The sequence below is a fragment of the Duganella sp. GW822-FHT06D06 genome (assembly GCF_058799615.1).
The window spans coordinates 1-57,671 of the sequence record NZ_JBXALQ010000015.1; the positions used below are offsets into that span (position 1 = coordinate 1).

Consider the following 57,671-nt stretch of genomic DNA (forward strand, 5'->3'; position numbering starts at 1 on the left):
ACCGCCGAGCGCTTCCTGCGCGACCCGTTCAGCAAGCAAGCCAACGCCCGCATGTACAAGACGGGCGACCTGGGCCGTTGGCTGGCCGACGGTAATATCGAGTACCTGGGCCGCAACGACTTCCAGGTCAAGATCCGTGGCTTCCGCATCGAGCTGGGCGAGATCGAATCGCGTCTGGCCGCCTGCGAAGGTGTGCGCGAGGCGCTGGTCGTCGCGCGCGAAGATCAGCCAGGCGAACCACGTCTGGTGGCTTACCTGGTAGCCCAGGATGGCGCCGCGCCGTCCGCTGCCGACCTGCGCGCCGCCCTGACGTCCAGCCTGCCGGACTACATGGTGCCGGCCGCCTTCATCGCGCTGGACGCCTTCCCGCTGACCCCGAACGGCAAGCTCGACCGCAAGGCCCTGCCCGCGCCGGACCGCGCCGCGCTGGTCGCCCACGCCTACGAGGCACCGCAGGGTGAGGCCGAGACGGCGATCGCCGCCATCTGGCAGGAACTGCTGGGTATCGATCAAGTCGGCCGCCACGACCACTTCTTCGAATTGGGCGGCCACTCGCTGCTGGCGGTGCGCTTCGCCTCCCGCCTGCGCGAAACGCTCGGCGTCGACGTCGCCTTGCGCGATCTGTTTACCACGCCGACCCTCAGCGCGCTGGCCGTCGGGTTGGGCGTCGCCACCGGCGCCGCCCTGCCGGCCCTGCTGCCGGCCGACCGTACCGGCACGCTGCCGCTGTCGCTGGCCCAGCAACGCCTGTGGTTCCTCGACCAGCTCGACCATGCCGCCGGCGCCGCCTACCACATGCCGGCCGCCCTGCGCCTGCACGGCCGGCTCGACGCCGCCGCGCTGCGCACCGCGCTCGACCGCGTGGTGGCGCGCCATGAAATCCTGCGCACCAGCTTTGTCAGTATCGACGGCGCCGCGCGCCAGGTCATCGCGAGCGAGGGGCGCTTCGCCCTTCGCGAACTGGACCTCGGCCACTTGCATGGCCACGAACAGGAAGCCGCCGTGGCCCGCTACACCGCCGACGAGGCCGGCACTCCGTTCGACCTGGCCGCCGGCCCGCTGATTCGCGGCGAGTTGCTGCGCCTGGCCGACGACGACCATGTACTGCTCGTCACTCAGCACCACATCATCTCCGACGGCTGGTCGATCGGCCTGCTGGTGCAGGAATTCTCTACGCTGTACGCGGCCTTCAGCCAGGGTGGAGACGATCCGCTGCCGCCGCTGGGCATCCAGTACGCCGACTATGCCGCCTGGCAGCGTCAGTGGCTGCAGGGCGAGTTGCTGCAAACCCAGGTCGGTTTCTGGCGCAGCCACCTGCAGGGTGCGCCGGCGCTGCTCGAACTGCCGGCCGACCATCCTCGTCCGCCGGTGCAAAGCTACACCGGCGGCAGCGTGCCGCTGCGCCTGTCGGCCGAGCTCAGCGCCGGCCTGCAAGCGCTGGCGCACCGCCAGGACGCCACCCTGTTCATGACCCTGATGGCCGGCTGGGCTACCTTGCTGGCCCGCCTGAGCGGGCAGGACGACATCGTCGTCGGCACCCCGGTGGCCAACCGACAGCATGCGCAGCTCGAACCGCTGATCGGCTTCTTCGTCAACACCCTGGCGCTGCGCGTGCGCCTGGCTGAGCAAGCCAGCGCCGCCACGCTGATCGAACAAGTCCGCAACAGCACCTTGCAGGCGCTGGCCCACCAGGACCTGCCGTTCGCGCAAGTGGTCGAGGCCCTCAATCCGCCGCGCAGCCTGAGCCACAGCCCGTTGTTCCAGTCGATGTTCGCGCTCAACAACACACCGCAAAGCGAACTGCAATTGCCGGGCCTGCATCTGGCTTCCGTGCCGATGGCCCGGACCACCGTGCAGTTCGACCTGTCGCTGAACCTGGCCGAAACCGGTGGCGTACTGTCCGGCGCCATCGACTACGCCCGCGACCTGTTCGAGCGCGACACCGTCGAGCACTACGCCGCCTACTTCGAGAACTTGTTGACGGCGATGGTGGCCGAGCCAACGCAAGCGCTGGCCACGCTGCCCCTGCTCGGCCAGGCCGAGCGTGAACAACTGCTGGTGGACTTCAACGACACCGCCGCCGACTACCCGCGCGATTTGCTGGTGCACCAGCTGTTCGAGGCCCAGGCCGCGCGCCAGCCAGACGCGCCGGCACTGGTGTTCGACGACCAACAGCTGAGCTACGGCGAGTTGAACCGCCGCGCCAACCAGCTGGCCCACCACCTGATCGCCCAGGGCGTGGCGCCGGATACGCGCGTGGCCATTTGCGTCGAGCGCAGCTTCGAGATGGTGGTCGGCCTGCTGGCCATCCTCAAGGCCGGCGGCGCCTATGTACCGCTCGACCCGGCCTATCCGCAGGAGCGCCTGGCCTACATGCTGGAGGACAGCGCCCCCGTCGTGGTGCTGACCCAGCGGCACCTGGGCCTGCCGCCCACCCCGGCGCCGGTCATGCTGCTCGATCATGCGGCCTTCGCCGACGTTCTCGCCGGCCAGCCCACCGTCAATCCGCCGCAATCGCAGGCGGCGCGTAACGCGGCCACCGCCACGGCATACGTGATGTACACCTCGGGTTCGACCGGCCTGCCCAAGGGCGTGGTGGTGCCGCATCGCGGCGTGCTGCGCCTGGTATGCAACAATCATTTCCTGCCATTCTCCAGCGCGACAGTGTTGTTGCAATGCGGTTCGATTGCCTTCGACGCCGCCACCCAGGAGATCTGGGGCGCCTTGCTCAACGGCGGCGTCCTTGCACTCTATCCCGGCGCCAAGATCGATTTGCGCGCCCTGATCGCGCAGATCGGCAAACATGCGGTCTCGACTCTGATTGCGACGCCGGTACTGTTCGAACAATTTGCGACCCATATCGACACCGGCAGCCTCGCATCGCTGACCCACATCCTGGTTGGCGGCGACGTTGCGCCTGCGGCGGCCATCAAACATCTGTATGCGCGCCTGCCCCACGTGACGGTCGTCAACGGCTACGGTCCGACCGAAAACACGACGGCTAGCACCGCCTATGCCGTCCCGCGCCAGAGTGACGGCTTGTCTATCCCCATCGGCAAGCCCATTGCCAATTCCACGGCCTATGTACTGGATGCCGCGTTGCAGCCGGTGCCGGTCAATGCGCGCGGGGAAATCTGGGTTGGCGGCGATGGTGTGGCGACCGGCTACCTGAACCGTCCTGAGCTCACCGCCGAGCGCTTCCTGCGCGACCCGTTCAGTAAGCAAGCCAACGCCCGCATGTACAAGACGGGCGACCAGGGGCGCTGGCTGGCCGACGGCAATCTCGAGTACCTGGGCCGCGACGACTTCCAGGTCAAGATCCGCGGCTTCCGCATCGAACTGGGCGAGATCGAATCGCGTCTGGCCGCCTGCGACGGCGTGCGCCAAGCGCTGGTCGTCGCGCGCGAAGACCAGCCAGGCGACAAGCGCCTGGTGGCCTACCTGGTCGCACGAGACGGCGCCGCGCCGTCCGCCGCCGACCTGCGCGCCGCCCTGGCCGCCAGCCTGCCGGACTACATGGTGCCGGCCGCCTTCATCACGCTGCACGCCTTCCCCCTGACCCCGAACGGTAAGCTCGACCGCAAGGCGCTGCCCGCGCCGGACCGCGCCGCGCTGGTGGTCCGAGGTTACGAGGCGCCGCAAGGTCACACCGAGACGGTGATCGCCGCCATCTGGCAACAACTGCTGGGTATCGAACAGGTCGGCCGTCACGACGACTTCTTCGAACTGGGCGGTCACTCGCTGCTGGCGGTGCGCCTGGCCTTCCGCCTGAACGAGACGCTGGGCGTCGAGGTCGCCTTGCGCGATCTGCTCGCCACGCCGATCCTCAGCGCGCTGGCCGCCGAACTGGACGCCGCCACCGGCGTCGCCCTGCCGGCCCTGTTGCCGGCCGACCGTAACGGCGCGCTGCCGCTGTCGCTGGCCCAGCAACGCCTGTGGTTGCTCGACCAGCTAGGTCATGCCACCGGCGCCGCCTACCACCTGCCGGCCGCCCTGCGACTGCGAGGCCGGCTCGACATCGTCGCGCTGCGCGCCGCGCTCGACCGCATGGTGGCGCGCCATGAAATCCTGCGCACCAGCTTTGCCAGTATCGACGGCGCCGCCAGCCAGATCATCGCACCCGAGGCGCGCTTCACCCTGCGCGAATTGGACCTGGGCCACTGGCACGGCCATGAGCAAGAAGCCGCCCTGGCCCGCCATGCTGCCGACGAGGCCGGCGCTCCCTTCGATCTGGCCGCCGGCCCGTTGATCCGCGGCGAGTTGCTGCGCCTGGCAGCAGACGAGCATCTGCTGCTCATCACCCAGCACCACATCATTACCGACGCCTGGTCGATCGACCTGCTGGTGCAGGAATTCTCCGTGCTGTACGCCGCCTTCAGCCAGGGCGGCGCTGATCCGCTGCCGCCGCTGGCCGTCCAGTACGCCGACTACGCCGCCTGGCAGCGCCAGTGGCTGCAAGGCGGGCCGCTGCAAGACCAGACCAGTTTCTGGCGTGCCCATCTGGAGGGCGCCCCGGCGCTGCTTGAACTGCCGACCGACCATCCCCGTCCAGCGGTGCAAAGCTACGCCGCCGGCAGCGTGCCGTTGCGCCTGTCGGCCGAGCTCAGCGCCGGCTTGCAAGCATTGGCGCAGCGCCAGGACGCCCCACTGTTCATGACCCTGATGGCCGGCTGGGCTGCGCTGCTGGCTCGCCTGAGCGGGCAGGATGATATCGTCATCGGCACCCAGGTGGACAACCGCCAGCAAGCGCAGCTCGAACCGTTGTTCGGCTTCTTCGCCAACACCCTGGCGCTGCGCGTGCGCCTGGATGAGCAAGCCAGTGCCGCCTCGCTCATTGAACAGGTCCACGCCAGCACCCTGCTAGCGCTGGCGCACCAGGATCTGCCGTTCGAGCAGGTGCTCGAGGCCCTCAATCCGCCGCGCAGCCGCAGCCACAGCCCGCTGTTCCAGTCGACGTTCGCGCTCGACAACACGCCGCACAGCGAACTGGAATTGCCGGGCCTGCAGCTGGCATCGCTGCCGTTGGTCCCGGCCACCACCCACTTCGACCTGTCGCTGAACCTGGTTGAAACCGGTGGCCTGCTGTCCGGCGCCATCGACTACGCCAGCGATCTGTTCGAGCACGACACCGTCGAACGCTACGCCGTCTACTTCCAGAACCTGCTGACGGCAATGGTGGCCGAGCCCGGGCAAGCACTCGCCACGCTGCCCCTGCTCGACTATGCCGAGCGCGAGTAACTGCCGATGGACGAACGTGAGCGGCCGCGTTCCCGGCGGAGTCTTATCCAGAGAGGAAGTCCATGAGCGCCAGGTTGAACGCAGCTTCGGCCTCGATGTTCGACATGTGCGAGGCGTCCAGCGTTACCTCGGCGGCGTGAGGGATCTGCTCCTTCATTGCGGCGGCGTCGGCCGCCGTGGTCACGGGATCGAGAGCGCCTGCGATCAACAGCGTCGGCGCCGTGATTGCGGCCAGCTGTCCGCGCAAGTCGGCAACCGCCAGCGCGTCGCAGCAGGCCGCGTAGCCTTCAACGCTGGCGCCGCGCAATGCGTCAACCAGCGCCGCCACCCGTAGCGGCTGATGCCGGACAAAGCCCGGCGTGAACCAGCGCCCGGCCGCGCCATCGGCGACGGCGCCCAAGCCCGCCGCCCGGACCTGCGCCGCGCGATCCCGCCAGCCCGACGGGGTGCCGATGCGCGCCGCGGAATTGGCGATCACCAGCTTGTGCAGGCGCTCCGGCGCATGGATGCCCAGCCACTGCGCGATCACGCCGCCCATCGACAGTCCGCAAAAATGGGTGCGTTCGATCGCGAGCGCGTCGAGCAATGCCAGCACGTCCCGGCCCAGCAGCGCCAGGCTGGCAGGCCCCGACGCCGTGGAAGAGCCGCCATGGCCGCGCGTGTCGTAGCGGACGATATGGTAATCCCGCCGCAGCAATTCCACCTGCGCGTCCCACATGCGCAGGTCGGTGCCCAGCGAATTGGAGAACATCAGCCAGGGTTTGCCCGGCGCCCCCTCCACCCGATAAAAAATGTCGTTTCCGTTAAGCCGCATCACAGACACCATGTTCTATCCTTGGTCGCCGCCGCCCACCGGCAACACGGTGCCGGTGATGTACGACGATTCGTGGGAGGCCAGGAACAGGATGGCGTTGACCTGCTCGTCAATGGTGCCGTAGCGCTGCATCAGGCTACTGGCGACGGTCTGGTCGACGATCCCCTGATACCACTGCTGCTCTTGCGCGTTGAGCGGCTGCGCGTTGCGTGGTATCCGGCGCGGCGGCGCCTCGGTGCCGCCGGTGGCGACCGCGTTGACCCGGATCCCGTCCTGCGCATGTTCCATCGCCAGGCTGGCGGTCATCGCGTTGACGCCGCCCTTGGCCGCCGAATACGGAATACGGTAGATCCCGCGCGTGGCGACCGACGACACGTTGACGATCACCCCCTGCTTGCGCGCCACCATCTGCGGCAGCACCGCGCGGCAGCACCACAGGGTCGGGAACAGCGAGCGGCGGATTTCCGCCTCCACCTGCTCCGGCGTGTACTCCTGGTAGGGCTGGACCCAGATCGTGCCGCCGACGTTATTGACCAGCACATCGACCCTTCCATACGCCGCCAGCGCGATCTCGTTCAGCCGCGCGGCGCCGGCCCAGGTCTCCAGGTCGCTGCGCGCAATCACCGCCGTGGCGCCCAGGGCCTGCACTTCCGCCGCGACCTCCTCCACCTGTACCGCGCGGTCGGCCAGCACCAGCTGCGCGCCTTCGCGCGCCAGCGCCAGCGCCGCGCCGCGTCCTATGCCCTGCGCGGCGCCGGTGACGATCACCGCCTGGCCTTCGAAACGGCGCGCGCTCATGCCGCCGCCTGCGTGGTTGCGTCGGTGCTGGCCGAGAATTTCTCGAAGTAGAAATTGGCCGGCGCGATCGCGCAGTCGGCCAGCCAGCGCCGCACCGCGTCGACCATCGGCACCGGTCCGCACAGGTAGAGGTCGACCTCGCCGCCGTTGAGCCATTGCGGGTCCACATGCTGCGTCACATAGCCTTTGCGCGGATGCGCGCTGTCGGCCGAAACCACGCAAGTGCGGAAGCTGAACTGCGGGTGCGCAGCGGCGATGCGCTGCAACTGGTCGATGGCGACCAGGTCGACGTCATTGGTCACGCCGAACACCATGCGCACCGGCTGGCGGAACCCGGCCGCCGCCATCACCTGCAGCATCGACAGGAACGGCGCGATGCCGGTGCCGCCGGCCAGCAGCAGCAAAGGCCGCTGCACATCGCGCAGATAGAAGCTGCCGTAAGGGCCGGAGAAGGAAATCGGCTGCCCCGCCTTGGCGTCGCACGCCAGGAAGGTGCTCATGCGACCCTGCGGCACGTTGCGCACCACGAAGTCGTAGCGCGATGCGCCGGGCGCCGAGCTGAAGGAATAGGAACGCGTCAGGCCGGTTCCGGGAACTTCCACGTTGACGTACTGCCCGGCCAGGAAACCGACCCCGGTCCCCGCCGCCAGTTCGATCGAGAAGCCCAGCGTGGTGTCGGACAGCCGCCGCACCTGCGCCAGGCTGCCGTGGTAGCGCGCCACGCCGGTCTTGCAGGCTGCCGCCGTGGCCGGAATGCGCACCACGCAATCGGAGGTAGGCTTCATCTGGCAGGCCAGCACCTGGCGCTGGGCCGCTTCCTGCGGCGTCAGCGCGTCGTCGATATAGCTCGATGCCGGCATGTCGTAGCTGCCCGATTCGCACAGGCCGCGGCAAGTGCCGCAGGCGCCGTCGCGGCAATCGAGCGGGATGTTGACCTTCTGCCGGTAGGCGGCATCGGCCAGTTTTTCGTCCTGGTTGCATGAAATGAAGCGGGTCACTCCGTCCTCGAACTGCAATGCGATGTGGTAGCTCATCGTCGGTCTCCTCGTTGCGGTGCTACAGGTGGTAGATGTCGATCACCTGGTGGATGTAGTCGTTCTTCAGTACGATGTACTTGTTGGTGATCAGCGGCTGCGCGCCGGAGAAGTCGATCTCGTAGCGCATCATCCCGAAGTGGCTGAAATCGGTCTTGTAGCGGTGGCTCAGCGTGTGCCAGTTGAAGCGCACCGTCACCCGCGCACCGTCCCGCCGCTCGATCTCCAGGTTGGAGATGTTGTGGCTGGTGCGCGTGTCCGGCATGGTGGCGCTGGAGCGCTCGGTCTTGATGCGGAACACGCGGTCTTCCAGGCCCTGGCGGGTCGGGTAGAAAATCAGCGAAATTTCGCGCTGCGGATCGCCGACCAGGCGGTCGTCGTCGTCCCACGACGGCATCCAGTACCGGGCGTCCGGGTGATAGCATTCCAGCCATTCGTCCCATTGCTGGTCGTCCAGTAGGCGGCTTTCGCGGTACAGGAAGACGCGGATCTCGTCCAGTGCCGGGGCGTTCATGCGGCGCCGCCTTCCTGCTTGACCGCGCGCCGCATCACTTCCAGCCAATAGCGGTGCTGGATCGTGTACAGGCCCTCGTCTTCGGTCTTCACGCCGCTCATCACCGGCTGCAGGCCGATCTCGCGCGCGGCCGCGTCGGGGCCGCTGATCCAGTGGCGGGCGCCGCGGCACATGTCGTTCCATTCCAGCGCGCTGCCCATATAGCCCTGCTGGCAGGCGCGGAACTCTTCCAGGTCGTCCGGCGTGGCCATGCCGCTGACGTTGAAGAAGTCTTCGTACTGGCGGATGCGGCGCGCGCGCGCCTCGTCCGGCTCGCCCTTGGGCGCGATGCAGTAGATCGTCACCTCGGTCTTGTCGACCGAGATCGGGCGCAGCAAGCGGATCTGCGATCCGAATTGGTCCATCAGGTAGACGTTCGGATACAGGCACAGATTGCGCGAGCGGCCTATCATCCAGTCCGCCGTAGCGCCGCCGAACCGCTGCGCATATTCCTCGCGGCGCGGGAAGTTGGGCCGGTCCTGCGGATTGGCCCATTGGGTCCACAGCAGCAGGTGGCCATGTTCAAAGGCATAGAAGCCGCCGCCCTGCTTGCCCCACTTGCCGGCGTCCATCGCGCGGATCTTGTCTTCGCGGACCTCGCCCTGCTCCTTGCGGCGGTTGGTGGTGGCGGCGTAGTTCCAGTGCACCGCCGAGACGTGATAGCCGTCGGCGCCATTCTCGGCCTGCAGCTTCCAGTTGCCGTCGAAGGTGTAGGTCGACGATCCGCGCAGCACCTCCAGGCCATCCGGCGACTGGTTGACGATCATGTCGATGATCTTGCCCGCCTCGCCGAGGAATCCGGCCAGCGGCGCCACGTCCGGATTCAGGCTGCCGAACAGGAAGCCCTTGTAGCTTTCAAAGCGGGCCACCTTTTTCAGGTCGTGCGAGCCTTCCTGGTTGAAGCAGTCGGGATAGCCCGCGCCCTCGGGATCCTTCACCTTCAGCAGCTTGCCGCTGTTGTTGAAGGTCCAGCCGTGGAACGGACAGGTGTAGGTCGCCTTGTTGCCACGCTTGTGGCGGCACAGCTGCGCGCCGCGGTGGGTGCAAGCGTTGATGAAGGCGTTCAGTTCCCCCTGCCGGTTGCGGGCGATGAACACCGGCTGGCGGCCGATGTGGGTGCTGTAGTAGTCGTTGTTGTCGGCGACCTGGCTTTCATGCGCCAGGTAGATCCAGTTGCCCTCGAAGATGTGCTTCATCTCCAGTTCAAACAGGGCCGGGTCGGTGAAGGCGCTGCGGTGCAGGCGGTAGTCGCCGCGCTCGTGGTCCTCCACCAGGAAGCCGTCCAGGCTGGCCGGCCTGGATGCGGGGATGGGAATAATCGGGATCATGATGCGGTCCTTCCTCAGGCCGCGGCGCGTACGCGCGCCACCACGGCGGCCGGCGCCGCCGGAGTCTCGGCATGCAGCTGGAAGTCGAAGTCGATTTCGGCGTACGGCGCCAGCAGGCCCTTGGCGGCGATCTGCTGCGGCGACGTCACGTGGCGCACCGGCGGCACCAGGCCCTCGCGGCTGGCGAAGGCGAAATCGTCCCACAGGTATTCGTCGCCGTCGATATTGATCTGCGTGGTCAGCTTGCGCTGGCCGGCGGCACTGACGAAGAAATGGATGTGGGCGGGACGGTGGCCGTGGCGGCCCAGTTGGTCCAGCAGGCGCTGGGTGCTGCCGTCCGGCGGGCAGGAATAGCCAACCGGCAGGATGCTGCGCAGCTGGTAGCGGCCCTCGCCGTCGGCGATGATGGTGCGGCGCAGGTTGAAGTGCGACTGCGATTGATCGAAGAACGAGTAGTTCCCCAGCAGATTGCAATGCCAGACCTCGACCTTGGCGCCGGCCAGCGGCTTGCCGTCCTGGTCGCGCACGCTGCCCTGCATGAACAGCACTTCGGCGTTGTCGCTTTCGCTACCGTCGTCCAGCCGCGCATAGCCCTGGCTTTCCGGCGCGCCGGCCACGTACAGCGGGCCTTCGATGGTGCGCGGCGTGCCGCCGCTCAGTCCGGCCCGCGCTTCCGCCTCGTCGGCGCGGATGTCGAGGAAGCGTTCCAGGCCCAGGCCCGGCGCCAGCAGTCCCAGCTCATTGCGGGCGCCCGCCTCGCTCATGTATTCCAGGCCTTTCCAGAATTCGCCCGGCTGGATGTCGAGGTCCTCGATCGCCTTGCACAAGTCGCCGACCAGGCGTACCACCACTTGCTGCACCCGTGCGTTGACCGGGCCTTCGGCCTTGTCGACGATCCAGCCCTTTACCAGGGTGTCGATTTCGTTGTGTGTCATGTCAGTCTCCTTCGTTTTTGGTTTGGTGGAATGAAGCGGGTAAGGGATCAGGCGTCGCCGTCGCGCGCCGACGATGGGTGGCGGCACAGCGGCATCAGCTGGATTTGCATATACGGGAACAGCGGCAGGGACGTCAGCAGCGCGTGCAGTTCCTCGACGTCTGCGACGTCGAACACGCTGACGTTGGCGTACTGGCCGGCGATGCGCCACAGGTGGCGCCATTTGCCGCTGCGTTGCAGGCTGTGCGCCAGTTCGCGCTCGGTTTTTTTCAGTTCATCGGCTTGCGCGGCCGGCATTTGCGGCGGCAGCTGCACATCCATACGTACGTGGAACAGCATCAGGATCTCCTTTAAGTTAACGGCGGCGCAGTTCGCGCAGCTTGTCCATGTCGGGTTCGACGCCCAGGCCGGGACCAGCCGGAACCTCCAGCATGAAGTCGCGGTAGACCAGCGGCTCGCGCAGCACTTCCTGCGTCAGCAGCAAGGGGCCGAACAACTCGGTGCCGAATTCCAGCTCGCCGAAGGTCGAGAACAACTGGGCCGACGCCGCGGTGCCGACGCCGCCTTCGAGCATGGTGCCGCCATACAGGGCAATGCCCGACAGCTGCGCCACCGCCGCCACCTGCGCCGCCGGCAGCAGGCCGCCGGACTGCGCGATCTTCACCGCGAACACGTCGGCGCCCTCCGCCTGGGCGACGGCCAGCGCGTCCTGCGGTCCTTGCAGCGCTTCGTCGGCCATCAACGCCACGGCGAAGCGTTGCGCCAGCCGCGCCATGCCGCCGTGCCGCGCGGCCCTGGTGGGCTGCTCGATCAAATCGATGCCGCCCGCCTCCAGCGCCGCGATGCCGCGCATCGCTTCCAGCTCGCTCCATGCCTGGTTGACGTCGACCCGCACGCTGACCGCGTCGCCCAGCGCCTTCTTGATCGCCAGCACGTGCGCCACGTCGTCGGCCAGCGGGCGGGCGCCGATCTTCAGCTTGAAGATGCGGTGGCGGCGCAGTTCCAGCATCTGCTGCGCCTCGGCGATATCGCGCGCGGTGTCGCCGCTGGCCAGGGTCCAGGCCACCGGCAACGCGTCGCGCACCCGGCCGCCCAGCAGTTCGCTCAGCGGCACGTGCAGCCGGCGCGCCTGCGCATCCAGCAAGGCTGTTTCGATGGCGCACTTGGCGAAGCGGTTGCCCTGGATGACCTTGCGCACCTTGGCCATCGCCTTGGCCACCTGACGCGCTTCCATGCCGACCAGCAGCGGCGCGATATGGGTGTCGATGTTCACCTTGATGCTTTCCGGGCTCTCTTCGCCGTAGTTCAGGCCACCGATGGTGGTGGCCTCGCCCCAGCCGACCACGCCGTCGGCGCAAACGACCCGCACCAGCACCAGCGTCTGCGACTGCATGGTGGCCACCGACAGCTTGTGCGGCCGGATGGTCGGCACGTCGGCAAGGATGACTTCTATGTTCTGGATCATATTTAATTTGCATAATGGCTTCGATGGATACACAATATTCCACCCGGATCGTCAGGTCCAACACCGAGTTAGTATGTTTTTCATACCCGAAAGGTATGCAATGGAATTGCGCCACTTGCGTTATTTCGTCGCCGTCGCCGACGAAAAAAATTACACCCGGGCCGCCGAGCGGCTGCACATCGCACAGCCGCCACTGAGCCGCCAGATCCAGCAACTGGAGGAGGAATTGGGCGTGGAGTTGATCGAGAAAGGCACGCGGCCGGTCAAGCTGACCGAGGCCGGCGCCTTCTTCCACGCGCACGCGCAGGAATTGCTGGCCAAGGCGGCCGAGCTGAAAACCATGACCCAGCGCGTGGGCAAGATGGAGCGGACGCTGTCGATCGGCTTCGTGGCATCGACCTTGTATGGCCTGCTGCCGCGCATCGTGCGCAGCTATCGCGCGCAGTATCCCAAGGTGGACGTGAGCTTCCATGAGCTGACCACGATGCAGCAGATCCAGGCGTTGAAGGACGGCGTGATCGACGTCGGCTTCGGCCGCGTCAAGAGCGAGGACCCGAACATCCGCCGCATCGTGTTGCGCGAAGAACGGCTGATCGTCGCCCTGCCCGCCGGCCATCCGCGCGCGGCGTCGACCGACCCGATACAACTGGTCGACCTGCAGGCGGAGTGCCTGCTGGTCTATCCCAAGGCGCCGCGCCCCAGCTTTGCCGACCAGGTGCTGTCGGTGCTGTCGGAGCGCGCCATCACGCCGCAGAAAATCGTCGAGGTCAGGGAGCTGCAGATCGCCATCGGCCTGGTGGCGGCCGGCCAGGGCGTGGCCATCGTGCCGGACAGCGTGCAAGGCATGCGGCGCGACGACGTGGCGTTCCGCGCCATCGCCGACCGCCATGCGGTGTCGCCGGTGATGTTCAGCGTGCGCAAGCTGGATCGCTCGGAAGAACTGCAGCAGATGCTGGCCGTGATCTACGACGTCTACGACGCGGCCGGCATCACTTACGTGCGCGAGACGCTATAGCCTCAGGCGGCTGCCTGCACCCGCCCGGCGACCGCCGCCGATGCCGAGCGGCCGTGACGGATCAGCGACACCGCGATCATCGCGACCACCGCCGGAATGGCGATCGCCATGAAGTTCTGCTGCAGCGGCAGCGCCATGCCGACCAGCGTGCCGATCACGATCGGCGCGAGAATGGCGCCGCTGCGGCCCACGCCCGAGGCCCAGCCGATGCCGGTTGCGCGCACGGCGGTCGGATAGAACTGGCCGGCGTAGGCATAGGTGACGATCTGGGTGCCGATGGTGGAGGCGCCCGCCAGGCCGACCAGCAGGTACAGCAGGCCGGTCGGCACCTTGTAGCCGAGCAGCGTGATCGACACGGCCGCCAGCGCATACATCCCGATCAGCACATGCTTGATGTGGAAGCGGTCCGCCAGCCAGCCGCCGCCGACGGCGCCGATCACCGCGCCGAAGTTCAGCACCAGCACGAAGGTCAGCGCGGAACCGAGGCTGTGGCCGGCGCCGGCCATCAGCTTGGTCAGCCAGGAGCTGAGCGCGTACACCATGAACAGGCACATGAAGAAAGCGATCCAGAACATGACGGTGCTGAAGCCGCGGCCGTCCAGGAACAGTTTGCGGATCGGCGCGCCCTCTGCGCGGTCGGCGGCCGGCACGGTGTAGCGGTCGTCGGCGCCGGCGCGGTAGTCCGGCTGCATGCGCACCAGGATGGATTTCAGCTCGGCCAGGCGGCCCTGCCGTATCAGGAACGGCATCGATTCCGGCAGCGACCTCAGGATGAACGGAATCAGCACCACCGGCGCCCCTGCGGCCAGGAACACCGACTGCCAGCCATAGGCCTCGAGCATGCCCTTGCCCAGCAAGGCGGCCAGCATGCCGCCCACCGCATAGCCGCTGAACATCAGCGTCACCATGGTCGAGCGGATCTTGCGGGGCGAGTACTCGGTCATCTGCGCCACCACGTTCGGCATCACGCCGCCGATGCCTAGGCCGGCCAGGAAGCGCATCGCGCTGAACGCGTAAGGGTCCTGCGTCAACCCGGCGGCGGCGGTGAATACGCTGAACAAGGCCAGGCAGATGGCGATCGCGCGGCGGCGGCCGATACGGTCCGCCACGGTGCCGAGGAAGATCGCGCCGAACATCATACCGAACAGCGCGGAGCTGACCATGAAGCCGGCGTCCTGCGCGGTCACGCCCATGCCCTTCATGATGGACGGCAGCGCGATGCCCGCCACGGCCAGGTCATAGCCGTCGCAGATGATGATGACCGCGCACCAGGCCAGCACGCCGGCGTGGAAGCGGTTGAAACGGGCGTGGTCCGCCATTTGATGGATGTCGATGTGCTGCATGGTGCTGGTCTCCCTGTTGTAGTTGTGTGGGTGCTGCGGGGTGGTGATAACGGGTGGTGAAATTCAGGCGGCGGCAGGGCGCAGCACGCGGTGCGCCAACATGCCGATCAAAATGCCCCAGAACGCCGAACCGGGACCGAGGAAGGTCATGCCGGAGGCGGTGGCGAGAAAGGTCAGTACGGCGATGGCGACGCCCTTGGGCACATAGGACATCAGCCGGTCAAAGCCGCCGGACAGTCCGATCGCCAGCAACAGCAGCGCGGCCGTCAGGTGGGCGCCCACCGCCTCGTGGATGGACAGCGCGGGAAACAGGGGAATCAGCAGCGCCGTGCCCGGGGCCGACCATGCGGTGATGACGGGCGCTTTCAGCGACCAGTTGAGGAAGATGCCGGCCGCCGCCGCGCCCAGCGAAATGCCCCATACCCAGGACGCGAACATCTCGTTCGACTTCTGCCCCGCTAGCGCCGCCTGGTAGAAGATCGCCAGCGGCCCGGCCAGCGACACCAGCACCGCCAGCAAGCCGGCTGCGATCGCCGACAGCGAACTGTCGCGCCAGCGCGACGCCGCGACGCCCTGATCGGACGAAGATGGTTGCATGGGTGTCTCCCGTTGTCATTGTCTTTGTTGTATGCCCTGATGCTGCCTGGGCAGAGTAGACAAGTTCGGACAACGGGTCCAACACCGATTGGGTATGCTTGCGATACCCGGCGAGTATGCCCGCCCTGCGGGCCACCGCTATTCCCCGTTAAAACGGTTCAAACTGAACGCCCGCTTTGCGCAGCTGGGAAACCAGCAAGCTCTTCCACGCCCCTTCCGGCGACCACACCCGCGCGACCGACTCGTAGGCGAGCTCGGGCTTCTCGTGAAGGACGATGACGCGATACAGGAAGGTCATGCTGGAGGCGCGCATATTGACCTGGCAATGGACCAGGACTTTGCGATCGCGCAGCCGCTCCATGGCCGCTACGAACGACTGGAAGTCGGCTTCGGTGGGATTGCCGAAGCGGATGGGAATATTGACGAACTCAAGGCCCTGCCGGCGCACGATCTCGGCTTCGCCGGCTACGGCGTCCGGCACCGTCGGCGGCGCCAGGTAGATGACTGCGCCGAACCCCTGCGCGGCCAGGCCGGCAAGTGCCTCGGCGCCGGGCTGGCCCGATGTGACCAGCCGGGGCGAGATCGGCACCACGTTCGGCGCCTCGATCGCTAAATCCTTCGCCAATGCCGCGCCACCTGCCAGCAACCCGGTGAGCAATGTGAGCACCGCCACTACGCGCCGCGTTTTAACCACGATATGGTCCCTTGACTTCGCCCCAGCCCCACTTGGGCATGGGCGCATCGTGATCGGCCTGCGCCCCCGGCTGCGAGTTGATGACGGCCAGGCGCGAACCCCACTCAAGATAGCCGACCAGCGCCGAGCGGAATTCCGGGTCGTCGGGCATGCCCAACTCATCGGCTGTTTCAAGCAGCAGCGCAACCCAGCGGCGCCGCTGCTCCTGGCCGAGATGGCGGTTCAGATGTTGCTGAATCATATGCGGGTGGCCGCCATGCTGCTCGGAGTAGGCGCTGGGCCCGCCCAGCACCTCCGCAAGAAAGGCGGCGACGTGCGCCGGATGGTCGCCGCCCATATGGGCAAACACGGGAGCGAGCAAGGTATCGTGCTGGACATGCTGGTAGAAGCGCGAGGTCAGACGACGCAGGGCATCGATGCCGCCCAGCCATTCGTACAGCGTAGGAATGTTTTCGGACATGCGTAACCTTTCAAATACGGTTTAAAGTATTAAAAATACCATCAAAAGGCCATCGCTGTCCGCACGCGGATGGGCGCGGGATCAATCAACGCGCGCGGCGCATGCGGCACATTTCACCAGTCCCGTGCGGCCGATGGTCCAACCGCATTCCCTCGCCGCGACCGTCGCCCGCTTGGCCCACTCATCCATGGGATCGTTGGCGACTTCTTCGAATTCAAAGAACGCGCGGCAGTCATGGGATTCGCACACGAGCATAAATTCACAGAACAGCATTTCTTCGAGCAGGTCATTCAACATTGCGATGGCTTTCTAAATTTGTAATGGCTTTCGCGCGGCAACGTCGCCAGGGATTGCGGCAAATCATACACCGGGTCGGTGATTTTCATAATTGCGGTCCCCGGGTGGCTCTGCAATCATGGGGCGCCGCAAAATGCGGGCACAAAAAAATATAAAAGGAGAACAAGCCCATGCGTTCATGGATACTGGCCCTGCTATTCCTGGCCTCGACCGGCGCCCTCGCCCAAGGCAATGTCGTCACGCTGTGGCCCGACGGCGCCCCCGATACACGGCCGCAACCGAGGCCGCAGGCCGGACCGGAACGGCTGGCCGGCGAACGGATCCACAACGTCAGCCAGCCCACGCCGACCAGCCGGCCGGCCGCGGCGGCGACGCGCTCGACGCCGTCAGCGCGCGGCCGGACTTCGCCATGCTGATGTATCCCGTCATTGCGATGGAGCCGCCGGTCGCCCACCTCGGCTCGCGCAACGCCCTGCTCGGCCGAGATGATGCTGTTCGAGCACGGCGGGCATGGCACGACGATGCGCACCGGCCAGGGCACAGCATCGAACTGGCCGCAGCGCGCCGAAGAATGGCTGCGCGAGCGCAAGCTGGTTCCCTAGCAATCCCCCCGCGAACACAGGAGAAACTATGAATAAGCATCACCCCGCGTCCATGCGACGCAAAACACTGGCCGTCTCGATTTCCATGCTCGCGCTCGGCGCTGCGGCAAACGCCCAAGGCGCGCCCATCGCCACGCTGGACCGCAACGGCGCCTGGGTCTCGGTCGAGGCCTATGGCCCGAACGTGGTCCGCGTCACGATCGCCGCCGACAAGGCCGAGGCGCTGAAGGGCGCCGGCTACGGCATCCTGCCGGCCGGCATCGACAACACCGCTTTTCGCCACAGCGGCGGCAAGGACGGCGACAGCTTCACCTCGCCGGCGCTGAGCCTGCACGTCGCACCGGCGCCGGCGCCGCGCGTGCCGACCATGGGCGAGAAGTATTTCGCGCCGCAACTGGCGCCGGTGGCGCTGCAGGTGAAGAATGCCAAAGGCGAGCTGCTGCTCGACATGACCGGCTGGGAGATGGCGCCGCAAACCGTCAATACCGAGAAGACCTACCAGGCCGGCGCCTCGTTCAGCGCGCCGGCCGACGAGCATTACTACGGCATGGGCCAGAACCAGGAATCGACCGGCCCGCTCGACCTGCGCGGCCGCGTCGTCGATTGCAAGCACTGGTACGACGCGCCGGCCGGCGAAACGGTGTGCGTGCCGTTCATGGTGTCCTCCAGGGGCTACGGCATCGTCTGGGACAACCCGTCGGCGACCCGCTTCATCGCCGGCGTCAACGGCCGCACCGGCTTCCAGTCCACCGTGGGCGAGCGCGTCAGCTTCTTCGTCATCACCGGCAATACGCCGGAAGAGCTGTATTCAGGCTATGCGCGCGTGACCGGCAGGACGCCGATCCCGCCCAAGGCCGCGTTCGGCCTGATACAGTCCAAGGCGCGCTACGACAGCCAGCAGGAAGTGCTGCGCGTCGCCAACACCTATCGCCAGAAGAAGTACCCGCTCGACATCATGGTGGTCGACTGGTTCTACTGGACCCGCATGGGCCAGCTGGACATCGATCCGGCCCAGTTCCCCGATCCGGACGCCATGAACCGCGAACTGCACGGCCTCGGCATGCAGTCCATCATTTCGATCTGGCCGCGCTTCGAGACGGCGGGCCGCTATTACAACGAGCTCGACGCGAAAGGCTACTTCCTCAAGGACAAAGACGGCAAGTCCGTGGATGGCCTGCCGTCCCGCTCCGACCGCACCGGCGCGCTGATCGACGCCACCAACCCGGCGGCCCGCAAATGGTACTGGGAGCACGCGCGCGACAACATCCTGGCGCACGGTTTCGACTATCCGTGGCTCGACGAGACCGAACCGGACCTGGTACCGGACGGCTATTTCTATTCGATCGGTTCCGGCGACCGCTATCACAACGTGTTCCCGTTGCTGCACGTCGAAGGCGTGGCCGACGGCATGCGCGCGTGGAAGCCCAACAAGCGCGCGCTGATCCTGTCGCGCGCCGCCTACCTGGGCGCGCAGCGCACCGGCGCGCTGTTCTGGTCGTCCGACATCCACCCCTCGTGGGAAGCGCTGGCGCGGCAGATTCCAAGCGGCCTGAACATGACGGCGTCCGGCATCGCCTACTGGGGCAACGACATCGGCGGCTGGCAGTGGCTGCCGCAGACCACCAAGGCCAGCAAGGCGCCCTTGCTCGACCCGGCCGGCGCCACCGAGACCGTCGGCCAGAACCACGACTATCCGGAGCTGTTCACGCGCTGGTTCCAGTACGGCACCTTCCTGCCGACACTGCGCGTGCACGGCGACCGCAAGCACACGGAACTCTGGGAGTTCGGTCCCCAGGCCGAAGCCATCCTGGCCCGCTACGACCGGCTGCGCTACCAGCTCATGCCTTACATCTACAGCCAGGCCAAAGCCACCTATGACAGCGGCGCGCCCTTCATGCGTCCGCTGTGGATGGATTTCCCGAACGATCCGCAGGTCGCCAACATCGGCACCCAGTACATGTTCGGGCCGGCGTTCCTGGTCGCGCCCGTGACCGAGCAGGGGCAGACGCAGAAGGACGTCTACCTGCCGGCCGGCAGCGACTGGTACAACTTCTGGACCAATGAAAAACTGGCGGGCGGACGCTGGGTCAAGGTGGCCGCACCGATCGAGCAGATGCCGGTGTTCGTCCGGGCCGGCTCCATCGTGCCGCTGGGCGTGGACATCCAGTCGACCGCGACCCGCCAGGCGATCGCCGAGATCAAGGTCTATCCGGGCAAGGACGGCGTTTTTGCGCTGTATGACGACGACGGCGTGTCCTACGACTACGAAAAGGGCAAGGGCACGCTGGCCCGCCTGCACTGGAACGACGGCACGGGCCGCCTGACCGTGAGCGGCAACGCCGAACTGTCGCGCCAGGCGCCAGGCCTGGTCAAGGTGGTGGGGAAATAAGTAAGCCGCTACCGGCTAGCGCTGCAGCGATAGCCGGTAGACGGTAGACGGTGGTCTGGCGATAGATCTGTCCCGGACGCAGCATGAGCTGCGTCCAGCCCTGGCTCAACAGGCCAGGCCGGGGCTGGCCGTAAAGACAGAAGCCGCGCCGGCCCTGCAGCGCCAGGCGCGGGCCGCCGGCGCGGAATTGCACGGCCGCCTCGGTGCTGTACACCTGCAGGCGGCGTCCCGAGCCGGGATCGATCACACGGGCCACCTCGCGCAACGCGCCCTGGCCGCCGGAGAAATGGTCGCCGACCATCATCTACGGCACCTCGGCCAACTGACGTCCACCCGCGTAAGCGCCTCGTCGTTGCGGCGGGGCGCCCGATACTTACCAGTGAAGAGCCGATCGACTGGAGACTGAAATCTTGCGGCCGGGATAGGCTTGCAAGATTGGCAATTCATGGTTCCATGACGATCCCAAGGGAATGCGCTACACTAATTGACATCGACAAGCAAGGAGGTGCGCTATGACAGCCTTCATTCACCACGAAGACGAGCAATCGATCGACACGGCAACAAAAGACACGCCAAAGGACAACTCGCTTGCTCAAGCGCGCAATCGTCGCGTGGAGGCTCTGCGGCGCGTTGCCGGCATCTGGGCAAACCGCACGGATATTCCCGCTGACGGCCTGACCTATCAATTGGAGTTGAGGCCTGAATGGCGCTAGTCCTTTTCGATATGGATCCCCCACCTGGTCTCGCTTCGCCATCCGCCCCCCTTGGCGACGACTGGTTTGACCTTTTCACCAAAACCATTCCGGGCCCGCCGCAGGGCTAAAATGCTGATCTGCCTGGAATAACAAGCGACTTGCAGGAGGCGGTAGGCTATATCAGTCCTGCCGCGTCAGCGTGACCAGGGCGACGTCGTTGCTGCGCATCGGCAGCTTGACATCGACCGCGCCGCGCTTGCCGACCTGGATCACGCGGTCGGTCTCGGGCAGGTCGCGGGTCAGCCCGTGCAACTGCTCGACCTGGGCCGGGGTCAGCGTCTTCGGCGCGCCCATCTCGATGTAGGCCGAGTAGGCGTCGTTGGCGCGGAAGCCGCTGCGGTGCACCTGCAGCCGGTACTTGCCGGCCTTGACGTGGCTGATGCGCACCGCCAGCGGCGCCGACGGCGACGACGGCACCACGCGGCCGTAGAACGGCCGGTTGCTGACCTTCTGGTCCGGCTGCTGGAAGTCCCACACCAGCGCTGTCACCTTGCGGCCGTCCGAGGACGCCATCACCTGCGCGTCGGCGACCGGGATCTCGTTGCCGCTCAGCGCGTGCAGGTACTTGTAGGCGAAGTAGGCGGGCTTGCGGATGCCCTGCGGATTGAGCAGGCCGAAGCCGCCTTCGAACGGCTTGGTCGGCGGCCCCGGCTCCTCGAACAGGTCGCTGTAGGTCCAGTAGCTCATGCCCTGCACCAGGCCCTTGGTGGCCTTGAGCTTGCTGAGGATGTACGTCGAGCTGATGTAGGAATCGTGCACCAGGTCGCGCGGCGTGTAGCTGGTGCTCCACTCGGTGAAGTACAGCGGCAGGTTCGGGAACTTCGACGCCGAGATCTGCTCGCGCACGCGCCGCACGTCGCCGACGATGGCGTCCGGCGACGGCGACAGCTTGGTGTCGCCCTCGCCTTTCTCGTTGAGGAAGCCGCCGTCCACGCCGTAGGTGTGGGTGGTGACGAAATCGACGGCGGCGCCGCTATGGGCCACATGGTCGAGGAATTCCGGCACCCAGGCGGCGCCGGCGGTGGAAGGCCCGCCCACGCGCAGCGCCGGATCGATGGACTTGATGGTGTTGGCGGTCAGGTCGTACAGCTCGAAATACGCCTTCTGGTCGGCGTGTTCCCAGAAGCCGTCCAGGTTGGGCTCGTTCCATACCTCGAAGAACCAGCTGCGCACTTCCTCCTGGCCGTAGCGCTGCTCGATGTGGCGCACGAAGGCGGCGATCAGGTCCTTCCATTTGGCCGGATCGGGATGCGAGGTGTTGCCTTGCCAGTAGAAGATCTGGCTGTTCGAGGTCGCCATCGCCTTGGGCGTGAAGCCCAGCTCGACGAAAGGCTTGATGTGGCGCGCCAGCATCTGGTCGTACAGCTGGTCCAGCTTGGTCCAGTCATAGACCAGCTTGCCGTCCTCCATGCGCACCGTGCCCAGCACGTCGTGGAAGACGGCGTGGAAGCGCAGGTAGCGGAAGCCGAGCTCGTCGACCGTGGTCTGCAACTGCGCCATGCTGTCGTCGCGCAGCAGCGTGCCCGGGTAGTCGGAGCCGACCGACAGGTCATAGAAGCGGTCGAGCGGCTTGAGCGCCTGCGCCACGTCGAGCACGATGCGGCGCGGCGCCGGGTGGCCGGCGTCGGCCGCCGATGCGGCCGCCAGCGGCAGGCAGATCGTGGCGAGTGCCGCCAGGCAGGTGGGATGGAAGGGTTGCATTGGTACGGTCTCCTGGTCTGGTTATTGCCGGGATGCTAGCACCTGCGCTGCGCATCCGGCATGGGAGACCGGGCCGTTGGTACATTTCGTTACGCCGCTTGGTGAATTGCATAACGCCGGCCCCAGGCGCTCCTTATTTCTGTTGACGGCATTGGTGGAGCAGGCGCTGGGGAAAATCTTACTCCGGCTTGTCGGATTTGATAAATGGCCGCGAAAAAAACGCAGCGTACTCAAAATCGGGATCGGGGCGGCCAGTCCAACTAGTCGCCCGAGCTACCCATCACCCACTGGTCCAAGAACCGCTCTACCCGTTCCTCAATGAAGCTCTCGACTGTTTGCAATCGGAGCAATGGGATACCGCTCTTTCGCAGAATACTGTCTTTCAGCGCGTCCCGCGCCACCTGCTGCTCCGTATCATGCGACCCGCCGTCAACCTCGATCACGCCGAGCGGCGTTTTCCCGACCTTGAAATACACCACAAAATCACAGCTGGCGCCGTTTCTCATGAACGCCCGTTCGGGCGGAGTCAACGTTTCATTGGCCGGCGAGGCCAACTGGGACAAAAAAATCTGGGAGTGGAATGTCATCGCCCGATATGCATCCCGGTCCATCGCCTCGCGCAGAATTTGCGCCACGATCTGCTCTGACATGTAGCGCGAATCCTTCGCGCTCAATCGGCGACGCAATCTTTCAAGCGACTGGTCATATTCCTTGTAGAGCAGATCGAAGGCCGACACGACGGGGGCGCGATGGATCTGTTTTTCCTCGGCGTAGTACTCGATATGGCGCACCAGCGCGGCGATGTGGCCATTGTTTGCGGTAAAAACATCATCTCCCGTCACCAGGGTAAATTTTCTCTTTGCCCTCGACACCGCCACATTGACCAAATGGGGATCGTCCACGAAATCGAGATTTCGCTGGCTGTTGTACTTCTTGTCCAGCACCGTTGAAAAGACGATCTCGTCGCACTCCCTGCCCTGGAATTTATGCACCGTGTCTTTGACGAAGCCTGCGGGCAGACGGGTGCGAGAGAGCGTGACTTGTGCATTGTAGGGCGCGATGAATCCTCGGCTGTGCTCACTATCCCAGTCGCTCACGCCATCCAAATTGAGGATCTTCTGTACCGAATCTAACTCCCGGAGGTTTGCATTCTTACGCGTGTGATTCCCCTTGGCGGTTACGATCAGCTTCAACGATTCTTCAGCGGCGTCTTGCGTCATTGGCACAAGCTGGTTGTCATAAAACTGCTGGTTGCAGAACTGGATGATCCTCGGATGACAACGGTAATGCTCCTTCAGCAGCGTCTTCGGTACGGCGCCTTCGAAGACAGCGACGCACGAATCAAGCAGGCTGTATTTCTCGCAATCGTAGAATTCAAGCGGCGCCTCGATGTCAACGACCGTGGGAATATGCGGCAACTGTTTGCGGTCGCCGACAATGATCAGGTTCCTGGCGCAACCCAAGGCCAGGATGCCTGGAACAATGTCCTGCTGCGAAGCCTCATCGATAATCACATAGTCGAGCAAGGCACCATGGCCGATCGAGTTGATGATGGAATGCGTGCTGCTGCCGATGATGGGAAAGCGCTTTACAAACCCGTCAAACCGCCAACGATAACTGCGGGCATCGAAATCTTGTTCATCGGGGATGTGCTGATGCAGATGTTGTTTGAGATAGTCCATCGACCACTCGGTCACCTGACTGAGCAGAGTGTCGAAGTGACCTCGTTCCAGTGCCTCCTGATGAGCCGTCAATACCGCCGCGCGGTCCCGTAGCGCTTTGTCGTAGTAGTCAAGCTGCAAGGCAAAGATCGCCGCCTTGCGTTTTTCCCAGCTGTTAAAAGGCTTCATCCGCAGGATCTTGAATTTAAACAGGAGCTCGATCCTGTCCTTGATCTTGATGCGACGTTCCGCGAGATAGGCGAGATATGCCATCAAGTCCGAAGACTCTTGTGGCGACAGCCGGTATTTTTCCAGGGACGCCGGCGCCTCGGTCAGGTTTTCGCGCTGCCATTGCAGCAGGTAGCGCTGCTCCACCGTCAATTCATCAATCTCGGCCCGCAAGCGCGCCACGGCGACCTGTGCATGAAGCTGCTGCTTCAGCTTTTGCAACGCAGCTTGAATTTCATCCATGGCAAGCGCGGGGAGCTCAGGCTCCGCCGGAACCGTGGGTAGGGCATTGAAGAAGCTGGTCCGATTCTGCTCACTGCCCAACCTGGCGGTCAGGTAGTCCAACCCGGCCGCGCCAAGTTTCTCGTAGACGTTTTCTACCGCAGGGTTGTTGTTGGACAGAATAGCGACGGTGCCTTTGCGCAGCAGGACATTGGCGACGATATTCAATATCGTCTGCGTTTTCCCCGTACCTGGCGGCCCCTCGACCAAGCTGATTTGCGACGAAAACGCTTGCTCAACCGCCTGCAACTGGCTTTCATTGATGCCAAATGGGTAAATGAAATCGCCGCCAGATTCGCGCAGTCCGCTCTGTGCCGTACAGTAGGCTTGCAGCGCTGTATCTTCATGCGGGACCACTTTATCAAGCTGGCGCAATACGTTCTCGGCAATCGGTCGGTTCTGCTCACTCGCCTGCTCTACCCTGGCCTGAGCAACTGCGGCGAAATAGCGAAATACCGCCCCATCCTTGATCGCTGTTTCGGCACTGAAGACAAGATCGTCTGGGTGCACGATTTTGATTGTTGCGCTTTCTCGGTACTGAACCGCGGCAAACCGTCCACCGTAGATCCACACGTTCTCAACCGCCTTGAACAGCGTACCGCCTTTGCTCGACAGCAGCCCTCCAGGCAGCATGACGGTAGGTTCAACTCGACAATTACTCAATGGACTATGAAAGGATTTACCAGAGGGGAAGATACAAGTCAGCATCAACCCACCCTGTTTGGATCCCCACCATATTTTCCAGTCGCTGATTTGCCTGGTCTTGTCTACGCCACTCACCCAGATTGAAACCATATATTCCTTACAAAAAACGGCCAGAGCATATTACTCCGGCAGCCGCATGTTGGGGATGTGTGCAAACTCGTCGCTGACCATACCGGTAGCTCCTCATACTATTCGTCTTCAGTACGGTTCAAACTGAAGACCCGCTGGCTGGACCAGGTGCAGGAGGCGACGCAGGGCGTCTATGCCGCCCAGCCATTCGTACAGCGTAGGAATGTTTTCGGACATGGGTAACCATTCTTTGAAAAATAACCGTCAAGATCGCGGCTAGAAAACTGGCATCCTTTAGCGAAAGCGCATGAGCGTCAATTTTCATCATAGCATCGTCGGGCCGTCCATCAATGGCTCGCCCCTCCTGCGCTAGCCCAGCCGATCCATCACAGGTTTGCGGTATCGCCGGCTCATGCGCAGGCGCCGCATGCTCTCAAGGACGATTTCATATTCGCCGTCCGGGCACAGTTCCAGCGCACGGACGCGGTCGAGATTGACGATGGCCGAGCGGTGTATCCGGCAGAAGCCAAACGGCGCCAGCAGCACCTCCAGTTGACATGGCCGCGCAGAAAAAACCGGTCTACGTCTGCCAGATGGCCAGCCACGCCCACATGGCCGGCCATGCGGTCGCCGAATTTGACAAGCCGGGGATCTGCCCCACCGACGGCATGGAATTGACGCGTAGATAGACCCGGGGCGATTCAGCGCATGCGGCGCGCGATGTCGCCGCATGAATGCGCTAGAATGCCAGCTGTTTTAACGATGCAAGGCGCTTGCTTGCCAGATCCCGTGACCGATGAAAAAAATGGCGCTCGCCGCCCTATTCCTGCCGGCGCGCTCCGGCCCCGACGGCATGGCGGCCTGACGGCCGGCGCGCTCGTGCTGGCGCTGCACGCCGGCGGCGTGCTGGCGCAAGTGCCGCAACAGCCGAAGGCGCCGCCGTTGGCGGCCACGACGGAGCTGCCACTCGTCCCCGCAGAGACCGTGACGGCGCAGCGCGGCGACCTGCAACAAACGGTCGACGCCTCCGGAAAATTGCAATTCCATCAGTTCGCGGACGTGGACATCCCGCTGGCCGGCCAGATAAAAGAGGTGCTGTTTGCCGTCGGCGATACGGTGCAGAAAGGCAAGGTCGTGATGGAAATGTCACCTGCGGTCCAGGCCAACCAGATCGCCAGCAATCGCGCCCAAATGGCGCGCCTGCAGGCCGAGCTGGCAGACCAGCAGGCGCAGACGGACTTTGCCGAACTACAGTTCAAGCGCCAGACCCAGCTCAAGGCACAAAATGCCACCCGCGAAGAAAGCTTCGAATCGAGCCGCATGAATCTGTCTTCGGCGCGCGCCCGGCTGGGCTCCATCAACGCGCAGATCCAGCAACTCGAAGCGACGCTGAAATCCGACGAGGAGAGCCGCCAGCACACGCAGGTGCTGGCGCCGATTTCCGGAACCGTGGTCGCCGTGAATGCGCGCCCCGGACAAACGGCGAGCGCCGGGCAGGCGGCCGTGCCCTTGATGCGCATCGCCGATCTTTCCCAATTGACGGTGCAGGCACGCGTGGCGGAAATCGATGTGACGCGGCTGCGACGCGGCATGACGGCCAATTTCAAGACGCCCGGTTATCCGGGCCGCACCTGGTCGGGCAAGCTGCGACAGGTCGTTCCCGTGCCGGCCGAAGGCACGGGCCAACAAGGTCAGCAGACTTTTTACAACGTCCTGTTCGAGGTCAACAATCCGGAACTGGAGCTGATGAGTGGCATGACAACCCAGGTGCAATTTATCGTCGCGCAGGCCAGGGACGCGGTGCTGTTGCCAGTCAATTTGCTGGGCAAGAGCGATGCGAAGGGTTTGTATGAGGTCAAGGTGTTGAACGCCAACCGGCAGGTCGAGGCGCGCCAGTTGAAGATCGGCGTGCGCAATCAGCAGCAGGCACAAGTGCTGTCGGGCCTGGAAGCGGGCGAGCAATTGCTGGTCGATCCAACTGCGGCGCCGCGCTGATGGGAACGCCATGAAACGCCGCGTTCCCTTTTCCGCGCTGACGCTGTGTCTGGCCGGCGCGCTGCTGGCAGGCTGTGCGCATACGATCCCCGTGGCGGAGGCGCCGCCGGCGCTCGACTTGCCGGCCGGCTGGTCGCAGGGCGGGAAAGCGGGCGCCCAGGAATGGCCCGACGCCCATTGGTGGCAAGGCTTTGGCAGCGCCGAGCTGAGCCAGTTGGTGGGCGAGGGGCAAAAAGACAACCTGGAACTGGCCGCCGCGCTCTCGCGTGTGCGCCAGGCGGAGGCCCAGGCACGGATTGCCGGGGTCGCCCTGCTGCCTTCGATCGATGCGTCGGCCGGCGCCGCCCGGGATCTGCCGCTCGGCGGCCGTCACGACGCCAATGTCTCATCCAGCGGGCTGTTGCAGGTGTCTTACGAAATCGACTTCTGGGGCAAGAACAAGGCCGGCGTCGCGGCGGCCGAGGCATCGCTGCGGGCCAATTTCTATGATCGGCAAACCGTCGCCTTGACGGTGACGAGCGGAATTGTGTCGACCTATCTGCAAGTACTGTCCCTCCACGACCGCCTCGACGTCGCACGCGAAAACATGAGCAATGCCGAGCATGTGCTGGCGCTGGTCGAGGCGCAGCGCAGCGTGGGCGCCGCCACCTCGGTCGACCTGGCGCGCCAGCGCTCCGCGGTCGCCAGCCAGCATGCCGCGATCCCCGATTTACTGCAACAGGAACGCGAGGCGCAATCGGCGTTGGCCATCTTGCTCGGTCGACCGGCGCAAACCTTCCGGATCGGGAACTACGGACTCGACACCATCCGCTTGCCCGAGGTGACGCCAGGCCTGCCGTCCGAACTGCTGTCGCGGCGGCCCGATATTCGCCGTTCGGAAGCGCGGTTGGCCGCGGCCAGCGCCAACGTGGAAGTAGCGCGCGCGGCGCTGTTTCCCAGCATCCGCTTGACCGGATCGACTGGCACGCAAAGCAGTGCCCTGCTTTCGCTGCTCAGTGGCCAGAATTTGTTCGCCAATGTCGGCGCTTCGCTGGTGGCGCCGATTTTCGATGGAGGACGTCTGCGGACCGAACGGGATCTGGCCATTGAACAAAAACAGGAACTGGTCAAGGCGTATCGCTCGACCGTGCTCGCGGCTCTGGCGGAAGTCGACACCGTGCTGGGGCAGATCAGAAGTCTCGACGAGCGGCGTCAACTAAAACAGGACGAACTGGAACAGACGCGTCTTGCCTACAATCTGTCGGAGATCCGCTACAAGGCAGGGGCGGAAGACTTGATGACTGTGCTCGATACCCAGCGCAGCCTGTCGGACGTGCAAAATGAGTTGGGAATACTGAAACTGAAGCGCCTGCAGGCCACCGTGTCCCTGTTTAAGGCCCTGGGTGGCGGCTGGATCGCCGGCTGACAGGAATGCATTCCGTGTTGCCTGGATCATGGCGACGAAAAAAAACCGCTAGTCCTTTCGGAGCAGCGGCTTTTTTGTTGTCTTTAACTTCAATCAGCGCGCCGTCACCGTCGCCGGGATCGTCAGCTGGGCGCTGCCTCCGGCATTATCGGTCACCACCACCTTCAATTGATAGCTGCCGGCCACTGGCGCGCTCCAGTACGGCATGACGCTCATGCCGCTGGACTGGAACATCATGCCCAACGGCACCCCGGAGATCGTGATCGACACCGAACTGGCGCCATTGGCCACGATGCTGATCAAACCCGTCATCGGCTTGCCCGCCACGCCCCTCATGGCCGCCGCCGTGATCACCGGGCCGCCGGCGGTGATTTGCACCGTGTACCTGGCCTGGCCGCTCAAGCCGGTCTTGCCGTCCTTGGCGGTGACGGTGACGGTGTAGCTACCCGCCACCGGCTTGGCCCAGCTGACCAGGCCCGCGGCGCTGATCGCCATGCCGGATGGCGCGCCGCTCAGCGCGTAGCTGACCGGATTGGCATTGCTGGCCGCCGCCGAGAACGACAACGCCACGCCCGCCTTGCCGCTGATGGTGCCCGAGCTCAGCACCGGCGCCGACAACGGCGCGATGACGACGCTGTACACGCCCTGCCCGCTGAGGCCGGTCTTGCTGTCCTTGGCGGTCACGGTGACGGCGTAGCTCCCGGCCACCGGCGCCGCCCAGCTGACCACGCCGGCGCCGCTGACGCGCATGCCGGACGGCGCCCCGGTCAGCGTGTAGCCGACAGGATTGGCCGCAACGGTGGAAATCGTGAACGTCAACGCGGTCCCGACCGTGCCCTTGATGCTGGCCGAGCCCACCTGCGGCGCGGCGGCGACGGTCAGGCCCGACAGCGTCGACAACAGGCTGGAAACGTTCGGCGTACCCAGGCCAGTCAACTGGTCGTAGCCGGTCTTGGCGGTGCAAGCAGTGCAGCCGCCGTGGTTGCCGGCGGTGATATCGGCAAAGGCGGAGGCGTAGCTGCCCGGCACGGTGGCGATGCCGCCGTACAGGGCAGCGTGCGGCGTGCCCATGGCCGCCTTGCCGTTCAGTGCACGGGTGGCGTTGGCCACCGCGATCAAGCCGGCCCACTGCGGCGTCGACAGGCTGGTGCCGCCCACGCTGCCCCAGCGCACCGTGCTGCTGCCGGGTGCGATCATCGCCACGTACTGGCCGGAAGATGGATTGGCATTGAAGGCGACATCGGCCACCGTGCGGCGCGCGGGCGTGCCCATGCCCGGCACGGCGCTGGTCTGGTAACTCGGCGTGGCGGTGTACAGGCTGACGCCGCCGCCGGTGCCGGACCAGGCCACTTCGGAACGCGGTCCGCTGCCACTGTAGCTGAGCGTGGTGCCACCGACCGCCAGCACATGCGGCGCGACCGCCGGCCACGACACGGCCGCGCCGGAGTCGCCGGTGGCGGCCAGATAGGTCATGCCGGGAGCGGCGAATACGCTGTTGACGGCGGCGGTACCGCTGCTTTCAGAACCGCCAAAACTCATCGAGACGATACCCGGCCCCATCGCGTTGGCCAGCTTGGCGCCGCCCAGCAGATTGGTGTAGCTGGCATCGGCGGTTTCGATCAGCACGATGCGGGCCAGTGGCGCGGTGGCGTGCGCCCACTGCACGTCGAGGGTGATTTCGCTGGCCCAGCCGGCGTCGTACGCGGGCTGGGTCGCGGTCATGGCGCCGCTGGCGGTGCTGTATACCACGACCAGTTCGCAGCCGCTGGCGGAGGCGGCGGCCAGCGGCAGGCGGGCCGTGGGGGCGATGGTCTTGGTGGTGCAGGCCGGCAGGCTGAATTTGGTGTTGAACGCGGCCAGTTCGGCGGCCACGTTGGGGTCATGCTGGGCGTCGAGGATGTAGATGGTCTGGCCGGCGCCCAGCTGGGCCGCCTGGGCCGCCGTCAATGCGCTGCCGGCCGCCGGCAGCGCCGGCAAGCCATAGGCGGCGCGGATCTGGGCCGGCGTGTAGGTCGCCACCACGCCGCCGGAGGCCGCCGGCGCCGCGGCCGCTTCCGGGCTCAGGCTGCGCAAGGCTTCCACGTGACGGCCGTGCAGTGCCTGCATGGTCAGGCGGCGCGTCGAAAGATGCTGGAACTCAGTCCGGACCGCCTGCGCGTGCACCGGCGCGGTGGCGCTGTCGGCATGCTCGTCCGGCGCCTCCAGTTCGACCGGCGCCATGTGGAACGACGGCAGCGCCATGCGCTGGGCATCTTCGGCCGGCAGCGTGCCGGCATCCAGTAGCAGCGTGGTCGAGCCGGTTGCCAGCGGCGCCGCGCCCTGCACCATACGCGGTTCGGCGGAGCTGTCCGCGCCGCCCGCGCCGCATGCGCTCAGCAGGGCCGCCGTACACAGCGCGAGCGCCGGCAGGGCAAGCGCAGATGGGTTGAATTTTGTTAAATATTGATCTTTCATCATCCGCCTTGGCGCCGCCATTATGTATCCGCACGGAAATTATCGCACATTCTCCATGCAATACAAGCCGCAGATCATTGCCATGAAAGGCCCATCAACAAACCTGCCAGGAATTAAATCCCAGCCCACTGCTGCGGCGCAACATCAAATCTTGTTTACAAATCCCGCCAAAAGTCTACACTGTGGCCAATATTGTTAGCGCTAACATTAGCTGAAAGCGACCGTGAACAAACTACTGACCTGGCGTGAAAAGATCAGCTACGGCATTGCCGATATGGGCTTCAATTTCTATTGGACCAATATCGCCACCTTCCTGCTGATTTTCTACACCGACGTCTTCGGCATCTCGGCCGCCGCCGCCGCGTCGATGGTATTCACGATTAAGATCATCAACGCTTTCACCGACCCGCTGATTGGCGCTGTAGCCGACCGCACCAACACCCGCTTCGGCAAGTTCCGGCCCTACCTGATATGGGTTCCGCTGCCGCTGGCCGGCGCCGCCTTCCTGACCTACACTACGCCCGACCTGTCCGAGGGCGGCAAGATCGCCTGGGCCTACGGTACTTATCTGCTGATGATGGTCTGCTACACCTGCATTAACATTCCGTACAATGCCTTGTCCGGCGTACTGTCGTCCGATCCGCAGGAGCGCTCAACCGTCAACAGCCTGCGCTTCATCTTCGCCTTCGCCGGCGGCACCTTGGTGACGGCGGCCACGCCGGCGCTGGTACGCTGGCTGGGCCACGGCGACGACAAACTAGGCTGGCAGTTGACGATGCTGGTGTGGGGCGCGCTGGCGTCCGCGCTGTTCGTGACGACCTTCCTCAACACGCGCGAACGCGTGGCGCCCGCGCCCACGCAGCAGTCCAACGTCTGGCAGGACATCGGCGACCTGTCGCGCAACCGGCCGTGGGTGGCGCTGTTCTTCCTGGCGCTGATCATCATGATCACCATCACGCTGCGCACCACCAGCGCAGCCTACTACTTCAAGTACGTGGTCGGCCGGCCGGAGCTGATGCAGGGCTTCGTCCCCGCCTACATGATCTCGGCGGCGGTCGGCGCCTCGCTGACGCCGTTCCTGACGCGCTTCATCGACAAGCGCAAGCTGATGATGATTTTGATGAGCACCACCGCCCTGCTGTCGCTGGCCTTCTTCTTCGTTCAGAAAGACCAGGTCACGCTGATGTTCGCGCTGCAGATCGCTACCGGCCTGGTGCTGGGACCGAAATCGCCGCTGGCGTTCTCGATGTATGCCGATACCGCCGACTACAACGAGTGGCGCACCGGCCGCCGCGCCACCGCGATGACCTTCGCCGCCGCCACCTTCTCGCAAAAGCTGGGCACCGCCGTGGCGGTGGCCGTCATCGGCTGGTTATTCACCCGGCTGGGCTACGTGGCCAACGTGGCGCAGACGTCCGGCTCGCAGGCCGGCATCGTGTGGCTGATGTCCTTTATCCCGGCGGCGTTCGCGGTGTGCGCGGTGGCCGTCATGTTCTTCTATAACCTCGACAACAGCAAGCTGGCTCAGATCCAGGCGGATCTGGATGCGCGCAAATCTTAAACGGAGAGTTTCAATGTTAGGCCCTACCCACGACGGCGACCGCTACGAACTGACCAGCCCGACGGCGATGCCGCGCGCGGCCGGCTTCCTGTGGAACCAGAAGATGATGATACAAGTGACCTGCCGCGGCTATGCCACCGCGCAGTTCATGCAGCCGGAACCGGCCAAGTATGCCTACGCGCCCAACCTGGAGGCCAAGACCTTCATGCAGCCGGAGCAGAACTACTACGCCCATCATCCGGGCCGCTTCTTCTACATCAAGGACGAGGAAACCGGCCAACTGTTCTCGGCGCCGTACGAGCCGGTGCGCGCGGCGCTGGACCGCTACAATTTCTCGGTCGGCAAAAGCGACCTGTCGTGGACCATCGAGCACCTGGGCGTGCGGGTCGAGCTCAATCTGAGCCTGCCGGTGGAGGACGTGGTGGAACTGTGGTCGCTGCGGGTAACCAACCTGTCGGGCCGGCCGCGCAGGCTGAGCGTCTACCCCTACTTCCCGATCGGCTACATGTCGTGGATGAACCAGTCCGGCGAATACCGCGCGGACCTGGGCGGCGTGGTGGCCAGCTGCGTCACGCCGTATCAAAAGGTGGCCGACTACTTCAAGCAGAAGGACTTCAAGGACAAGACCTACTTCCTGTGCGAGGAAGCGCCGGTGGCGTGGGAGGTCCGGCAGATGGCGTTCGAGGGCGAAGGTGGCTTGCACCATCCCAGCGCGCTGCAGGATGAACAGCTGGGCAACAGCGACGCCCGCTACGAGACGCCGACCGCCGTGGTGCAGTACCGCCTGGCGTTGGCCGACACAGAGGTGCACGACTACCGCTTCATCTTCGGCCCGGCACTCGACGACGCCGAGATCCGCGCCGTGCGCGAAAAATATCTCGGTGCCGACGCCTTCGCCGCCGCCCGCGCCGACTACGCCCGCTACATCGCCGGGGGACGCGGATGCCTGCGGATCGAAACGCCGGACAAGGAACTGGACAACTTCGTCAACCACTGGCTGCCGCGCCAGGTGTTCTACCACGGCGACGTCAATCGCCTGAGCACCGATCCGCAAACCCGCAACTACCTGCAGGACAACATGGGCATGAGCTTCATCAAGCCCGGCATCATGCGCAACGCCTTCCTGCACGCGCTGTCGCAGCAGGAAGCCAGCGGCGCCATGCCGGACGGGATACTGCTGGCCGAGGGGGCGGAGCTCAAATACATCAACCAGGTGCCGCACACCGACCATTGCGTGTGGCTGCCGGTCGCGCTGAAGGTCTACCTCGACGAAACCAACGACTATGACATGCTTGACGTGGTCGTGGCCGGCCACGAGGACGGCATCGCCCTCACCGTTGCCGAACGCGTGAGCAGCGCCATGGACTGGCTGCTGCAGACGCGCGACCATCGCGGCCTGAGCTACATCGCCCAGGGCGACTGGTGCGATCCGATGAACATGGTCGGCTACAAGGGACGCGGCGTGTCCGGCTGGTTGACAGTGGCCACCGCCTACGCGCTGAACTTGTGGGCGGAGATTTGCGAGCAGCGCGGCGACGCCTCGCCGCTGGCGGTGGACGCCGGCCGCTTCCGCGCCGGCGCCAAGGCCGTCAACCTCGCCGCCAACACGCACCTGTGGGACGGCGACTGGTACGCGCGCGGCATCACCGACGACGATGTCCGCTTCGGCATCAGCCAGGATGTGGAGGGCCGCATCTGGCTCAATCCGCAGGCGTGGGCGATCCTCGGCGGTACGGCCAGCGCGCAACAGCGCGCATCGATGCTGGCGCAGGTGGAGGAGCAGTTGGCCACACCGTACGGCGTGGCCATGTTCGCGCCGCCGTTCAGCGCCATGCGCGAGGACGTCGGCCGCGTCACGCAGAAGCATCCCGGTTCGGCGGAGAACGGCGCGGTCTACAACCACGCCGCCGTGTTCTACATCTACAGCCTGTACACCATCGGCGAGAGCGACCGCGCCTACCGGCTGCTGCGCCAGATGATACCCGGCCCGGGCGAAGCCGATTACCTGCAGCGCGGCCAGCTGCCGGTGTTCATCCCGAATTACTATCGCGGCGCCTACCACCAGTACCCGCGTACCGCCGGCCGCTCCAGCCAGTTGTTCAATACCGGCACCGTGTCGTGGGCCTACCGCTGCTTCATCGAAGGCCTGTGCGGCCTGTGCGGCGACGGCGATGCCTTGCTGGTGCGCCCGCAACTGCCGAAGGAATGGGACGGCATCAAGGTCACGCGTGAATTTCGCTGCGCGACGTTCAAAGTGTCCATACAACGCTCCGATGTCGAAGACATTCAGGTCTGGTGGGAAGGCAAGCGCTTGCCCGATGGCCGCGTGACCGGTATCGTCACGGGCGCAGTCTATGCGCTGGAAGTATTGATTCCGTGCTGAGGGGTCGCAACGTAGGCGAAATCCGCAGGCGCTTCGAACGGCAAGCTATCGCGCCGGCGACGGCACGCCCTGCGGCGCCTGGCCGCCGTTCGGATCGATCTTGTACTGCGCCGCATGCGCCCTCACCCAGCGCACAGCTGCAGCAGCGCCAAGCCGACTTTGTTAATGCACATTGAAGCCTCCCGCAGCGTAAAGGGTATGGTGGGTCAGGATGAACAGCGTGCCATCGCCGTCGCCGCCGAAGATCAATTGCAGTGGACGTTCCGGCACATCGATGCGGCCGATTTCCTTGCCGTCCGGGGCGTAGACGAACACCTGGCCATTGGCGACATAGACGTTGCCGGCCTGGTCCACGGCGACGCTCTCGCCGCCCCGGTTGGCGACCTGTTTCAAGTCGCCGATGCCGCCGCCCTGCCCGATCACGCCGCTGTATGTGCGGTTCTCGGAGCCGTTGGTGAACACCACGCGGCCGTTGGCGCCGGCCGCCACCAGGCCGTGCGTGTCGAGCATGTCGGAGAAGCGGTGGCCGAGGTGATTGGCCGGTCCCTGCTGGAACACGCGGTAGGCCGGCATCACCAGGCTGCCATCCGGCGACACGTACTCGCGCTGCTTCGGCAGCGCGACATCGCGGGCGAACATTTCAGCCAGCGTGGTGAACTCGTAGGTGTCCGGGTTCAGCTGGTCGCGAAACTCGCCGTTCTGCCAGAAGTTGACCGGCACCACGGTTCGGGCGCCGGCGTGGGCGGCGACCGGCGTCGGCTTGATCAGTGTCAGCGGGCCGGCCGGCTGATCCGGGTGGAACGAGTAGACCGTGCCTTCCGCGCCGTGCGAGGACAGCACCATCAGCGCGCCGCTCCGGTCGAAGGCCAGGTTGACGGCGTCCAGCGGCGCGTCGCGCACCACCAGCAGGCCCTCTGCCCTGGACCAGCTGTAGATGCGCTGGAAACGGCGATCGACAAAATAGAGTTTGCCTTTGGCGTCAACCGCCGCGCCGGCGATCGAATAGAAATCGCCTTCAAGCTTGTCGATCTTGACGCCGGCGCCGACGCCGACGCCCGCATCGGCGGCGGCGGCGGGACCGGCGGCGCCGATATCGAGCGAAGCGAACTCGCGCTCGCGAACTTCCAGCTTGCGGGTGACATCCTGCAGCGCGTTCTCATACGGGTACTTGGTGACGCGCAGATAGGTGTCGCAGCCGTTGTCGTCGCAGGTGGCGTAGCCGCTCTCGCCGTTGACGTGCACGTTGCGGAAGCGGATGCCGCTGGAATTACTCAACTTGACCGCCGATGGCGCCGGCTTGATGGAACGCGTGACGCGATAGGCATGGTAATTGGCGAACAGCAGGTTCTTCGAATTGCGGATCTCCAGCGACACCGAGTCCATGCCATCGCGCACTTCCTCTTCGGTTTGCGGCGCCAGGAATTCCCAGTTTTCCACGCCATCGAGCACGATCTCGGCGCGGATGTGGTGTTCGGCCGACAGTTCGTAGACCTTGCCCGGCGTCTTGGTGTCCGACACGTAGAAGCCCGCCTGTGCGAAGGTGCTTGGTGTCCAGCAACCGACGAAGGTGCCGCCGCCGCCGTCGGTCACCCAGATGCTCGGGTACTGGCGGTCCCAGTGCGCGGCCGGGTCGAAGTCGGCCCGCTTCTGGTAGGGATCGCGGCGCGTGCCGTCGTACAGCCGCGTGCCGTGGCCGCCCTGGATGCGGATGTCGTCGACCAGCGAATCGGCGCCCGCCTTCCACAGCAGCGCCGTCGCGCGCGGGTTGACTTCGCCGGTGGCCAGGCCAAAGCCGGTGACGATGGCGTCGCCGCCCCTGGCGCTTTCCAGCAGCGCTTTCGGGCCATCGACGCCGGCGTACAGCGGCGAGCCGTTCGGCAGCACCAGCTGCGTCAGGCCTGGGTGCAGTCCGATGAGCACCGTGTCCGGCTTCATGCGGATGGTGTCGTTGACGATATAGAAGCCCAGCGGCAGGTACACCACGCGCTTGCTGTCGATGGCTTTCTGGATCGCGGCCGTATCGTCGGTCTGGCCGTCGCCGAGCGCGCCGAAGCCGTGTACGTTGGCCCATTCGGTACTTGGCGGCAGCGCGCGCATGACCTGGCGCGGCGCGGCCGGCAAGGCTTTCAGCGCTTCCATCTTGATGCTGGTGGCGAACTGGCCGCTGCTGCCCTGGCCGGGCAACGCCAGGCCGTAGCTGAATTCCCTGACCGCGTAGGCGGCGCCGGCGCCGGCGATGGTCTTGCCGCTGTCGCGGAAGCGTGCGAACACCGGCGTGTTGCGGGCCACTGCGTGGTCAAAGCCGATCTGCGTGTAGACGTTGCCCTCGTTGCTGATGACCACCGCCGCCTTCGACACATTCTCGAAGCGCACGTCCTTGCCCCACAGCCAGTCGCCGTAGCCGCGGTCGATCTCGATGCCTACCGGCGTGTTGCGGATGGTGGTGTTGATCAGCGTGAGTCCCGCTTCGTGCTCGCGGATGGCGGCATCGCGCTGGCCTTCGAAGGTCGCATCCATCAGCGTGTATTGCCACGCCGGTGAAGTCTTTTCGGAGAGGATGCCGTAGCGTCCGCCGTAGAACTTCAGGTCGAAACTCTCGTTGCCGACCTGGTAGATGCCGGCCAGGCCGGAACCGATATGAAAGTCGATGTGGCTCAGGTAGGAGTGCTGCGCCGTGCGCAGCCGCACCGCCGCCGCGGCGGGATTGCCGTCGCCGATCTCGAAATCGACGTTGCTGAGCGCCGAATAAAACGTCGACGAATTGGCGTCGCGCACCTGGTCGCTGAACGGTACGGCGCTGGCCACCGGCACCGGCACCTTGCCCACCGTGTACTGGTCGCCGCCGGTGAACACGATCATGTTGCCGACGCCCTGCTGGAAGCCCGGCGTGCGCGCGCCGAGCACGAACACCGGCCGCGTCCGGCCGACGCCGTACAGGCGCACCGATAGCGGCACCAGGATTGAACGGGAAATGCGATAGCGGCCCGATGGCAGGAACACTACGCCGCCCTCACCTTTGTTGGCGGCGCTGGTGACGGCGCGCTGGATCGCGTCGGTGTCGTCGGCCACGCCGTCGCCCTTGGCCTGCACTTTCACGGCGCGCGGGTCGTCCGGCATGCTCTGGTAGGCGGACGTCGACGCGGCTTGTGCGGCATGGACGACCGGCTGCGCGCACAGAGCCGCAGCCGCGGCCACCAGGGCGAGACTCATAGTTAGATTAGTCATGCGCATCGCCCAGGATGGCTTAGAAGCTGTAACGCACGCCAGCGCGGTACACACGTCCCAACACGTCGTACAGCGTCGGGTTGATGGCGAAGCTCAGGTTGGCCTGAGGCGCCGCCGCCGGATCGACGTTGCCGATGTTGTCGATCTTGAAGTAGGCGGTGGTCTTCGCGTTGACCTTGTAGCTGCCACCGAGGTCGACGTAGAACGCGCCCTTCATCTGGTTGTTGAAGATGGTCGGGTGTATCGTGGTCGACACCGGGCAATTGGTCTGGCACTCGATGAACTCGTTGCTGTAGACGCCTTTGCTGATCCAGCGTTCGGTCAGCATCAGGCCGAACTTGTCGGTGTCCCACGCTTGCGATGCCAGGCCCTTCCACGTCGGCGTGCCGCCCAGATTGTTGCCGGCGCCTTCAGACGGGATCGTCCCCACCACGCCAGGATCGGTCAGGAAGCTGATGGTGCGGGTGGCCAGCGCGCGGAAGGTCAGGCGGCCCGGCAGGCCGAAGTCCTTCAGGTTCATGCGGTAGGCCGCCTCGATGTCGTAGCCCTTGTTGCGCAGCGATGCCAGGTTGAACGCCTGCACCGTCACGTAGTTGTTGGTGCTGTTGGGGCTGTTGAGCACCATCGCCGAGCAGATCTCCTGGTTGCCGGCCACGCACAGGTCGACTTCCTGCTGCGCCGTCAGGGTCGAAATCACGCCGTCGACCTTGATGTCGAAGTAGTCGACCGAGGCGCTGAAGCCAGGCAGCCACTTCGGCTGGTTCAGCACCGCGCCGAGCACGGTGTTGCGGGCGATCTCGGGACGCAGATTGGTATTGCCGACCGTGCGCTGCTGGACCGTGATGGTGTTGCCCTGGTAGCTGACCACGTTGTTCACCACCACCGCGGCCGCGTACAGTTCGCTCAAGTTCGGTGCCCGCACGTCTTTCGAGGTCACCGCGCGGAAGCTCAGGCCGTCGACCGGGGTCTTCCAGCTGCCGCCGATCTTCCAGCTTTCCACGCTGCCGGAGGTGCTGTACCTGGTGCGGCGGTCGGCCACGTTCAGGTTGACCTCGCCGAAGGTGGCGGACTTGAGCATCGGAACGTTCAGCTCGACGTAGGCTTCCTTGACGTCGTAGGTGCCCGAGGCGTTGTGATAGTTGCCGGCGTACCAGTTGTTGCCCACCGCCGTGTTCAGCAGCGGGTCGGCCGGATAGTCCGGCGTGTTCGGGCTGCCTGCGGAGACGCCGTTGCCGTAAGGGTCGCCGGTCACGCTGTAGTGTTCGCGGCGGTACTCGGCGCCGGTCGCCACGGCGATAGGACCGGCCCACGACTCAAACGGTTCGCCGTGCAAGTTGAAACTGGCGACCTGCTGGGTTTGCCTGGTGTGCTGTTGCGGGCCCATGGCCGGTTCGATGTAGGCCATCGCCGCCGGGTCGGCCGGCACGTCGCCGATGATGTTCAGCGGCACGCAGCCGGAAGCCGCCGCGACCGGGTTGCGGCAGACGATGTTGCCGTTCGGGCCGCGCACCGCGTCGATGGCGGCGTTGTAGCGCGCGTTGAGCGAGATGTCGTGGACGATGATGTCGGTCTTGTTCCGGCCATATTCGGCGTAGGCGTCATACGACCATTCCTTGCCGGCCAGCTGGAAGCGGCCTTCGGCGCCAAGCACCACGCGTTCCATCTGGCGGGTCGGATGGACGTTGATGTTGCGCGGGAATTCGGCGTTGGCCGTGCCGTACTGGAAGCTGGTGATCTTGTTGGCGGCGCAGGCAGCCACGATGGACGCCGGCAGGAACGGATTGTCGCACTGGATCGTCAGGTTGGCGTTCTTGGCCGCGCCCGGGTTCGGCGAGAACACCGATTCGACTTTGCCGAAGTTGGTGGTCAGGTAGATCTCGTGGTCGGGATTGATGTCGAAGCCGACGCGGGTGTAGGCCACCTGGCGTTTCAGGTCCATCGCCAGGTTGGTGCCGGCGCCGACGCTGCCGCTCAGGTCGCCGCCGACGCAGAAGGGGTTGACGCAGCCGGTCACCGCGCCGGTGCCGGTCGGCTTGCCGCCGCCACCGTAGTTGAACTGGTAGGGTACGCCGCCGGGACCGAAGGCCGTGCCCTGCAGCGGGCCGTTGGTGATCAGGCCGTACTTGGCGTACTGGTATTGCTGGGCATGGTCGATGACGGTGTATTGCGGCTTGCCGTCGTTGGTCTGCGCCAGCGGACGGATCTGGTAGGCGGTGTTCTTGTACCAGCTGCGGCCGTTGGGGCCGACTTCGCCGAACCCGGGCGAATCGATGCCCTTCTCGCGGCCGAACTCGCCGCTGACTGCGACGTGCAGGCGGCCGTCCATGAAGCCCTTGCCCCAGGCCGCCTGCACGGTGCCGTTGCGGTCGTCGCGGTAGGTGGTCTGGCCGCCTTCGACGTTGGCCTTGAAACCTTCGAATTTCTTGTCGGTGACGAAGTTGACGACGCCGCCGATCGCGTCCGAACCGTAGGACGCCGAGGCGCCGCCGGTAACCACGTCGACCCGCTTGACCAGTAGTTGCGGGAACTGGCTGACGTCGGTCACGCCGGTGACGTTGGCGCCCACCACGCGCTGACCGTCCAGCAGGGTCAACGTGCGGATCGGGCCCAGGCCGCGCAGGCTCAGCGAGCTCAAGCCCTGGATACCGCTGGAGGTGCTATTGGTGCTGGTGGTGCGGCCGGTGCTGCCCTGCAGCGCCGGCAGTTCGGCGATGGTGTTGAAGATGTTCGGCTGGGCGTTCTTGGCCAGGTCGTCCGCGTTCAGCACGGTGGTCGGCGTAGGCTGGGTGAAGCCGCGCGAGGCGATGCGCGAGCCGGACACGGTCACCACCGTCGGCACCGGCGCGGCCTCGGCATTCGCGTCGGCGTTGGGCGGGGTCTGGTCGCCGGGGGCGGCAGGCGTGGCGGCAGCGGCTTGCTGCGCGTAAGCTGGCATGGCGATCCAGCAGCAAGCGCTGGCCACGGCCAGGCTCATGATTTTGTTACGTGTACGCATTCTAGTCTCCTGCACTATTTTTATAAGGTAATGGTCAACGCGCGGAATTTCTGACGGCTCCGCTACGCACTGCATGCAACGCTGCCCGACCCGTCAAGCCAGGCGGTATTCGGTCACTGTCAAATACTGATTTTGCTGGCGAGGATATGCCCCACCAGCGTTTCCGGCGCATCCGCGATGTCCAGCGTGATGCCGGCCTCGTCCTCCTGCAGCGGTTCCAGGTCCTGCATTTGGCTGTCCAGCAGCGACAGCGGCATGTAGTGGCCGACCCGCGCCTGCAGGCGGTCGGCGATCAATTCGCGCGCACCGTTCAGGTGGGCGAAGCGCAGCGCCGGATCGGCCAGGCGCAGCTGGTCGCGGTATTTGCGCTTCAGCGCCGAGCAGCCCAGCACCAGGCCGATGTTCTGCAGCCGCGCGCCGTGCACCTGCCCGGCCAGGGTCTGCAGCCAGTCGTGGCGGTCGGCGTCGTCCAGCGCGATGCCGGCCGACATCTTGGCCACGTTCGCCGGCGGGTGGAACTGGTCGCCCTCGACGTAGGACACGGCCAGCGCGCCGGCCAGCGCCTGGCCCACCGTGCTCTTGCCGCAACCACTGACACCCATCACTACCCAGCGGGTACTTTCCATCCAGATCTCCAATAAGTTAGCGCTAACATCGCAGTTATAATAAATTGCGCCAACCACAGCGCAATAGGCATTGTATTTGAGTGGCACCGCTTAACGCCTGCAAGATAGCGTTATCATTTACGGTGACTTTAGACTAATGCAGAAATTTGTAAAGAAGTATTCATGCTGCGGCGCGCCAAAAACCACGCCTGCCCTGTCAGATAACGCGCGCTCAAAAAGAAAAAGCCCCTGAACATCAGGGGCTTTTTCTCATCCGTTTGCCAGGCAGCGCCAGCGGCTGCCGGCTATGGCACCACTCCCACTCTATCATCAACAAAGGAAAATACATCATAACAATCAATTACTTAGTAAATTACACGCACGCCATGCCATGAAAAATACCATACTCAGAATCTTACAGACACTTAACCCCTGAACTTCCTGCTAATGAGACAAAATTGCAAGTGTTAGCCTCACCCCATAAGCCAATGCCGCTTTTCAGACCAGCCAAGGAATGGCCCACCTGGCTCATGCACTTGCAGATTTTGAGGCATTCCTTGCACGCACGCTCTAAGCCCATCAAATACAGTTTGGAAGCGTAATTGGAATTGCTCCGACTGCTTTTCAAAATACTTCTCCATCCAGCCCAGCGCTGACGCCATATCTGCTTCCGGCAGCATGGACAAATAAAAGACCATTTGACGCCATGCATAAGCCGAATTCTTGATGAGGATAAGTTGCGCATGCCAATCGTCCACCTTCATCTGGTTACGGGACGCTATCCATCGGAAGCAGGATTGAGCCATACCCGCGAAGCGTCCCTCCAATGAGCCTCTTAAATCCAAACCAACGATCAATGCTGCTAAATTTTGTGTTGTCAGGATCTGCTGCTGTTCAATGATCATACCGTTCGAAGCCGGCCGCCGTTGCCCGAGCGACACCCCAGCACGTTGGGCGCAAAGCTGAGCAAAATCCTGCTTTACCTCCCGCTTCCCCCATGGCCAGACAGACGCCGCGCTCGCGTTGCTGCTCTGAAGACTGGTGATCTTCGCTGCATCAAACTGATAATAGTCCTCATACAGCGAGCCTTGCAGCATGCTGGCCGCCAGCTTGGCCGCGTCGGTAAACTTTGGGCCGAACGTGCCCATGAAAATATCGGTTGCCAATTCCTCGACAAGAGGAATCACCACGCCAGCCCGTCTCGCAAGCTCGGCCATTTCACGTACTAGTCTGTTTGGCAAAATCGCGTGCGGAAAATATTCCAGTGCAAGAAGGACGACTTGCTCCAAGGCTTGGCGCGCTGCTGCAGCATCAGAAAGGTCCTTGCGACGGAAACCGTCGATAGCACTCACCCAAGGCAACTCACCCAGGCGTACCTGGCTTTCGAGGTTTAACAGCAGCAGGGAACGGCGTCGCCGGAATGCGCGATAGATGGATGCGTAGAGCTGCCGCAGTCCTGAATCCTCGATCCCCAATCCGTGCAACCCAGACGTAAGTTGAGGCAACACACCAGCCATCATCTCACTAGAAGAAATCAAACCACGGCGAATCAGTTCTTCTATGGACTCCTTCATGCAGCGATCAATCTTGCGCAATACCGACTTTGGTAGCGCAGTACCCGCTGGAACCGTTACTGTGGCCTCGTCTTCAGTCACTGCAGTCTTGCAGAGATCCGGATTGTCCAGGCCATCGTCCTGGTTAAGAGGCCGCAACCGCTGCTCCACAAGATGGGCGATCTCCGAGTACAACGGTGCCGCGACTTCGGCGCATTGTCGGCGGCGGACCTCCACGTTTTTCATCGACAGCGGATGTCCGCGTTTGGCGACGCTGCAACGGTAAATGTGACGTATGCGGCCCAAATCCTTCGCGGAAAGCGCTGCAAACGAAACAATGCAATTCCGAAGGTAGTCACGCAACTGGACATAATGGCTGCCTGCCTTACGATATTTCGATACCACCTTACTGCTGTTTGCCAATTCATCGAATTCCGCTAGCAGCTTTGCGGCACGTTCTGCCCACCCAAGCGGACAGACCTGACATGGCCAGTCGTCAGAAGACATCGTTTCGGCAAACAACGCGAGCAGGCGGTCATGCAGCGGTGCCCACACCTGCACCGAATGGCGCTGCGCCAATATAGCCGCATGTGGGAAAATTCGGCGAAGCTGTTCACGCGTCGCAGCAACATCTTGTACGAACGCTCCCGCGTCGAATCGATGCGAGCGAAAGTCTGGCACCGGATAAAAGCGCAATGTTGGGAAGAACGGAGAAATTGCGCTGAGAATCTGGCGTGCCGCTTCCGCATGTCCCCCCTTGCACATCCATGCAACGACAAGCAACGCGCCTTCCTCAGGATAGCGGATCGAGTAGCGACCGCTATCAAGCCATGACATCAGCTCAGCCATGCCCTGGTCCGTCAGAAAATATGCGTTGAGCCTGAGCCTGGCCTCTTCGTTGTCAGGAATTGACAAGCGCTCAATCAGGTCCTTTTCATAAACCTCAAGCGGTCCGCCAGCGAGGAGCAGCCCAGTCGCAAATCCTCCCGTAGCTACCTCCAACGTCGCCCACGCCGGCGTATCCGGTAAGGGTGTCCGGGTGCCGTAATACGCAGCACCACTAAGGATGTTAGAAAGGATATTGTGCCAATGTGTCACGCGGTCCGCTGCTCTTTCAGCCAGTTCCGCATTGGCGGTTTGCTCACTCGCCAGCAGCGCCTTCGCTAACTGGCTTGCTGCATATCCAGGATTTACCGCCCCGTTGCCAAGAGGCGCATCGTCGCTATCAGAGTTCCGCACTAGTCCATGGTCCTTTACTTGGGTTCGGGGGCTGGAATCGAACCAGCGCCATCTCGGTCCGGAGCCGAGAGTTCTCCCACTGAACTACCCCGAATCAGTCTTGAGCAGATTACAGAGAAATAGCAGAACTAGCAACTTTAATATCTTGGCTTCGACAAGAGCGAACCGCTGTGCCCCTCGCTCATCGCCAACCATAAGCTTGCCATCCGCGAAATTTGCGATATACTTGCACATGTACGACTTATCGTACATGTTAATACCGTTCAAGTTTTCCGCTGATACCGACACCTACTGCTGACACTGACGACTACTGCTGATACCGACAACTACTGCTGATACTGACAACGACTACTGATACTGATACTGATACTGACAACGACTACTGACACTGACACTGATAAGTATTGAAAGAACGGAGTAACAAATGAGAATCATCAACTTTTCCGATGCTCGCAACAGCCTTCGAGCTGTTATCGACCAAGTGGTTGAGGATGCTGACGTAACCATTATCTCGCGTAGAGACGCGCCAGATGCAGTCGTCATGTCCTTCGATCATTACAGCAGCCTCATGGAAACTGTGCATCTGCTGAATTCGCCAACTAATGCGGCTCACCTTGCCAAATCCATCGTTCAGGCGCGTTCAGGCCAAGCGAAGCATCGGGAATTAATCAACATTTCCGACGCAGAGGAACCGCAACATGCGCAACTTGAAGTTCACGGATGAGGCTTGGGAAAGCTACATCTACTGGCAAACGCAAGATAAGAAAACCCTCAAACGCATTAACGATCTGATCCAGGCCACACTCAGGGATCCTTTTGTTGGTCTTGGTAAACCTGAAGCATTGAAACATAGTCTTGGTGGCTGCTGGTCGAGAAGAATTGACGAAACTAACCGGCTAGTTTACGAAGTGCATGATGAGGAATTAATCATCATTTCGTGCCGCCACCATTATTGAAAGGAAGGGGAGCTAGCGCTCCCCTTCTTTTATAGATTAGAAATTCGATCCTAAATCTCACAAGGGCGACATCGATCAATGAAATTCCCTCGACTTAATCGCTATCGTACCGGCGGGACCAGCAACAACATGAAGCTTAGCTATCCGGCACCGCGCACCCCCAGCGGTCGAGTTTACCGTCTTTCACCCAACGAGCATGCACATCCCCGTCATTTTGTGCTTGGTGGCGTGGTTGCGGACATTGAAGTGACTGATGCACTTCGTGCACGCATGAAGCTTGAGCCGAGAAGCAAACAAACGGTTTGTCCGTATAGCGGCACAGTCGCTGACGATGACGCATTTATACACCCTGACGATGTCAAAGCCGCAGTTGAAATGGTGAAACATGATGCCGCGCAGGATGTCCAAGATGCCGTGGCAGAAATGCTCAAAAATGCATTCAAGAGCAGCTCCTCCAGCAACAGTTTTATAGAGGTCAAAACAAGCGTTCAACGTAGCTCCCCAAAGCCCAAACTACGCTTCGGGCGACAGGACCTTATGCGCGAATTAATTTGCGATCATTGCGGACGCGACTACTGTGTTTTTGCAATCGGCCTCTTCTGCCCCGATTGCGGCGCACCGAATTTAAGGCTTCACTTTGTACGTGAAACCGAATTGGTCAGCGATCAGGTATCCCTGGCAGAAGAAATTAGTGTGGACAAGGAAGAACTTGCATACCGCCTTTTAGGTAACGCGCACGAGGACGTGCTTACTGCTCATGAAGCAACGTTAAAAGCGGTCTATCTCCACGGGAAATCGCTGGCTGGCACGAGTCCGCTTCCGAAGGTTGGCAATGACTTTCAGAATGTCGAGAAGGCGCTCAAACGATTCGAAGAACTGGGGCTTAATCCCTTTGATGGCCTCACAACAGATGAGATGGATGCGCTGCAGCTCAACATCCAAAAACGCCACGTCATAGGACATAACCTTGGGGTTGTGGATAGCAAATTCGCAATCCACGCGGGCGACGCAAAAGTTGGAGAGACTGTAAATCTCGTCGGCGAGGACATTCGGCAGTTTGCCGCGATAAGCCAAAAGGTGATCGACAACCTGGATACCTGGTTGGGCGGCTCTCCTTCTCCAACGATACTCGAATATCCGCTATGGCCCATAACTACGAAGCCGATGAGCAATCCTGACGATCCGAAAAACCTTATGGCACTTGACCTTCGACTTTCGCTGCTGGCGCGGAAGATTGGCGTTTGGGTAGCTGAGAGCTGTTCCGATGGGCAATGCAATCACGTCAACCTGGAAGAGCTTAAGGCGACCTTCGCGGGGGTTTCCGAGAGAGAACTAGAAGAAGCCATAGCGGAACTTGATACAGATGGCTTTGTACAAGTACCCCACACCTTAGGCGGCGGCTTACCGCACTTCCGACCAACATTGGATCTCTATCTTACGTTCGATGGTCCAGCGTTCGGCCGAGATCCAATCACTGATACGATTTACGTCGCCGAACTAGCATTGGCGGGGCCAGATAGCGTCAACGCCGAAAATGTATTTGCTCAGACCGGTTGGGACATTCGCCGCTTCAACCCCGCTTTTGAGCATGTAGCGACGCAGGTCCCTGACGGACGAGTTAGCCGCGCCTTTGGCACTCAATTCAAGGTATCGTTTTTCCATTGTTTAGCAGAAGATCGGATCCAAATCAAACGTTTGATTTCACGCCTGAAAAACTGACTCATTCATTGCTGGTTTTGGAAATCGGGATTTAAAGCCAATCAAACCATAGGAGGCTAATTGAACCGCTCCGGAATTATGAGGCGAGCGATACCATGACATTCAACCACGAACTGTAATGGTATTGCGGCCGCCACAGCATAAGCGCTCACGCCTTATTATGAGAAATGCCATTGATGATGCGGCAGCAATCATCAATGGCATTAGCTTAAGTCAATAAAATCAGGGAGTTAGAATGTCGCCTCACTCCCACTCGATGGTCGCGGGCGGCTTGCCCGAGATATCGTAGACCACGCGGTTGATGCCGCGCACTTCATTGATAATGCGGTTCGACACCTTGCCCAGCAGCGCGTGCGGCAGGTGCGCCCAGTGCGCGGTCATGAAGTCCTGCGTCTGCACGGCGCGCAAGGCCACCACGTATTCGTAGGTGCGGCCGTCGCCCATCACGCCCACCGATTTCACCGGCAGGAACACGGCGAACGCTTGCGACGTCGCCTCGTACCAGTTGGCCGGCACGCTGTCCTGGTCGAAACCTGGCACCACCACCGGCTCGTACGGGGTGTTGCGCAGCTCTTCGATGAAGATCGCGTCGGCGCGGCGCAGCAGGTCGGCGAAGTCCTTCCGCACTTCGCCGAGGATGCGCACGCCCAGGCCCGGACCCGGGAACGGGTGACGGTAGACCATGTCATGCGGCAGGCCCAGCGCCACGCCCAGCTTGCGCACTTCGTCCTTGAACAGTTCGCGCAGCGGCTCCAGCAGCGACAGCTTCATGTGTTCCGGCAGGCCGCCCACATTGTGGTGGCTCTTGATGGTCTGGCCCTTCTTGCCCTTGCCGGCCGATTCGATCACATCCGGGTAGATGGTGCCTTGCGCCAGCCACTTGGCGTTGACCAGCTTGCCCGATTCGGCATTGAACACTTCGACAAATTCGCGGCCGATGATCTTGCGCTTCTGCTCAGGATCGGCGACGCCGGCCAGGTGGCCCATGAACTGGTCTTCGGCATCGACGCGGATCACTTTGACGCCCAGGTTCTTGGCGAACATGTCCATCACCATCTTGCCCTCGTCCAGGCGCAGCAGGCCGTGGTCGACGAACACGCAGGTCAGCTGGTCGCCGATGGCGCGGTGGATCAGCGCCGCGGCCACCGACGAATCGACGCCGCCGGACAGGCCCAGGATCACCTCATCGGCGCCCACCTGGGCGCGGATTTTCTCGACCGCTTCCGAGATGTAGTCGGGCATGTTCCAGTCCGATTTGCAGCCGCAGATCTCGTGCACGAAGCGGCCCAGCATGGCCTTGCCCTGCACCGTGTGGGTCACTTCCGGATGCCACTGCACGCCGTAGTATCGCTGCTCTTCGTTGGCCATGGCGGCGATCGGGCAGCTCGGGGTGTTGCCCATCAGCACGAAGCCTGGCGGCATCTCCAGCACCTTGTCGCCGTGGCTCATCCATACTTTCAGCATGCCGTGGCCTTCGTCGGTGACGAAGTCGTTGATGCCGTCGAGCAGTTTGGTGTGGCTGCGGGCGCGCACTTCGGCGTAGCCGAATTCGCGCACCAGGCCGTTCTCGACCTTGCCGCCCAGCTGGGCCGCCATGGTCTGCATGCCGTAGCAGATTCCCAGCACCGGCACGCCCAGTTCGAACACGGCGTCCGGCGCGCGCGGGGCGTCGCCTTCCAGGGTCGAGCTGTGGCTGCCCGACAGGATCACGCCGGCGGCGCCGTAGTTGCGCACGAACTCGTCGCTGACGTCATACGGGTACACTTCCGAGAACACGCCGGAGTCGCGCACGCGGCGCGCGATCAGCTGGGTGACTTGGGAGCCGAAATCGAGAATGAGGATTTTTGAGTGCATGAGTAATGTACTGGAGAGGTAGAGAATAGAAAAACGCCGGCTTGACGAAGCCGGCGTTGCAAGGACTGGTTAGTCGCCGGAACGGTAGTTCGGCGCTTCCTTGGTGATTTGCACGTCGTGCACATGCGATTCGCGCATGCCGGCCGAGGTGATCTCAACGAACTCGGCTTTGTTACGCAGTTCGTCGATGGTGGCGCAACCGCAGTAACCCATCGATTGGCGCACGCCGCCGACCAGTTGGAAGATGATCGCCAGCACGCTGCCCTTGTAGGCGACGCGGCCTTCGATACCTTCAGGCACGAACTTGTCGGCCTTCATGCTGGCGTCCTGGAAGTAGCGGTCGGCCGAACCGTCGGACATGGCGCCCAGCGAGCCCATGCCGCGATACGATTTGTACGAACGGCCCTGGTACAGGATCACTTCGCCTGGCGCCTCTTCGGTGCCGGCAAACATGGAGCCCATCATCACGGTCGACGCGCCGGCCGCCAGGGCCTTGGAGATGTCGCCCGAGAAGCGGATGCCGCCGTCGGCGATACATGGCACGCCGGTGCCTTCCAGCGCTTCGGCGACGTTGGAGATCGCGGTGATCTGCGGGACGCCGACGCCGGCCACGATACGCGTGGTGCAGATCGAGCCTGGGCCGATGCCGACCTTGACCGCGTCGGCGCCGTATTCGACCAGCGCCTTGGCGGCGGCGGCGGTGGCGATGTTGCCGCCGATGACGTCCACCTGCGGGAACTTGGTCTTGATCCAGCGCACGCGGTCGAGGATGCCTTGCGAGTGGCCGTGGGCGGTGTCGACCACCAGCACGTCGACGCCGGCGGCGACCAGCAGTTCGATCCGCTCTTCATCCTTGGCGCCCACGCCGACTGCGGCGCCGACCAGCAGCTTGCCCTGCGAGTCTTTCGACGCCAGCGGGTGCTCGGTGGATTTCTGGATGTCTTTGACGGTGATCAGGCCGCGCAGTTCGAAGGCGTCGTTGACCACCAGCACGCGCTCGAGGCGGTGCTTGTTCATCAGGCGCTTGGCCTCGTCGCGGTCGGCGCCTTCCGCGCCCTCTTTGACGAACACCAGCTTTTCGCGCGGGGTCATCTTGGCGCGGGCTTCGGCGTCGAGTTCCTTTTCGAAACGCAGGTCGCGGTTGGTGATGATGCCGACCACTTCCTTGCCTTCGACGACAGGGAAGCCGGAAATGCCATATTGCTCGGTCAATGCGATGACGTCGCGGATCTTCATGGTCGGCGGAATCGTGATCGGATCACGCAGCACGCCGGCTTCGAAGCGCTTGACGCGCGCCACTTCGCGAGCCTGATCTTTTGGATTCAGGTTCTTGTGGATGATACCTATGCCGCCCTCTTGTGCCATGGCAATCGCCAGGCGGGCTTCGGTGACCGTATCCATCGCTGCGGACAGCAAAGGGATGTTCAGACTGATGTTGCGGGTCAGACGAGTTTTGAGGGACGTATCGGCAGGCAGAACATTCGAGTACGCGGGGACGAGAAGCACGTCATCAAACGTGAGTGCTTTTTGGAGAAGACGCATAGCATTTCCTATAGGCGCAAAAGCAGATTATACAGAAAAAGCAGTGTTCTGTCTGAAACTTCTTCCGATGATCGAAGCGCGGCAGACGGCGACGTCATGCAAGAGCAGGCCGACGGCGTGGCCACCGTGGTCCGAACGCGGGCAATTCGCCATCTACACCCTGTACACCGTCATGGTAATGGACGCGTATGTCGCAGTTTGTTTAACCGGCACCTGCTTCCCGAGGACGTGAGTCACACTATTGCAATATCCTGCACTTGAGCAACTTAACAAGAAACCGTTCTCGACCAGCCTGGCGCTGTCGACCTGCGGCGGGATAGAGGCGGACAAAAGGATATGGAAGTCGACCGCGTCTTCGGTATGCTGCATAGGGCGAGGATAGGCCACCAGCGATGACTCGGGAAGCTCATTAAGCGACTGATCGAAACAAATGGAAATCCCAAACTTCATACCGCCACAATCAAACCTGCCGGCCTTGGGGTTCGGGATGTGCACCGTATCGCCAGTGATGTCGATGACTTCATGGTAGTCACCAATCTTGTTGTACTTGGCGATACAACGGCCGTTGTAATAGCAATGCGCGGTGTTCTTGGCGATATAGGTCGCCGTTTCCAGCAGCGCAAGCTTGGCGCGGTATGTGGACACCGGTAGCGGATCATAATGAATGCCGCCGAAAACAGGCCAACTGGGCGGGGAAACCGGCGCATCCATGATGGCGCTGGCCGGTAGGCCACACGTAAATTTGGGGTCCGCCAACCGTGCCGTGTACTTGACACGACGGCGCTGGGTGCGCCCATCATCGCTCTCGACGGCCAGGCGTTTTCTCCATGCGACAGTGCCGGGCACGATCAGCGCGTTTTTGAACTGCAAGCTCATTGCTTCGAACTCCGTTCTCAGCCTCAAAAGGGTGGCCTGTTCAAGCTGCCGAAAATCACCCGCCTCGTGGTTGCCGCGCGCCGTGAGCTGGTTGGCGAACATATATTCCGGCGCCAAAAAGATGCAACGTATGCGATGCTCATTGCCCGTCATCGGCTCGTGTATATCGACATACCGCATCAAGTCGGCCAGTGCGGTCTTCATGTGCTTGAGCCTGTCGTCGATGGGCATACTTTGTTTCGCCGTACTATCGAACTGAAACAGGGCAACGATCACTTTGCGCACCACTTCGGTGCCGACCTTCTTCTCCCGCGTAGCAAACAACGAGGTCAGGTTACCAATGTTGACGACCTCGGACATCATCGACGTCCCGCTCGTGCCGCCTACGCGCACTCTCACATGACCCGCATCGATCCGCGCAATGATTTCGCCGGTCCATTCAGGACCGAGCCCAGTGACCGTGACGTACTGACCAACTCGAAATGTCATGCATCCTCCCAGCCGAATGAGTTCGATGGCAAACGATGAAATTATCAATTAGACAATTACAGAGCATCGTAGTCTCGTCCATTGGGACATGCAAATAAATTAACGAACCAGCGCGTCTTTTCCGGACGTTAACAACATTCCTTTCCATATATGTTGCAAAAAAGCCACGACTTATCGACCAGATCCTAAAGGGCCCAAAGCTATGTGTTTGCTAGCTAAGACGGGCACGTCGCTATCGAATCTGGACAATTTGATAAACAATATATATAGAAACCTAAGAAAAATTGCTGTAGTTTATTAAAGGTAGTCATTTGGGCCAGATGCACGCAAACGTTGCCTCTGACACGTTCAACACGCTCGCCCGCATTGTCGAATCAATGCGAGCAAAACAATACCATTGGGGCATCATGAACTTGAATAAATACCTGATCGGACTCGTAGCCACCATTGCTACCAGCTCCGCCTTCGCCAGTCCTTTGCTAAACGAAGGATTTAATGACATCAGCACCCTCGGCGCCAGCGGCTGGGTGATGACCAATAACAGCTTCGGCTCGGTCGGCGGTGTCAACAACGACGTTGGTTCGTCCAACTGGTTCCAGGGCGACAGTACCTATTTCAGCGCCGCCCCCGGCGCCGGCACTGCCAATTCCTACATCGGCGCGAGCTACACCAACGCCACATTCAACGGCGCAGTCAGCAACTGGCTGATCACGCCCGAACTGGCGCTGTCGAACGGCGAAAAGCTGAATTTCTCGCTACGCCTGCTCGGCGAAAGCAACTTCGGCTTGGTCGACACTGTTGAAGTCTATTACAGCACCCACGGCGCCAGCGCGGACGTCGGTTCGACCACGTCATCGGTCGGCGATTTCGTCCTGCTGCACCCTGCGTTCACCTCCAGCACGAACAACAACTGGGCCGATTATTCGCTGACCTTGTCCGGCCTGTCCGGCAACACGACCGGCCGCTTCGCTTTCCGCTACGTCAACGCTGCCGGCGATGGCAACTACATCGGCATCGACTCCGTCAGCGTCAGCGCCGTACCGGAACCTACCACCGCACTGATGCTGTTGTTGGGCTTGGGCGTGGTGGCATTCAGCCGCAAGAAGCAACTGCGCCTGCTGGCACTGGCCGGCCTGTCGGCCACCACCCTGGTGGCGCAAGCCGCCGAGCCGCAAACCGGCGCCAATGGCCTGATGAGCTTTCCAAACTCGCACGTCGTCGTCGCCCCTGAGCTGAGCGTGAACGCCGCAGCGGCAGGCGCCGGCATGGTCGCCTACAAAGACGCAGCCACCGGCCAGCTGGTCGGCCCATCGGCCGAGCAAGCCGCCGAACTGGCCGCCGCAGCCGTGCCAGCCACCAGCGCCAAGGCCTCCGGCCGCCTGGCACTGGGCGGCCGCATCGCGCCGCTGACCACCGCAAAAGGCGGCGTCGGCCGCAAGCTGGACGACTCCAGCGCCAGCTTTGCCGTCATCCACAAAGATGCCGATGGCAAGCTGATCGAATCCTGCGTCCCTGGCGAAGAAGTCGCCCACCACCTGGCGCACGGCCCTAGCCTGCCTGCCGCGAAAGGAGAACAACAATGAAGCGCTTTACCCTGAACGCCCTGGCCGCTGCCGCCGCCTGCCTGTTCGCCTCCTCCAGCTTCGCCGCCGCGACCATCGTGATCGTCAACGGCGATCCGGCCAACGTCGGCTTCAATGACCCGACCGTGGTCGCTCCCGTCGGCGGCAACGCCGGCACCACGCTGGGCGTGCAACGCCTGAACGCCTTCCAGGCCGCCGCCAACAAATGGGGCGCCTCGCTGACCAGCAGCACCCCGATCCGCGTGCTGGCCACCTGGGAAGCGCTGACCTGCACCGCCACGACGGCCGTGCTGGGCAGCGCCGGCGCCACCGAGGTGTTCCGCGACTTCGCCGGCGCCCCGCAAGCCGGCGCCTGGTTCGGCAAGGCCCAGACCGGCAAGCTGACCGGCGCCGATCCCGATACCGACGTTGCCGACATCCGTGCCCGCTTCAACATCAACCTGGGCAAGGCCAACTGCCTGGCCGGTTCGCCGTTCTACCTGGGCCTGGACGCCAACCACGGCACCGCCGTCGACCTGGTGACCGTGCTGACCCATGAATTCGGCCACGGCCTGGGCTTCCAGACCTACACCAACGGTTCGACCGGCGCGCAGCTGGACAACACCCCAAGCATCTGGGACTTCTACCTGAAGGACAGCACCACCAACAAGCTGTGGAAAGACATGACGGCCGCCGAGCGCGCCGCCTCGTCGCTGAAATCCGGCAAGCTGGTCTGGAACGGTCCGATCGCCAACAGCTATGTCAACACCGTGCTGCAACAAGGCGCGCCAGCGTTGACGCTGCTGAGCCCTGCCAGCATCGCCGGCGCCGTTCAGGTCGGCAGCGCCAGCTTCGGCCCGCCCCTCAGCAGCCCAGGCATGACCGGCGAGATCATGCCGGTCGTCGATACCGCGCCCAACCTCGGCCTGGCTTGCAGCACGCTGTCGCCGCTCAATGCCGCCGCCGTCAACGGCAAGATCGCACTGGTGGACCGCGGCGTTTGCGCCTTCACCATCAAAGCCAAGGCAGTGCAGGACGCCGGCGCGATCGGCATGATCGTCGCCGACAACGCACCAGGTTCGCCACCGCCAGGCTTGGGCGGCACCGATGCCAGCGTCACCATTCCTGCGGTCCGCATCTCGCTGGAAGACGGCATTACCTTGAAAAAGGCCCTGGCCAAGCGCACCCGCCTGCATTCCAACGTGTTTGCCAACCTGGGCGTGAACCTGGCCTTGCGCGCAGGCGCCGATGCAGCGGGACGTCTGCTGATGTTCGCACCTAACCCGTACCAGGGCGGTTCGTCGGTATCGCACTACGATGTCAGCGCCTTCCCTAATCTGCTGATGGAGCCGGCAATCAGCGGCGATCTGACCCATGAGGTGACGCCGCCGTTCGACCTGTCGTTCCCGCTGCTGCGTGACATAGGCTGGTAAACCAACCCGGCGCTGGCTGGCCGGTCCGGCAGCCAACTCCCCAAGCCCGTCGCCCTTCCCGGCCGACGGGCTTTTTCTTTATGGTTGACAGTTGCCGTGAATCATGGCGAAATCGGTGCCTGCCTCACTGCTTACTGGAGCGTCATCATGACTGACCGTACTTTGCATAGCCTGGCCGGCGCCCTGCTGCTGGCTGTCTGCTCGCTGGCGATGGCCCAGTACGTCTGGATCGACGACAAGGGCGTCAAGCAGCTGTCGGACCGCCCGCCGCCGCCCTCGGTGCCGGAACAGCGCATCCTGAAGGCGCCCGGCAAGGCGCCGCCCAACCCCAATGCCGAGGCCGAAGCCCCGGCGGCCGAGCCGGCGCCGGAAAGCGCGGTCAAGCGGCCGCCCACGCTGGCCGAGCGCAACGCCGACTTCAACAAGCGCAAGGCCGATGCCGCCGCCGCCGACAAAAAGGCCGCCGAAGAAGCCCGGCTGAAAGCCGACATCGCCGCCAACTGCGACGCCGCCCGCAAGAACCAGCAGGCGCTGGCCGACGGCGTGCGCATGGCCAACTACGACAGCAAGGGCGAACGCGGCATCATGAATGACGCCGAACGCGCCGAAATGGCGAAAAAGAACCAAAAAGTGTTGGCCGGTTGCAAATAGCCCCTGTCGGGGCGAAGCCAAGCTGCCGTATGATATCGCTATCAACAAACGCCATCGGCTACCTCCTATGATCAAGACAGCAGCGAACAAGAGCCGCGCCAGCGGCCGCATCACTTTGGCCATGGTGGCCGAACGCGCCGGCGTGGCGACCATGACCGCCTCGCGCGCCATCACCCAGCCGGACATGGTGTCGCAGGCGTTGCGCGACCGGGTCGACCAGGCGGTCGTCGAGCTGGGCTACGTACCCAACCGCGCCGCCCGCGCGCTGGCCTCGTCGCAATCGAAGGTGATCGCGGTGCTGGTGCCGTCGCTGTCGAACGCGGTGTTCACCGAAGTGCTGGCCGGCATCCAGGACGCGCTGGACGCCGACGACTACCAGATCCTGATCGGCAATACCCGCTATTCCGACAAGGAAGAGGAAAAGCTGATCGGCACCTATTTGCAGTCCAATCCCGACGGCATGCTGCTCTCCGGCCTGAGCCACAGCCCGCGGGTGCAGCAAATCCTGACCAACTCGCGCGTGCCGGTGGTGTCGATGATGGACATGTCCAACGACACCACGCAGCTGACGGTGGGCTTCTCGCAGGTGCAGGCCGGCCACGCGATGACGCACTACCTGATCGAAAAAGGCCACAAGCGCATCGGCTTCATCGGCGCGCAATTGGACGAACGCACCTTGCGCCGGGCCGAAGGCTACCGCCAGGCCATGCGCGAAGCCGGCCTGGCCGACAGCAAGCTGGAGGTGATGGTGGCCGAGCCATCCACCATCGCGCTGGGCGCCGAGCTGCTGGGCCGCATGCTGGCGCAGGCACCGGACTGCGACGCCATCTTCTGCTGCAACGACGATCTGGCGCACGGCGCCGTCTACCAATCGCAGCGGCGCGGCATCGCCGTACCGTCGCAGCTGGCCATATGCGGCTTCAATGATTTGCCGGCCTCGGCCTGGATGAATCCTTCGCTGACCACGGTCGCCACGCCGCGTTACCGCATCGGCTACGAGGCGGCCAGGCTGCTGCGCGCCGTCATCAAGGGCGAAGAGCCGGCCAACCGGCAGATCGACCTGGGCTTCACGCTGATGGCGCGCGAAAGCGCCTGACATCGGCGATCTCCCCTATGCCGCGCCTGCGCAATCCGGCGCGGCGTTCGGCCGCCACGTCGTACACTGGCGCCAGGACTACCGGGAGATCATTATGCAATTCGCCAAGCACGAGGAACTGCAACGGGCGCTGGCCGACGCCGCGCCCGACATCGATGCGCCGCCGTTGACGTTGGCCGCCGCGCCAGCCCTGCCGGCCGCCCAGCTTGCCGACACCCACCTGAATATCGTGCGCCACAAGGACAGCGGTTGCATCCAGTTTGTGTTTCCGCGTCAGGGCGCGCAGTTGCTGGCGGCACCGCTAACGCCGGCCGCCGGCCGCATGGACTGGATCCTGCAGGCGGCCCTGCGGGCGAAGGAGCGCATGACGCAGCAGATGATCGAGGCCATCGAGGCCCACAACAAGCCGGAAGGCTTGCTCAGCCTGCGCCACGGCTGGCGCCAGCCGGCGACGGCGGCCGAACTGGCGGCCTCGCGCGGCCGCAAGGTGCTGCTGTTTGTGCACGGGATATTCAGCTCCATCGAAGGCGCCTTCAGCGACCTGGATGCGGACCAGACCATGCAGCGGCTGCTGGCGCAGTACGATGGCCAGGTGTTCGGCTACGACCACTGGACCATCGCCAAGACGCCGCAGCAGAACGCGCTGGACTTGCTGTCGCAGCTGCCGGCCGACGCCGGATGGGAGGTGGACATCGTCTGCCACAGCCGCGGCGGCCTGGTGGTGCGCTCGCTGCTGTCGGCCGCGCCGCACGCGCCAGACGCCGCGCTGGCCGCCATCGGCCAGCAGCGCACCGGCCGTATCGCCAGCGTGGGCAAGGTCTACTTCGTGGCGGCGGCGAACCAGGGCTCGCCGCTGGCGTCGCCCGACGACGTCGAGCACTTCCTCAACACGGCGGCGATGCTGGCCTCGTTCAGCGGCGGCATGGCGCTGGATCTGGTGATCGGGCTGGCGCGGATGGTGGTGTCGCTGGGCTTCGAACGGCCCAGCGTGGAGGCGCTGGCCAGCGGCTCCGCGTTGATCGCTCAATTGAACCAGGGCGCCACCCTGCTGACCAGCGCCAGCACCTATTACGCCCGCGCCGATTTCGATTTCGGCACTTCGGTGCTGGAGCGCAC

Annotated in this window: 43 protein-coding genes and 1 tRNA gene (1 of these 44 running past the window's edge); 18 read left to right on the forward strand and 26 right to left on the reverse strand. The window is 63.6% G+C overall.

The window, feature by feature from the left end:
- On the forward strand, positions 1-5,238 hold a 5,238-nt coding region (locus tag AC1RMD_RS23355; RefSeq protein ID WP_492929865.1), incomplete at its 5' end, for an amino acid adenylation domain-containing protein.
- Between the two features lie 43 nt (positions 5,239-5,281).
- Here AC1RMD_RS23355 and pcaD read toward each other — a convergent pair.
- From pcaD to AC1RMD_RS23395, 8 genes are read right to left on the reverse strand one after another with little or no spacing between them, the layout of a single operon-like run.
- Complete coding sequence (gene pcaD / locus AC1RMD_RS23360; RefSeq protein WP_492929867.1) at positions 5,282-6,052, reverse strand: 3-oxoadipate enol-lactonase; 771 nt, start codon at positions 6,050-6,052, stop codon at positions 5,282-5,284.
- Between the two features lie 15 nt (positions 6,053-6,067).
- Positions 6,068-6,850 carry a benzoate diol dehydrogenase BenD gene (benD, locus tag AC1RMD_RS23365; RefSeq protein WP_492929869.1) on the reverse strand — a complete coding sequence of 261 codons (783 nt, stop codon included), beginning with the start codon at positions 6,848-6,850 and terminating at the stop codon, positions 6,068-6,070.
- A complete protein-coding gene (gene benC, locus AC1RMD_RS23370; RefSeq protein ID WP_492929871.1) occupies positions 6,847-7,884 on the reverse strand; it encodes a benzoate 1,2-dioxygenase electron transfer component BenC in 1,038 nt (345 codons plus the stop codon). The genes benD and benC overlap by 4 nt, the downstream gene beginning before the upstream one ends.
- A 22-nt stretch (positions 7,885-7,906) precedes the next feature.
- Positions 7,907-8,398, reverse strand: a complete 492-nt coding sequence (gene benB, locus AC1RMD_RS23375) for a benzoate 1,2-dioxygenase small subunit (protein ID WP_492929873.1) — start codon at positions 8,396-8,398, stop codon at positions 7,907-7,909.
- Positions 8,395-9,765 carry a benzoate 1,2-dioxygenase large subunit gene (gene benA, locus AC1RMD_RS23380; protein WP_492929875.1) on the reverse strand — a complete coding sequence of 457 codons (1,371 nt, stop codon included), beginning with the start codon at positions 9,763-9,765 and terminating at the stop codon, positions 8,395-8,397. Before benA ends, benB begins: the two co-directional genes overlap by 4 nt.
- 14 nt (positions 9,766-9,779) lie before the next feature.
- A complete protein-coding gene (gene catA, locus AC1RMD_RS23385) occupies positions 9,780-10,700 on the reverse strand; it encodes a catechol 1,2-dioxygenase (protein ID WP_492929877.1) in 921 nt (306 codons plus the stop codon).
- 47 nt (positions 10,701-10,747) lie between these two features.
- Positions 10,748-11,038, reverse strand: a complete 291-nt coding sequence (catC, locus tag AC1RMD_RS23390; RefSeq protein WP_492929879.1) for a muconolactone Delta-isomerase — start codon at positions 11,036-11,038, stop codon at positions 10,748-10,750.
- Between the two features lie 16 nt (positions 11,039-11,054).
- Positions 11,055-12,164: a muconate/chloromuconate family cycloisomerase gene (locus AC1RMD_RS23395; RefSeq protein WP_492929881.1), complete on the reverse strand. Its 1,110-nt coding sequence runs from the start codon at positions 12,162-12,164 to the stop codon at positions 11,055-11,057.
- A gap of 100 nt (positions 12,165-12,264) precedes the next feature.
- Here AC1RMD_RS23395 and AC1RMD_RS23400 point away from each other — a divergent pair, with 100 nt between their 5' ends.
- Complete coding sequence (locus AC1RMD_RS23400; RefSeq protein ID WP_492929883.1) at positions 12,265-13,179, forward strand: LysR substrate-binding domain-containing protein; 915 nt, start codon at positions 12,265-12,267, stop codon at positions 13,177-13,179.
- A gap of 2 nt (positions 13,180-13,181) precedes the next feature.
- Here AC1RMD_RS23400 and AC1RMD_RS23405 read toward each other — a convergent pair whose 3' ends face one another.
- From AC1RMD_RS23405 to AC1RMD_RS23425, 5 genes are all read right to left on the reverse strand, one after another.
- Positions 13,182-14,522, reverse strand: a complete 1,341-nt coding sequence (locus AC1RMD_RS23405; RefSeq protein ID WP_492929885.1) for an MFS transporter — start codon at positions 14,520-14,522, stop codon at positions 13,182-13,184.
- Between the two features lie 63 nt (positions 14,523-14,585).
- Positions 14,586-15,119 carry a benzoate/H(+) symporter BenE family transporter gene (locus tag AC1RMD_RS23410; RefSeq protein WP_492929887.1) on the reverse strand — a complete coding sequence of 178 codons (534 nt, stop codon included), beginning with the start codon at positions 15,117-15,119 and terminating at the stop codon, positions 14,586-14,588.
- 148 nt (positions 15,120-15,267) lie between these two features.
- Positions 15,268-15,813, reverse strand: coding sequence for a protein tyrosine phosphatase family protein (locus AC1RMD_RS23415; RefSeq protein ID WP_492929889.1), 546 nt, complete (start codon positions 15,811-15,813; stop codon positions 15,268-15,270).
- Entirely contained in the window at positions 15,806-16,273 is a 468-nt protein-coding gene (locus tag AC1RMD_RS23420; protein WP_492929891.1) for a group II truncated hemoglobin, read from the reverse strand. The genes AC1RMD_RS23415 and AC1RMD_RS23420 overlap by 8 nt, the downstream gene beginning before the upstream one ends.
- A gap of 81 nt (positions 16,274-16,354) precedes the next feature.
- Positions 16,355-16,570: a hypothetical protein gene (locus tag AC1RMD_RS23425; RefSeq protein WP_492929893.1), complete on the reverse strand. Its 216-nt coding sequence runs from the start codon at positions 16,568-16,570 to the stop codon at positions 16,355-16,357.
- A gap of 170 nt (positions 16,571-16,740) precedes the next feature.
- On the opposite strand from AC1RMD_RS23425, the gene AC1RMD_RS23430 reads away from it, so the two are divergent.
- Positions 16,741-16,986 carry a hypothetical protein gene (locus tag AC1RMD_RS23430; RefSeq protein WP_492929895.1) on the forward strand — a complete coding sequence of 82 codons (246 nt, stop codon included), beginning with the start codon at positions 16,741-16,743 and terminating at the stop codon, positions 16,984-16,986.
- Positions 16,987-17,200: 214 nt separating this feature from the next.
- Entirely contained in the window at positions 17,201-19,561 is a 2,361-nt protein-coding gene (locus tag AC1RMD_RS23435; protein ID WP_492929897.1) for a glycoside hydrolase family 31 protein, read from the forward strand.
- On the opposite strand, the gene AC1RMD_RS23440 is transcribed toward AC1RMD_RS23435, so the two are convergent.
- Entirely contained in the window at positions 19,542-19,865 is a 324-nt protein-coding gene (locus tag AC1RMD_RS23440) for a hypothetical protein (RefSeq protein WP_492929899.1), read from the reverse strand. The two genes, AC1RMD_RS23435 and AC1RMD_RS23440, sit on opposite strands and share 20 nt — an antisense overlap.
- Before the next feature lie 208 nt (positions 19,866-20,073).
- Between AC1RMD_RS23440 and AC1RMD_RS23445 the strand changes: the two genes are divergently transcribed.
- Positions 20,074-20,274, forward strand: coding sequence for a hypothetical protein (locus AC1RMD_RS23445; RefSeq protein ID WP_492929901.1), 201 nt, complete (start codon positions 20,074-20,076; stop codon positions 20,272-20,274).
- Between the two features lie 162 nt (positions 20,275-20,436).
- Here the strand turns inward: AC1RMD_RS23445 and AC1RMD_RS23450 are convergent, their stop codons facing one another.
- From AC1RMD_RS23450 to AC1RMD_RS23460, 3 genes are all read right to left on the reverse strand, one after another.
- Positions 20,437-22,017, reverse strand: a complete 1,581-nt coding sequence (locus tag AC1RMD_RS23450) for a GH39 family glycosyl hydrolase (protein WP_492929903.1) — start codon at positions 22,015-22,017, stop codon at positions 20,437-20,439.
- Positions 22,018-22,277: 260 nt separating this feature from the next.
- Positions 22,278-24,983: an AAA domain-containing protein gene (locus AC1RMD_RS23455; RefSeq protein WP_492929905.1), complete on the reverse strand. Its 2,706-nt coding sequence runs from the start codon at positions 24,981-24,983 to the stop codon at positions 22,278-22,280.
- 348 nt (positions 24,984-25,331) lie between these two features.
- The gene (locus AC1RMD_RS23460; RefSeq protein ID WP_492929907.1) at positions 25,332-25,508 is read right to left on the reverse strand and encodes a LytTR family DNA-binding domain-containing protein; all 177 of its coding nucleotides are present in this window, start codon (positions 25,506-25,508) and stop codon (positions 25,332-25,334) included.
- An 11-nt stretch (positions 25,509-25,519) separates the two neighbouring features.
- Here AC1RMD_RS23460 and AC1RMD_RS23465 point away from each other — a divergent pair, with 11 nt between their 5' ends.
- The 3 genes from AC1RMD_RS23465 to AC1RMD_RS23475 all read left to right on the forward strand — a co-directional run bounded on the left by AC1RMD_RS23465 (position 25,520) and on the right by AC1RMD_RS23475 (position 28,362).
- Positions 25,520-25,651, forward strand: coding sequence for a hypothetical protein (locus AC1RMD_RS23465; RefSeq protein WP_492929909.1), 132 nt, complete (start codon positions 25,520-25,522; stop codon positions 25,649-25,651).
- Positions 25,652-25,751: 100 nt separating this feature from the next.
- Entirely contained in the window at positions 25,752-26,957 is a 1,206-nt protein-coding gene (locus AC1RMD_RS23470) for an efflux RND transporter periplasmic adaptor subunit (protein WP_492929911.1), read from the forward strand.
- 10 nt (positions 26,958-26,967) lie between these two features.
- Entirely contained in the window at positions 26,968-28,362 is a 1,395-nt protein-coding gene (locus tag AC1RMD_RS23475) for an efflux transporter outer membrane subunit (protein ID WP_492929913.1), read from the forward strand.
- A 93-nt stretch (positions 28,363-28,455) separates the two neighbouring features.
- On the opposite strand, the gene AC1RMD_RS23480 is transcribed toward AC1RMD_RS23475, so the two are convergent.
- Positions 28,456-30,819 carry a S53 family peptidase gene (locus AC1RMD_RS23480; protein ID WP_492929915.1) on the reverse strand — a complete coding sequence of 788 codons (2,364 nt, stop codon included), beginning with the start codon at positions 30,817-30,819 and terminating at the stop codon, positions 28,456-28,458.
- Positions 30,820-31,039: 220 nt separating this feature from the next.
- On the opposite strand from AC1RMD_RS23480, the gene AC1RMD_RS23485 reads away from it, so the two are divergent.
- A complete protein-coding gene (locus AC1RMD_RS23485; protein ID WP_492929917.1) occupies positions 31,040-32,377 on the forward strand; it encodes an MFS transporter in 1,338 nt (445 codons plus the stop codon).
- 13 nt (positions 32,378-32,390) lie between these two features.
- A complete protein-coding gene (locus AC1RMD_RS23490) occupies positions 32,391-34,760 on the forward strand; it encodes a GH36-type glycosyl hydrolase domain-containing protein (protein ID WP_492929919.1) in 2,370 nt (789 codons plus the stop codon).
- A gap of 162 nt (positions 34,761-34,922) precedes the next feature.
- On the opposite strand, the gene AC1RMD_RS23495 is transcribed toward AC1RMD_RS23490, so the two are convergent.
- The 5 genes from AC1RMD_RS23495 to AC1RMD_RS23515 all read right to left on the reverse strand — a co-directional run bounded on the left by AC1RMD_RS23495 (position 34,923) and on the right by AC1RMD_RS23515 (position 44,471).
- Positions 34,923-37,985 carry a glycosyl hydrolase family 28-related protein gene (locus AC1RMD_RS23495; protein WP_492929921.1) on the reverse strand — a complete coding sequence of 1,021 codons (3,063 nt, stop codon included), beginning with the start codon at positions 37,983-37,985 and terminating at the stop codon, positions 34,923-34,925.
- Positions 37,986-38,004: 19 nt separating this feature from the next.
- Positions 38,005-40,980 (reverse strand): TonB-dependent receptor plug domain-containing protein, encoded by a 2,976-nt coding sequence (locus tag AC1RMD_RS23500; protein WP_492929923.1) that lies wholly within the window; start codon positions 40,978-40,980, stop codon positions 38,005-38,007.
- 119 nt (positions 40,981-41,099) lie between these two features.
- Positions 41,100-41,606, reverse strand: a complete 507-nt coding sequence (locus AC1RMD_RS23505) for a gluconokinase (protein WP_492929925.1) — start codon at positions 41,604-41,606, stop codon at positions 41,100-41,102.
- A 452-nt stretch (positions 41,607-42,058) separates the two neighbouring features.
- Positions 42,059-44,377, reverse strand: coding sequence for a hypothetical protein (locus AC1RMD_RS23510; protein WP_492929927.1), 2,319 nt, complete (start codon positions 44,375-44,377; stop codon positions 42,059-42,061).
- A gap of 19 nt (positions 44,378-44,396) precedes the next feature.
- Positions 44,397-44,471, reverse strand: a tRNA-Arg gene (locus AC1RMD_RS23515).
- Between the two features lie 330 nt (positions 44,472-44,801).
- On the opposite strand from AC1RMD_RS23515, the gene AC1RMD_RS23520 reads away from it, so the two are divergent.
- From AC1RMD_RS23520 to AC1RMD_RS23530, 3 genes are all read left to right on the forward strand, one after another.
- Positions 44,802-45,101 (forward strand): type II toxin-antitoxin system Phd/YefM family antitoxin, encoded by a 300-nt coding sequence (locus AC1RMD_RS23520; protein WP_492929929.1) that lies wholly within the window; start codon positions 44,802-44,804, stop codon positions 45,099-45,101.
- Positions 45,076-45,333, forward strand: coding sequence for a Txe/YoeB family addiction module toxin (locus AC1RMD_RS23525; protein ID WP_492929931.1), 258 nt, complete (start codon positions 45,076-45,078; stop codon positions 45,331-45,333). The genes AC1RMD_RS23520 and AC1RMD_RS23525 overlap by 26 nt, the downstream gene beginning before the upstream one ends.
- Before the next feature lie 78 nt (positions 45,334-45,411).
- Positions 45,412-47,052 (forward strand): hypothetical protein, encoded by a 1,641-nt coding sequence (locus AC1RMD_RS23530; RefSeq protein ID WP_492929933.1) that lies wholly within the window; start codon positions 45,412-45,414, stop codon positions 47,050-47,052.
- Positions 47,053-47,295: 243 nt separating this feature from the next.
- Here AC1RMD_RS23530 and guaA read toward each other — a convergent pair whose 3' ends face one another.
- The 3 genes from guaA to AC1RMD_RS23545 all read right to left on the reverse strand — a co-directional run bounded on the left by guaA (position 47,296) and on the right by AC1RMD_RS23545 (position 51,813).
- Complete coding sequence (gene guaA / locus AC1RMD_RS23535; RefSeq protein WP_492929935.1) at positions 47,296-48,906, reverse strand: glutamine-hydrolyzing GMP synthase; 1,611 nt, start codon at positions 48,904-48,906, stop codon at positions 47,296-47,298.
- A 69-nt stretch (positions 48,907-48,975) separates the two neighbouring features.
- Positions 48,976-50,448, reverse strand: coding sequence for an IMP dehydrogenase (gene guaB, locus AC1RMD_RS23540; protein WP_492929937.1), 1,473 nt, complete (start codon positions 50,446-50,448; stop codon positions 48,976-48,978).
- A 153-nt stretch (positions 50,449-50,601) separates the two neighbouring features.
- A complete protein-coding gene (locus AC1RMD_RS23545) occupies positions 50,602-51,813 on the reverse strand; it encodes a hypothetical protein (protein ID WP_492929939.1) in 1,212 nt (403 codons plus the stop codon).
- A 407-nt stretch (positions 51,814-52,220) separates the two neighbouring features.
- On the opposite strand from AC1RMD_RS23545, the gene AC1RMD_RS23550 reads away from it, so the two are divergent.
- The 5 genes from AC1RMD_RS23550 to AC1RMD_RS23570 form a co-directional block, all read left to right on the forward strand.
- A complete protein-coding gene (locus tag AC1RMD_RS23550) occupies positions 52,221-53,396 on the forward strand; it encodes a choice-of-anchor J domain-containing protein (protein WP_492929941.1) in 1,176 nt (391 codons plus the stop codon).
- Positions 53,393-54,808 carry a PA domain-containing protein gene (locus AC1RMD_RS23555; RefSeq protein WP_492929943.1) on the forward strand — a complete coding sequence of 472 codons (1,416 nt, stop codon included), beginning with the start codon at positions 53,393-53,395 and terminating at the stop codon, positions 54,806-54,808. Before AC1RMD_RS23550 ends, AC1RMD_RS23555 begins: the two co-directional genes overlap by 4 nt.
- A 147-nt stretch (positions 54,809-54,955) precedes the next feature.
- On the forward strand, positions 54,956-55,459 hold the full coding sequence (locus tag AC1RMD_RS23560; RefSeq protein ID WP_492929945.1) for a DUF4124 domain-containing protein: 504 nt from the start codon (positions 54,956-54,958) through the stop codon (positions 55,457-55,459).
- Positions 55,460-55,526: 67 nt separating this feature from the next.
- On the forward strand, positions 55,527-56,555 hold the full coding sequence (gene gntR / locus AC1RMD_RS23565; protein WP_492929947.1) for an HTH-type transcriptional regulator GntR: 1,029 nt from the start codon (positions 55,527-55,529) through the stop codon (positions 56,553-56,555).
- Between the two features lie 94 nt (positions 56,556-56,649).
- Positions 56,650-57,671, forward strand: partial view of an esterase/lipase family protein gene (locus AC1RMD_RS23570; RefSeq protein WP_492929949.1) — the 5' portion only. Its footprint extends 208 nt past the window's final position; the window shows 1,022 of its 1,230 coding nt (coding positions 1-1,022); its start codon is at positions 56,650-56,652; the stop codon falls past the right edge of the window.

Bases quoted from the DNA above. Each gene is read 5' to 3' on its own strand.
- benC (WP_492929871.1), bottom strand. From the start codon at position 7,884: ATGAGCTACCACATCGCATTGCAGTTCGAGGACGGAGTGACCCGCTTC.
- AC1RMD_RS23410 (WP_492929887.1), bottom strand. From the start codon at position 15,119: ATGCAACCATCTTCGTCCGATCAGGGCGTCGCGGCGTCGCGCTGGCGC.
- guaB (WP_492929937.1), bottom strand. From the start codon at position 50,448: ATGCGTCTTCTCCAAAAAGCACTCACGTTTGATGACGTGCTTCTCGTC.
- AC1RMD_RS23560 (WP_492929945.1), top strand. From the start codon at position 54,956: ATGACTGACCGTACTTTGCATAGCCTGGCCGGCGCCCTGCTGCTGGCT.
- benB (WP_492929873.1), bottom strand. From the start codon at position 8,398: ATGAACGCCCCGGCACTGGACGAGATCCGCGTCTTCCTGTACCGCGAA.
- benD (WP_492929869.1), bottom strand. From the start codon at position 6,850: ATGAGCGCGCGCCGTTTCGAAGGCCAGGCGGTGATCGTCACCGGCGCC.
- AC1RMD_RS23545 (WP_492929939.1), bottom strand. From the start codon at position 51,813: ATGACATTTCGAGTTGGTCAGTACGTCACGGTCACTGGGCTCGGTCCT.
- AC1RMD_RS23395 (WP_492929881.1), bottom strand. From the start codon at position 12,164: ATGATCCAGAACATAGAAGTCATCCTTGCCGACGTGCCGACCATCCGG.
- AC1RMD_RS23550 (WP_492929941.1), top strand. From the start codon at position 52,221: ATGAACTTGAATAAATACCTGATCGGACTCGTAGCCACCATTGCTACC.
- AC1RMD_RS23405 (WP_492929885.1), bottom strand. From the start codon at position 14,522: ATGCAGCACATCGACATCCATCAAATGGCGGACCACGCCCGTTTCAAC.
- AC1RMD_RS23440 (WP_492929899.1), bottom strand. From the start codon at position 19,865: ATGATGGTCGGCGACCATTTCTCCGGCGGCCAGGGCGCGTTGCGCGAG.
- AC1RMD_RS23435 (WP_492929897.1), top strand. From the start codon at position 17,201: ATGAATAAGCATCACCCCGCGTCCATGCGACGCAAAACACTGGCCGTC.
- AC1RMD_RS23420 (WP_492929891.1), bottom strand. From the start codon at position 16,273: ATGTCCGAAAACATTCCTACGCTGTACGAATGGCTGGGCGGCATCGAT.
- AC1RMD_RS23455 (WP_492929905.1), bottom strand. From the start codon at position 24,983: ATGGTTTCAATCTGGGTGAGTGGCGTAGACAAGACCAGGCAAATCAGC.
- AC1RMD_RS23430 (WP_492929895.1), top strand. From the start codon at position 16,741: ATGCGTTCATGGATACTGGCCCTGCTATTCCTGGCCTCGACCGGCGCC.
- catC (WP_492929879.1), bottom strand. From the start codon at position 11,038: ATGCTGTTCCACGTACGTATGGATGTGCAGCTGCCGCCGCAAATGCCG.
- AC1RMD_RS23530 (WP_492929933.1), top strand. From the start codon at position 45,412: ATGAAATTCCCTCGACTTAATCGCTATCGTACCGGCGGGACCAGCAAC.
- AC1RMD_RS23400 (WP_492929883.1), top strand. From the start codon at position 12,265: ATGGAATTGCGCCACTTGCGTTATTTCGTCGCCGTCGCCGACGAAAAA.
- AC1RMD_RS23525 (WP_492929931.1), top strand. From the start codon at position 45,076: ATGCGCAACTTGAAGTTCACGGATGAGGCTTGGGAAAGCTACATCTAC.
- AC1RMD_RS23520 (WP_492929929.1), top strand. From the start codon at position 44,802: ATGAGAATCATCAACTTTTCCGATGCTCGCAACAGCCTTCGAGCTGTT.
- AC1RMD_RS23505 (WP_492929925.1), bottom strand. From the start codon at position 41,606: ATGGAAAGTACCCGCTGGGTAGTGATGGGTGTCAGTGGTTGCGGCAAG.
- guaA (WP_492929935.1), bottom strand. From the start codon at position 48,906: ATGCACTCAAAAATCCTCATTCTCGATTTCGGCTCCCAAGTCACCCAG.
- AC1RMD_RS23475 (WP_492929913.1), top strand. From the start codon at position 26,968: ATGAAACGCCGCGTTCCCTTTTCCGCGCTGACGCTGTGTCTGGCCGGC.
- AC1RMD_RS23490 (WP_492929919.1), top strand. From the start codon at position 32,391: ATGTTAGGCCCTACCCACGACGGCGACCGCTACGAACTGACCAGCCCG.
- AC1RMD_RS23500 (WP_492929923.1), bottom strand. From the start codon at position 40,980: ATGCGTACACGTAACAAAATCATGAGCCTGGCCGTGGCCAGCGCTTGC.
- AC1RMD_RS23555 (WP_492929943.1), top strand. From the start codon at position 53,393: ATGAAGCGCTTTACCCTGAACGCCCTGGCCGCTGCCGCCGCCTGCCTG.
- AC1RMD_RS23495 (WP_492929921.1), bottom strand. From the start codon at position 37,985: ATGACTAATCTAACTATGAGTCTCGCCCTGGTGGCCGCGGCTGCGGCT.
- AC1RMD_RS23480 (WP_492929915.1), bottom strand. From the start codon at position 30,819: ATGATGAAAGATCAATATTTAACAAAATTCAACCCATCTGCGCTTGCC.
- benA (WP_492929875.1), bottom strand. From the start codon at position 9,765: ATGATCCCGATTATTCCCATCCCCGCATCCAGGCCGGCCAGCCTGGAC.
- catA (WP_492929877.1), bottom strand. From the start codon at position 10,700: ATGACACACAACGAAATCGACACCCTGGTAAAGGGCTGGATCGTCGAC.
- AC1RMD_RS23450 (WP_492929903.1), bottom strand. From the start codon at position 22,017: ATGCAACCCTTCCATCCCACCTGCCTGGCGGCACTCGCCACGATCTGC.
- pcaD (WP_492929867.1), bottom strand. From the start codon at position 6,052: ATGCGGCTTAACGGAAACGACATTTTTTATCGGGTGGAGGGGGCGCCG.
- gntR (WP_492929947.1), top strand. From the start codon at position 55,527: ATGATCAAGACAGCAGCGAACAAGAGCCGCGCCAGCGGCCGCATCACT.
- AC1RMD_RS23465 (WP_492929909.1), top strand. From the start codon at position 25,520: ATGGCCGCGCAGAAAAAACCGGTCTACGTCTGCCAGATGGCCAGCCAC.
- AC1RMD_RS23425 (WP_492929893.1), bottom strand. From the start codon at position 16,570: ATGTTGAATGACCTGCTCGAAGAAATGCTGTTCTGTGAATTTATGCTC.
- AC1RMD_RS23445 (WP_492929901.1), top strand. From the start codon at position 20,074: ATGACAGCCTTCATTCACCACGAAGACGAGCAATCGATCGACACGGCA.